At 73.7% G+C, this 56,075-nt stretch carries 50 protein-coding genes (1 of these 50 cut by a window edge); 21 read left to right on the forward strand and 29 right to left on the reverse strand.

Annotated features, from left to right (window positions below; genetic code table 11):
* Positions 1–132: 132 nt before the first annotated feature.
* From ACFVU9_RS07395 to ACFVU9_RS07435, 9 genes are all read right to left on the reverse strand, one after another.
* Positions 133–795, reverse strand: a complete 663-nt coding sequence (locus ACFVU9_RS07395; protein ID WP_387591096.1) for a class F sortase — start codon at positions 793–795, stop codon at positions 133–135.
* A 154-nt stretch (positions 796–949) separates the two neighbouring features.
* Positions 950–1,360 carry a hypothetical protein gene (locus ACFVU9_RS07400; protein ID WP_387590908.1) on the reverse strand — a complete coding sequence of 137 codons (411 nt, stop codon included), beginning with the start codon at positions 1,358–1,360 and terminating at the stop codon, positions 950–952.
* Positions 1,361–1,680: 320 nt separating this feature from the next.
* The gene (locus ACFVU9_RS07405; protein WP_380447702.1) at positions 1,681–2,001 is read right to left on the reverse strand and encodes a TcmI family type II polyketide cyclase; all 321 of its coding nucleotides are present in this window, start codon (positions 1,999–2,001) and stop codon (positions 1,681–1,683) included.
* Between the two features lie 5 nt (positions 2,002–2,006).
* On the reverse strand, positions 2,007–2,462 hold the full coding sequence (locus ACFVU9_RS07410; protein ID WP_380447704.1) for an SRPBCC family protein: 456 nt from the start codon (positions 2,460–2,462) through the stop codon (positions 2,007–2,009).
* A 1-nt stretch (position 2,463) separates the two neighbouring features.
* Positions 2,464–2,724 carry an acyl carrier protein gene (locus ACFVU9_RS07415; RefSeq protein ID WP_387590913.1) on the reverse strand — a complete coding sequence of 87 codons (261 nt, stop codon included), beginning with the start codon at positions 2,722–2,724 and terminating at the stop codon, positions 2,464–2,466.
* 28 nt (positions 2,725–2,752) lie between these two features.
* The gene (locus tag ACFVU9_RS07420; RefSeq protein ID WP_380447709.1) at positions 2,753–3,994 is read right to left on the reverse strand and encodes a beta-ketoacyl synthase N-terminal-like domain-containing protein; all 1,242 of its coding nucleotides are present in this window, start codon (positions 3,992–3,994) and stop codon (positions 2,753–2,755) included.
* Between the two features lie 5 nt (positions 3,995–3,999).
* Positions 4,000–5,256 (reverse strand): beta-ketoacyl-[acyl-carrier-protein] synthase family protein, encoded by a 1,257-nt coding sequence (locus ACFVU9_RS07425; protein ID WP_387590916.1) that lies wholly within the window; start codon positions 5,254–5,256, stop codon positions 4,000–4,002.
* On the reverse strand, positions 5,253–5,696 hold the full coding sequence (locus ACFVU9_RS07430; RefSeq protein WP_380447713.1) for a cupin domain-containing protein: 444 nt from the start codon (positions 5,694–5,696) through the stop codon (positions 5,253–5,255). The genes ACFVU9_RS07425 and ACFVU9_RS07430 overlap by 4 nt, the downstream gene beginning before the upstream one ends.
* Positions 5,697–5,725: 29 nt before the next feature.
* On the reverse strand, positions 5,726–6,895 hold the full coding sequence (locus ACFVU9_RS07435; protein ID WP_380447715.1) for a SchA/CurD-like domain-containing protein: 1,170 nt from the start codon (positions 6,893–6,895) through the stop codon (positions 5,726–5,728).
* Between the two features lie 308 nt (positions 6,896–7,203).
* Here ACFVU9_RS07435 and ACFVU9_RS07440 point away from each other — a divergent pair, with 308 nt between their 5' ends.
* Positions 7,204–8,829 carry an FAD-dependent oxidoreductase gene (locus ACFVU9_RS07440; RefSeq protein ID WP_387590920.1) on the forward strand — a complete coding sequence of 542 codons (1,626 nt, stop codon included), beginning with the start codon at positions 7,204–7,206 and terminating at the stop codon, positions 8,827–8,829.
* Positions 8,830–9,099: 270 nt separating this feature from the next.
* Here the strand turns inward: ACFVU9_RS07440 and ACFVU9_RS07445 are convergent, their stop codons facing one another.
* Entirely contained in the window at positions 9,100–10,761 is a 1,662-nt protein-coding gene (locus tag ACFVU9_RS07445; RefSeq protein ID WP_380447719.1) for an APC family permease, read from the reverse strand.
* Between the two features lie 378 nt (positions 10,762–11,139).
* Between ACFVU9_RS07445 and ACFVU9_RS07450 the strand changes: the two genes are divergently transcribed.
* Entirely contained in the window at positions 11,140–11,745 is a 606-nt protein-coding gene (locus ACFVU9_RS07450) for an SGNH/GDSL hydrolase family protein (protein WP_380491677.1), read from the forward strand.
* Positions 11,746–11,772: 27 nt separating this feature from the next.
* Here ACFVU9_RS07450 and ACFVU9_RS07455 read toward each other — a convergent pair whose 3' ends face one another.
* Positions 11,773–12,531, reverse strand: coding sequence for an AraC family transcriptional regulator (locus ACFVU9_RS07455; RefSeq protein ID WP_387590925.1), 759 nt, complete (start codon positions 12,529–12,531; stop codon positions 11,773–11,775).
* A 54-nt stretch (positions 12,532–12,585) separates the two neighbouring features.
* On the opposite strand from ACFVU9_RS07455, the gene ACFVU9_RS07460 reads away from it, so the two are divergent.
* Entirely contained in the window at positions 12,586–13,788 is a 1,203-nt protein-coding gene (locus ACFVU9_RS07460) for an MFS transporter (protein WP_387590928.1), read from the forward strand.
* Here ACFVU9_RS07460 and ACFVU9_RS07465 read toward each other — a convergent pair.
* Positions 13,778–14,635, reverse strand: coding sequence for a helix-turn-helix transcriptional regulator (locus tag ACFVU9_RS07465; RefSeq protein WP_380447727.1), 858 nt, complete (start codon positions 14,633–14,635; stop codon positions 13,778–13,780). The genes ACFVU9_RS07460 and ACFVU9_RS07465 overlap by 11 nt on opposite strands.
* 118 nt (positions 14,636–14,753) lie before the next feature.
* Here ACFVU9_RS07465 and ACFVU9_RS07470 point away from each other — a divergent pair, with 118 nt between their 5' ends.
* Positions 14,754–16,295, forward strand: coding sequence for an MFS transporter (locus ACFVU9_RS07470; RefSeq protein ID WP_387590932.1), 1,542 nt, complete (start codon positions 14,754–14,756; stop codon positions 16,293–16,295).
* A 67-nt stretch (positions 16,296–16,362) separates the two neighbouring features.
* On the opposite strand, the gene ACFVU9_RS07475 is transcribed toward ACFVU9_RS07470, so the two are convergent.
* On the reverse strand, positions 16,363–17,289 hold the full coding sequence (locus ACFVU9_RS07475) for a serine/threonine dehydratase (protein ID WP_387590935.1): 927 nt from the start codon (positions 17,287–17,289) through the stop codon (positions 16,363–16,365).
* A 264-nt stretch (positions 17,290–17,553) separates the two neighbouring features.
* Here ACFVU9_RS07475 and ACFVU9_RS07480 point away from each other — a divergent pair, with 264 nt between their 5' ends.
* Complete coding sequence (locus ACFVU9_RS07480) at positions 17,554–18,411, forward strand: DMT family transporter (protein ID WP_387590938.1); 858 nt, start codon at positions 17,554–17,556, stop codon at positions 18,409–18,411.
* 6 nt (positions 18,412–18,417) lie between these two features.
* Here ACFVU9_RS07480 and ACFVU9_RS07485 read toward each other — a convergent pair whose 3' ends face one another.
* The 4 genes from ACFVU9_RS07485 to ACFVU9_RS07500 form a co-directional block, all read right to left on the reverse strand.
* Positions 18,418–18,987: a hypothetical protein gene (locus ACFVU9_RS07485; RefSeq protein WP_387590941.1), complete on the reverse strand. Its 570-nt coding sequence runs from the start codon at positions 18,985–18,987 to the stop codon at positions 18,418–18,420.
* Positions 18,988–19,004: 17 nt separating this feature from the next.
* Complete coding sequence (locus ACFVU9_RS07490) at positions 19,005–19,724, reverse strand: hypothetical protein (RefSeq protein WP_387590944.1); 720 nt, start codon at positions 19,722–19,724, stop codon at positions 19,005–19,007.
* Positions 19,725–19,880: 156 nt separating this feature from the next.
* Positions 19,881–20,207: a hypothetical protein gene (locus tag ACFVU9_RS07495; RefSeq protein WP_380443738.1), complete on the reverse strand. Its 327-nt coding sequence runs from the start codon at positions 20,205–20,207 to the stop codon at positions 19,881–19,883.
* The gene (locus ACFVU9_RS07500) at positions 20,204–20,521 is read right to left on the reverse strand and encodes an SAV_915 family protein (RefSeq protein WP_387590948.1); all 318 of its coding nucleotides are present in this window, start codon (positions 20,519–20,521) and stop codon (positions 20,204–20,206) included. Before ACFVU9_RS07500 ends, ACFVU9_RS07495 begins: the two co-directional genes overlap by 4 nt.
* 237 nt (positions 20,522–20,758) lie before the next feature.
* Between ACFVU9_RS07500 and ACFVU9_RS07505 the strand changes: the two genes are divergently transcribed.
* The 3 genes from ACFVU9_RS07505 (at position 20,759) to ACFVU9_RS07515 (ending at position 23,911) form a co-directional block, all read left to right on the forward strand.
* Positions 20,759–21,178: a helix-turn-helix domain-containing protein gene (locus ACFVU9_RS07505; RefSeq protein WP_387590951.1), complete on the forward strand. Its 420-nt coding sequence runs from the start codon at positions 20,759–20,761 to the stop codon at positions 21,176–21,178.
* Position 21,179: 1 nt separating this feature from the next.
* On the forward strand, positions 21,180–21,527 hold the full coding sequence (locus ACFVU9_RS07510; RefSeq protein ID WP_380443732.1) for a DUF4180 domain-containing protein: 348 nt from the start codon (positions 21,180–21,182) through the stop codon (positions 21,525–21,527).
* A 164-nt stretch (positions 21,528–21,691) separates the two neighbouring features.
* The gene (locus ACFVU9_RS07515; protein ID WP_387590954.1) at positions 21,692–23,911 is read left to right on the forward strand and encodes an NADP-dependent isocitrate dehydrogenase; all 2,220 of its coding nucleotides are present in this window, start codon (positions 21,692–21,694) and stop codon (positions 23,909–23,911) included.
* A gap of 68 nt (positions 23,912–23,979) precedes the next feature.
* On the opposite strand, the gene ACFVU9_RS07520 is transcribed toward ACFVU9_RS07515, so the two are convergent.
* Both ACFVU9_RS07520 and ACFVU9_RS07525 read right to left on the reverse strand, forming a co-directional pair.
* Entirely contained in the window at positions 23,980–24,612 is a 633-nt protein-coding gene (locus tag ACFVU9_RS07520) for a YdcF family protein (protein ID WP_380503181.1), read from the reverse strand.
* 95 nt (positions 24,613–24,707) lie between these two features.
* Positions 24,708–25,676: a cytochrome c oxidase assembly protein gene (locus tag ACFVU9_RS07525; protein ID WP_387590957.1), complete on the reverse strand. Its 969-nt coding sequence runs from the start codon at positions 25,674–25,676 to the stop codon at positions 24,708–24,710.
* A 184-nt stretch (positions 25,677–25,860) separates the two neighbouring features.
* On the opposite strand from ACFVU9_RS07525, the gene ACFVU9_RS07530 reads away from it, so the two are divergent.
* Complete coding sequence (locus tag ACFVU9_RS07530; protein ID WP_387590960.1) at positions 25,861–26,799, forward strand: NAD-dependent epimerase/dehydratase family protein; 939 nt, start codon at positions 25,861–25,863, stop codon at positions 26,797–26,799.
* A gap of 110 nt (positions 26,800–26,909) precedes the next feature.
* On the opposite strand, the gene ACFVU9_RS07535 is transcribed toward ACFVU9_RS07530, so the two are convergent.
* Complete coding sequence (locus ACFVU9_RS07535) at positions 26,910–28,535, reverse strand: protein kinase (protein WP_387590963.1); 1,626 nt, start codon at positions 28,533–28,535, stop codon at positions 26,910–26,912.
* A gap of 304 nt (positions 28,536–28,839) precedes the next feature.
* On the opposite strand from ACFVU9_RS07535, the gene ACFVU9_RS07540 reads away from it, so the two are divergent.
* Positions 28,840–31,251, forward strand: a complete 2,412-nt coding sequence (locus ACFVU9_RS07540; RefSeq protein ID WP_387590966.1) for a ricin-type beta-trefoil lectin domain protein — start codon at positions 28,840–28,842, stop codon at positions 31,249–31,251.
* A 192-nt stretch (positions 31,252–31,443) separates the two neighbouring features.
* Here the strand turns inward: ACFVU9_RS07540 and ACFVU9_RS07545 are convergent, their stop codons facing one another.
* The 4 genes from ACFVU9_RS07545 to ACFVU9_RS07560 form a co-directional block, all read right to left on the reverse strand.
* Complete coding sequence (locus ACFVU9_RS07545; RefSeq protein ID WP_329931993.1) at positions 31,444–32,469, reverse strand: 6-phosphofructokinase; 1,026 nt, start codon at positions 32,467–32,469, stop codon at positions 31,444–31,446.
* A 527-nt stretch (positions 32,470–32,996) separates the two neighbouring features.
* Positions 32,997–33,725 (reverse strand): glutamine amidotransferase, encoded by a 729-nt coding sequence (locus tag ACFVU9_RS07550; protein WP_329931992.1) that lies wholly within the window; start codon positions 33,723–33,725, stop codon positions 32,997–32,999.
* Between the two features lie 46 nt (positions 33,726–33,771).
* Positions 33,772–35,034 carry a MurT ligase domain-containing protein gene (locus ACFVU9_RS07555; protein ID WP_359959229.1) on the reverse strand — a complete coding sequence of 421 codons (1,263 nt, stop codon included), beginning with the start codon at positions 35,032–35,034 and terminating at the stop codon, positions 33,772–33,774.
* 265 nt (positions 35,035–35,299) lie between these two features.
* Positions 35,300–35,995 carry a GNAT family N-acetyltransferase gene (locus tag ACFVU9_RS07560; RefSeq protein ID WP_380443715.1) on the reverse strand — a complete coding sequence of 232 codons (696 nt, stop codon included), beginning with the start codon at positions 35,993–35,995 and terminating at the stop codon, positions 35,300–35,302.
* Positions 35,996–36,358: 363 nt separating this feature from the next.
* On the opposite strand from ACFVU9_RS07560, the gene ACFVU9_RS07565 reads away from it, so the two are divergent.
* Together ACFVU9_RS07565 and ACFVU9_RS07570 are read left to right on the forward strand one after the other, a co-directional pair.
* Positions 36,359–40,240 (forward strand): amino acid adenylation domain-containing protein, encoded by a 3,882-nt coding sequence (locus tag ACFVU9_RS07565; protein WP_387590970.1) that lies wholly within the window; start codon positions 36,359–36,361, stop codon positions 40,238–40,240.
* A 108-nt stretch (positions 40,241–40,348) separates the two neighbouring features.
* On the forward strand, positions 40,349–40,555 hold the full coding sequence (locus ACFVU9_RS07570) for a hypothetical protein (protein ID WP_380443711.1): 207 nt from the start codon (positions 40,349–40,351) through the stop codon (positions 40,553–40,555).
* A 34-nt stretch (positions 40,556–40,589) separates the two neighbouring features.
* On the opposite strand, the gene ACFVU9_RS07575 is transcribed toward ACFVU9_RS07570, so the two are convergent.
* From ACFVU9_RS07575 to asnB, 4 genes are all read right to left on the reverse strand, one after another.
* Entirely contained in the window at positions 40,590–41,126 is a 537-nt protein-coding gene (locus tag ACFVU9_RS07575) for a hypothetical protein (RefSeq protein WP_387590973.1), read from the reverse strand.
* 76 nt (positions 41,127–41,202) lie between these two features.
* Positions 41,203–42,627, reverse strand: a complete 1,425-nt coding sequence (locus ACFVU9_RS07580) for a pyridoxal phosphate-dependent decarboxylase family protein (RefSeq protein WP_387590975.1) — start codon at positions 42,625–42,627, stop codon at positions 41,203–41,205.
* Positions 42,628–42,745: 118 nt separating this feature from the next.
* Entirely contained in the window at positions 42,746–43,852 is a 1,107-nt protein-coding gene (locus ACFVU9_RS07585) for a hypothetical protein (RefSeq protein WP_387590977.1), read from the reverse strand.
* A 221-nt stretch (positions 43,853–44,073) separates the two neighbouring features.
* Positions 44,074–45,951, reverse strand: coding sequence for an asparagine synthase (glutamine-hydrolyzing) (asnB, locus tag ACFVU9_RS07590; RefSeq protein ID WP_380443703.1), 1,878 nt, complete (start codon positions 45,949–45,951; stop codon positions 44,074–44,076).
* Positions 45,952–46,131: 180 nt separating this feature from the next.
* Between asnB and ACFVU9_RS07595 the strand changes: the two genes are divergently transcribed.
* Together ACFVU9_RS07595 and glmS are read left to right on the forward strand one after the other, a co-directional pair.
* Positions 46,132–46,419, forward strand: a complete 288-nt coding sequence (locus tag ACFVU9_RS07595; protein WP_380443701.1) for a hypothetical protein — start codon at positions 46,132–46,134, stop codon at positions 46,417–46,419.
* Positions 46,420–46,449: 30 nt separating this feature from the next.
* The gene (glmS, locus tag ACFVU9_RS07600; protein WP_380443699.1) at positions 46,450–48,276 is read left to right on the forward strand and encodes a glutamine--fructose-6-phosphate transaminase (isomerizing); all 1,827 of its coding nucleotides are present in this window, start codon (positions 46,450–46,452) and stop codon (positions 48,274–48,276) included.
* 85 nt (positions 48,277–48,361) lie between these two features.
* Here glmS and ACFVU9_RS07605 read toward each other — a convergent pair whose 3' ends face one another.
* Positions 48,362–49,738, reverse strand: coding sequence for an amino acid permease (locus tag ACFVU9_RS07605; protein WP_387591099.1), 1,377 nt, complete (start codon positions 49,736–49,738; stop codon positions 48,362–48,364).
* A gap of 213 nt (positions 49,739–49,951) precedes the next feature.
* Here ACFVU9_RS07605 and ACFVU9_RS07610 point away from each other — a divergent pair, with 213 nt between their 5' ends.
* From ACFVU9_RS07610 to ACFVU9_RS07640, 7 genes are all read left to right on the forward strand, one after another.
* Positions 49,952–50,470, forward strand: a complete 519-nt coding sequence (locus ACFVU9_RS07610) for a flavin reductase family protein (protein ID WP_380503212.1) — start codon at positions 49,952–49,954, stop codon at positions 50,468–50,470.
* A gap of 47 nt (positions 50,471–50,517) precedes the next feature.
* Complete coding sequence (locus ACFVU9_RS07615; RefSeq protein WP_387590980.1) at positions 50,518–50,943, forward strand: chorismate mutase; 426 nt, start codon at positions 50,518–50,520, stop codon at positions 50,941–50,943.
* Positions 50,944–51,005: 62 nt separating this feature from the next.
* The gene (locus ACFVU9_RS07620; RefSeq protein WP_387590982.1) at positions 51,006–52,487 is read left to right on the forward strand and encodes an FAD-binding oxidoreductase; all 1,482 of its coding nucleotides are present in this window, start codon (positions 51,006–51,008) and stop codon (positions 52,485–52,487) included.
* 29 nt (positions 52,488–52,516) lie between these two features.
* The gene (locus ACFVU9_RS07625) at positions 52,517–53,704 is read left to right on the forward strand and encodes an acyl-CoA dehydrogenase family protein (protein WP_380443691.1); all 1,188 of its coding nucleotides are present in this window, start codon (positions 52,517–52,519) and stop codon (positions 53,702–53,704) included.
* Positions 53,705–53,796: 92 nt separating this feature from the next.
* Positions 53,797–54,828 carry a methionyl-tRNA formyltransferase gene (locus ACFVU9_RS07630; RefSeq protein WP_387590984.1) on the forward strand — a complete coding sequence of 344 codons (1,032 nt, stop codon included), beginning with the start codon at positions 53,797–53,799 and terminating at the stop codon, positions 54,826–54,828.
* Positions 54,829–54,842: 14 nt separating this feature from the next.
* On the forward strand, positions 54,843–55,400 hold the full coding sequence (locus ACFVU9_RS07635) for a quercetin 2,3-dioxygenase (protein WP_380443687.1): 558 nt from the start codon (positions 54,843–54,845) through the stop codon (positions 55,398–55,400).
* Between the two features lie 3 nt (positions 55,401–55,403).
* Positions 55,404–56,075: the 5' portion of an MFS transporter gene (locus ACFVU9_RS07640; protein WP_387590987.1), read on the forward strand. 561 nt of this gene lie beyond the right edge of the window; the window shows 672 of its 1,233 coding nt (coding positions 1–672); the start codon lies at positions 55,404–55,406; the stop codon falls past the right edge of the window.

Raw genomic sequence — 56,075 nt, forward strand, 5'->3', positions numbered from 1 at the left:
AATAACAAATATTTGATCGTGGGCTGGTTATTTTGTTTATACGACCCGGCGGCTGCGCCCCCCCCCGCGCCCCCCCCCGCGCCAACCGGCCGCGGCCCCCCGACGCGCGGGGGAGCCGCGGCCGTTCGGCGTTCAGGCCCGGTGCGACGACTCCAGGTGCGCGAACACGACCACGTTGTCGAGGTAGTCCCGCCGCTTCTTGTCGTACACGCCGCCGCACGTGATCAGCCGCAGCTGCGCGTCCGGCGTCTTCCCGTACACCTTCTGGTCGGGGAAGGCGTTCTTGGCGAAGGTCTCGACGGAGTCCACCGAGAACACCGCGACGGTGCCGTCCGCGCGCGCCACCTCGACCTTGTTGCCCGGCAGGAGCAGGCTCAGCAGCAGGAACACCGCCGGGCCCTTGGTGGTGTCGACGTGGCCGGCGACGACGGCGCTGCCGCGCTCGCCCGGGGTCACGCCGCCGTTGTACCAGCCGACCAGGTTCTTGTCGTCCGGCGGCGGGGCGTTGAGCTGGCCCGCCGGACCGAGCGTCAGCTCGGTGAAGGGGGCGTCCACGGCGATCTGCGGGATCCGCAGCCGGGCCGGCTTGGACCGCTTCAGCGCCGGTGCGCCCGCGGCGGCTGGGGCGGCCGTGGGGCCCGGCTTGGCGGCCGCGGCCGCGGCCGGTGCCGACGGGCCGGGGGCGGCCGGCGCGGTCGCGGTCGGGGGAGCGGCCTCGGCGGACGAGGACTCGTCGGCAGTCCGGGAGTCCACCGAGTTGTACATCAGCAGCACGCCGACCGCCGCCGCGCTCATGCCGACGCGCAGCAGCCGGGACGTACCTGGGACGGGAAGCACCGAGGCCCACCTTTCCGGAAACGGCGTCCGCGGGACGGCGCCCGCGGGACGGCCCGCCGCCCCCGTGCGCCCCCCGCGGTGGCGGGGCGGCGCCCAGGGGCGGCGGCGGGGGTCAGGCGACGGCGCCGGCCGTGCGGCGGCCGCGGCGCAGCGCGAGGGCGCCCGCGCCGATCCCGCCGAGCAGCAGGACCGCGCCCGAGGCCAGACCGCCGCCGGACAGGGACAGCCCGCCGCCGCCGGTGTGCACGCCGCCGTGCGGGGCCTTGTGCTCCTCGCCCTTGTCGCCGTAGGCGTCGTTGCCCTTGTGCTCTTCAGAGCCCTTGTGCTCCTCGGTGGAGGAGGAGCCCTTGTGGTCGCTCGTGCCCTTGTGCTCGTCGGAGCCGGTGCCCTTGTCGGGCTGCTTCTCCTGCCAGGTGAGGTTCTTGCCCTGGTCGGCGGATCCGTCCGCGAAGGCCATGGGGGTGCCGACGGTCAGGACGGCGGCGACGGCCGCCCCGGCGAGCAGCGTGCGTGCAGAACGCATGAGGATGATCCTTCCGGCGCGCCGGCCCGCGACGCCCGGCGGGGTTGCCGGGCAAGGGGACTCGCGGGGAATGCGCGCCTGATCCACCGTCAACCACCGTGCCGACGCCTGCCACCGGAGGCGTGCGGGGCCCGCGCGCCCGGTGCGCCTTTCGGATGGACTCCCGGGCGTGTTCACCCGGGTGCGCGGGCGATCCGGGTGAACGGGGGTTACGGCGGCCACGAGCCGTCGGTGCGCGCGGGCGGCTCCGGGCACGCGTGGGCCCGCCCCCGGCAGGTGGCCGGGGGCGGGCCCAAAGGGTCGCGGGGGCGCTGCGGAGCTCAGCGGTCCCAGCGGTAGAACTCGCGCGCCATCGCGTCCTTGGGCTCGCGCCAGGTGGCGGGGTCGTACGCCTGGACGTAGGCGGTGAGGCGGTCGCTGACGGTCCGGAACTCCGGGTGCCCGACGACCTTGGCGACGGCCGGGCCCGGCGGGCGGTCGGCCTCGATGAGGTGCAGGTAGACGTCGCCGAACTGGAAGAGGCTGCGGCCGGTGACGCCGATCAGGTGCGGCAGGTCGCCGCGGTCGGACTCGGCGAACACCTCGGCGATGTCGGGGGCCGCCTCCGGCTTCATCCGGGCGACGATCAGAGCGCGGTGCACGCCGCTCACCTCTCCCCGGCCCGCAGCTCGACCTTCTCGCGGATCAGCTGCATCTGGATCCGGGAGTTCTTGTTGATGTGGTTGACCATGCCGTCGTCGTCCACCGGGGCGGTGGGCTTCATCGCGAAGTCCTGGATCCAGCGCATCCTCGTCCCGGCCGGGACCTCGGCGTACTCCCAGCGGATCTCCATGAACTCGAACGGGCCGGGCTCGACCCGGCGGGCGCGCACCGCGAGCGAGGACTTGTCGGTGGTGCGCTCGGAGACCCAGCTCCACACCTGGCCGTTCTCGTCCGGGTGCATGGTGAGCCGGAAGCGGACGCTGTCGCCGTCGCGCTCCAGGACGTCGACGGAGGCGTACTCGCTGAACAGCTCCGGCCAGTTCTCCAGGTCGTTGGTCATCTCCCAGACCAGGTCGAGCGGAGCGGCGATGACGATCTCGTTGTCGGTGTGTCCGGGCATGTCAGGCACCGGCCTTCGTCGCGAGGGAGGCGTTGACGAGCTGCACGAACTCGGCCGGGGTCTTGGCGGACTCGGCGCCCGAGGTGACCTTGAGGCCGTGCCGGTTCTCCAGCTCGCCGACGACGCCGAGCAGGCCGAGCGAGTCGACGCCGAAGTCGTCGAAGTAGGAGCCGGGGCGCTCCAGTTCGCCGGGTTCGACGGTGACGCCGGCCCGCGCCTGGAGCAGGGCGGCCAGTTCGGGGTAACTGAGGGTGTTGCTCACGGGGTGTCCCTTCTCAGAACGGGGTGGTTCAGGGCCGCTCACCGCGCCGGAGCACCAGCGCGGAGTTGGAGCCCATCAGCCCGCGGCTGAGCACCAGTGCGGTGCGCAGCTCGGCCGGCCGGGCGCGGCCGGTCACCAGGGCGAGGTCGTGGCAGACCTCGGTGACGTTGGGGGTGGGCGGGAGCACGCCGTCCTCCATGGCGAGGACGGCGGCGGCGACGTCCAGCAGCGGGGCGCCGCAGTAGGCGCGGCCGGTGCCGGTCTTGGGCGCGGTGACCGGGACGCGTTCGGCGGCCGGGCCCAGGGCGTCGGCGAGGGCGAGGGCCTCGGCCCGGTCGGCGGCCGGGACGCCGAGCGCGTCCGCGAAGACCACGTCGACCTCCTCGGGTGCGATCCGGGCCTCGTCCAGGGCTATCCGGATCGCGGCGGCCAGGCCCTCGCGGGACTCCTCCCACCGGGAGGCGCCGGTGAAGGTGGCGCCGTGCCCGGCCAGGTGGGCGCGGACGGCGGCCCCGCGGCGACGCGCGGTCCGCTCGTCCTCCAGCAGCAGCATCGCGCCGCCCTCGGCGGGGGAGAAGCCGCAGGCCTGCGCGGTGAACGGCAGGTAGGCCCGGTCGGGCTGCTCGGCGAGGCTGAGCTCGGGGTAGCCGAGCTGGCAGACCATCGAGTACGGCGCGAGCGGGGCCTCGGCCGCGCCGGCCACCACCGCGTCGGCGCCGTGCTCGATCGAGCGGGCGGCGTGGGCGAGCGCGTCCAGGCCGCCGGCCTCGTCGCTGGCGACGACACCGCAGGGGCCCTTGTAGCCGCCGCGGATGGAGATCTGTCCGGTGCTGGCCGCGTAGAACCAGGCGATGGACTGGTAGGGGCCGACGAACCGGGGCCCCTGGCCCCAGAGCTGCTGGAGCTCGCGCTGGCCGAACTCGCCGCCGCCGGAGCCGGCCGCGGTCACCACGCCGACGGCGTAGGGCTGTTCCGGGTCCGGTGTGAAGCGGGCGTCGGCCACGGCCAGGTCCGCGGCGGCCATCGCGTAGTGCGTGAAGCGGTCGGTCTGCACCAGGTAGCGGCTGTCGATCACGGCCTGCGGGTCGAAGTCCCGCACCTGTCCGGCGACGCGCAGCGGCAGCGCGGTGCAGCCCTCGCGGGATATCCGGTCGAGGACGCTCACGCCCTGCCTGGTGGCCTTCCAGAAGGCGTCGGCCCCGACACCGTTCGGTGCCACCACGCCGATGCCGGTGACCACCGCCCGGCGGCCCTGCTGACGTGACGTCATGGATCTCACCCCGTTCTTTTGAGCACGACGGCGGACTGGAATCCGCCGAATCCGCTGCCGACCGAGAGGATGTGGCTCAGCGGCAGCTCGCGCGCGGTGCGCGGCACGTAGTCGAGGTCGCACTCCGGGTCGGGAGTCTCGTAGTTGGCGGTCGGCGGCACGACGCCGTGGGCGAGCGCCAGCGTGCAGGCGACGACCTCGATGGCGCCGATCGCGCCGAGCGAGTGCCCGACCATCGACTTGATCGAGCTCATCGGCGTTCCGTAGGCGTGCCGGCCGAGCGAGCGCTTGACGGCGGCGGTCTCGTGCCGGTCGTTCTGCTTGGTGCCCGAGCCGTGCGCGTTGACGTAGTCGACGTCGGTGGTGTTCACCCGGGCGTGGGCGAGCGCGTCGTCGATCGCCCGGGACATCTCCAGCCCCTCCTGGGTGAGGCCGGTCATGTGGTAGGCGTTGCCGTAGGTGGCGAAGCCGCCGACCTCGCCGTAGACGCGGGCGCCGCGGCGGCGGGCGTGCTCCAGCTCCTCCAGCACCAGGACGGCGCCGCCCTCGCCGAGGACGAAGCCGTCCCGGTGGGCGTCGAAGGGGCGGGAGGCGTGCGCCGGGTCGTCGTTGCGCTCGCTGGTGGCCTTGATGGCGTCGAAGCACGCGACGGTGATCGGCGAGATCGGGGAGTCGGAGGCGCCGGCGATGCAGATGTCGGCGCGTCCCTCCTCGACGGCCCGGAAGCCGTAGCCGATCGCGTCCAGGCCGGAGGTGCAGCCGGTGGAGACGGTCTGCACCGGGCCGTGCGCGCCGATCCGTTCGGCCACCGCGGAGGCCAGCGTGCTGGGCGCGAACGCCCGGTGCAGCTGGGGCTCGGCCTGCCGGTGGTCGACGTCCCAGCGGGCGCCGGCCGAGCTGACCAGGGCGTAGTCGTGCTCCAGCCGGGTGGTGCCGCCGACGGCGGTGCCGAGCGAGACGGCGATCCGCCACGGGTCCTCGGCGGCGAGGTCCAGGCCCGCGTCGGCGACCGCCTCGCCGGCCGCCACCATCGCGAACTGCACGTAGCGGTCGGCCCGTTGGACGTCCTCGGGGCCGAGCCCGTGCGCCGCCGGGTCGAAGTCGCACTCGGCGGCGATCCGGGAGCGGAACCCGGTGGGGTCGAAGAGCGTGATGCCCCGGGTGGCGGTGCGGCCGGAGGTGAGGAGGTCCCAGAAGGCCGGGACCCCGACCCCGCCGGGCGCCACCACGCCGATCCCGGTGACGGCGACCCGCCGGGTCACGAGGCCACCTTGGCGTGTTCCGGCGGGCCGGACGCGGCGGACCCGTCGGTGCCCGCGTGCTCCTCGGTGCTCACGTGGCCGAGGTCGGGGCGCGGGGCGAGCGGCCCGAGGTGGAAGACCATCCGGGCCTCGGTGGTGCCGACGTTGCGGAAGCGGTGGCGCATGTTGATCGGGATCATCAGGCCGTGGTCGGGCTTGAGGGCGCGGGTCTCGCCGTCCAGGTCCACCTCCAGGTCGCCGGAGACGACGAACACGAACTCCTCGGAGTACGGGTGGTAGTGCTCGGCGATCCGCTCCCCGGGCTTGACGATGGCCAGGCCCATGAAGCCGCTGGTCGCCCCGCAGGTGGTCGGGGTGAGCATGGTGCGCAGCTCGGCGCCGTGGCGGCGGTTCTCCGGAGCCTCGTCGACGTGGACGATCCGTGGGTACTGCGTGGACATGGTGTTTCCTCCGGGAATGTGACGGATCGTCAGTTCGACTGTGAGCTGCGGTCGGTGATCGGGGTCATGCCGCGGGCGGCGAGGAACGCGCGCAGGCCGGCGACGGTGCGCAGGTCGCACTCCGCGCCGAGGTCGAGCAGCCGGGCGAGCGCCGCGGCCTCCGCGTCGCCGGCCACGCCGAGCGCGGCGCCCGGGTCGGCCTCGGCGGGCACCCGCAGGTCCACCAGGCGCACGACGACGTCGTCGCGCTGGAACACGGTGCTCGCCGCGACCGGGCCGGTCGGGTCGGCGGTGGCGAGGTCGTCGTGGCCGGCCAGCAGCTCGGTGACGGCCGTGCCGGAGCCCGGGCGGACCGGGTAGAGCACGGCGTGCCGGTGCAGCCGCCCCGACGACGGCGCGGTGGCGATCGCCTGCTCCTTGGCCGGCAGCGCGGCGCGGGCGAAGAAGGCGCGCGCGGACTGCGGGTCGCCGAGCTGCCGGGCCTCCTCCAGGTACGGGTTGATGGCCTCCTCGACGGCCCGCACCTCGGGCTGCATCGCGACGTGGCGCAGCGCGTCGCCGAGGCTGCCGGTCACCTCGACGGCCCGCACGACCCGGTTGCCGTGCATGAACAGCGAGGTGCGGCGCAGCCGGGTGTGCTCGTCCACGTCGGCCTTGGGGGAGGTGTAGCCGGCCAGGATCCGGGCCACCTCGGGCTCGCTGCCGGGCTTGACCGTGAAGGTCAGCGCGTGGCGGACGACCCCGTCGGGGCCGGGCTCGGCCTTGGGCGGGCCGACGTGGCCGACGGGCTCGCTGCGCGGCAGGCCCGGCGGCACCTCCACCGGGGCCCGGGTGCCGGTGGCGCCGCCGGCGGCGGAGGTCTCGCGCAGGACGACGTAGCGCATCGAGCGGAAGTTGTCGCTGACGCAGCCGTGCATGGGCTTGACCATCTCCCGGTGGGCGTCGCTGTCGACCCACTGCAGGAACGTGTCCTGGTCCTCCCACTCGCTGGTGATCAGCCACTGCCGGGGGTCGTTGATCGACTGGCACAGCTGGTCGCTGACGTGGCCGGGCACCGCGGCCACCTGGTGGCGCAGCTGCTCGTAGACGTCCAGGAAGCGCTGCTGCGCGCCGTCCTGGATCTCCAGCATCAGGACGACCCGCAGCCGGGTCTCGGACTCGGCGTGCTGCGGCGCCTGCGGTTCGGACAGAGTTGTCATGATCCACTTTCTGCTCTGGGCCGCACGCTGCGGGCCGTACTCCGGCCGCGTCCGGCAGGGCGCTCCCGGCCCGGGGGAGGGCGGTGCGATGGCGGTCGGCCCGGGCCGTCGGCGCCAGGCCTGAGGTCGATCGTGCGCGGCGCGTCCGGGGGCGCGCGAGATTTGCGGGCCATCCGGGCGAAGGGGCGGCACAAGCCGGCTCCGGCGGGGGATGGAAGATCGGGGCGGCCGCCGCTGCGGGCCCCTTCGAGGGCGGCGCCGGGCCCACGTGCCGGGCCGCGGAATCCCCGTACAGGGTGGAGCAATTGATGAATCCGAAGGTAGACGACCGGGTGCCGGTCCTGATCGTGGGCGGCTCGCTGGTCGGGCTGTCGGCCTCGCTCTTCCTCGGCCGACTGGGGGTCAGACACCTCGTGGTCGAGAAGCACACCGACACCTCGCGTCACCCGCGTGGCCGAGGCAACAACGTCCGCACCATGGAGCTGTACCGGGTGGCCGGGATCGAGCCGGCGATCCGCGAGGCGGCCTCGGTGCTGGCCCCGAACCACGGCATCCTCCAGGCGCCCTCGCTGACCGGCGAGGAGCAGGAGTGGCTGTTCCGGGAGATCGACCCGGGCGGGCGGCTGGCCGCCTTCAGCCCCAGCTCGTGGTGCCTGTGCAGCCAGAACGACCTGGAGCCGGTGCTGCTGCGCGCGGCCCGCGACCTCGGCGGCGACATCCGCTTCGGCACCGAGCTGGTCTCCTTCGAGCAGGACGCCGACGGCGTCACCTCGGTGCTGCGCAGCCGGGAGACCGGCGAGGAGCGGGTGGTGCGCTCGGAGTACCTGGTGGCGGCGGACGGCCCGCGCAGCCCGGTGCGCGAGCGGCTGGGCATCGGGCAGACCGGCAAGGGCGAGCTGTTCCACAACGTCAGCATCACCTTCCGGGCCAAGCGGCTGGCCGAGGCCGTCGGCGACCGGCACTTCATCGCCTGCTACCTCACCAACCCGGAGGCGGACGGCGCGCTGCTGCCGGTGGACAACCGGGAGGAGTGGGTCTTCCACGCGCCGTGGCACCCCGAGCACGGCGAGCCGCTGGAGGCGTTCACCGACGAGCGGTGCGAGCGGCACATCCGCACCGCCGTCGGCATGCCGGAGCTGGACGTCGAGGTGACCGGCAGGGCGCCGTGGCACGCGGCCGAGCGGGTCGCCGAGAGCTACGGCACCGGGCGGGTCTTCCTCGCCGGGGACTCGGCGCACGAGATGTCGCCGACCGGCGCGTTCGGCTCCAACACCGGCATCCAGGACGCGCACAACCTGGCCTGGAAGCTGGCCGCCGTGCTGTGCGGCTGGGCCGGGCCCGGCCTGCTGGAGACGTACGGGCGGGAGCGGCGGCCGGTGGCGCGGGTGACCGGCGAGCGCGCCTCGGCCCGCTCGGCCGAGCACAGCCACCCCGGGTACGCGGTCGTGCCGGGCGTCGGGCGGCAGGCCGGGGTGCTGGCGGTGGCGCTGGGCTACCGCTACCCGCGGGGCGCGGTGGCCGGGGCGGACCCGGCGGGCGAGGTCGTCCCGGAGAAGTTCGAGTCGGCCGGCGAGCCCGGCAGCCGGGCGCCGCACCAGTGGCTGGTGTGCGCGGGCGTCCGGCTGTCCACGCTGGACCTGTACGAGCAGGCGATGGTGCTGCTCACCGGGCCGGACGGCGAGGCCTGGCGCGCGGGCGCCCGGCGGGCGGCGGACGCGCTGGCCGTCCCGATGGACGCGTACCGGATCGGCGAGGACGCGGAGGACGACCTGGCGCCGGAGCCGGGTACGGACTTCGCCGAGCTGCACGGCATCGGCCCGGACGGCGCGGTGCTGGTGCGCCCGGACGGCTTCGTCGCGTGGCGCTCGCCGGGCGCGGTCGACGATCCGCAGGCGGCGGTGGCGGCGGCGCTGAAGGCCGTGCTCGACCTCTGACGGGCGAAGGTGACGCGCACGGATGACGTGCACGCCTGATGCGCACGGCCTGATGCGCACGGCCTCCGGCGGGCACGGATGCCGCACACGGACGGGCCCGTCGGTCGCTGCTCGACCGGCGGGCCCGCCGTTGGGGTGCGTAAGGCTCGGGTTGTTCAGGGGCGTTCGGTCAGGATCTCGTGGCCGGGTTCCGGCGGCCGGGGCCGTGTGGTGGGGCCCCGGGGCCGGGAGCGGCCGATCGGGAGCGGGGAGTCAGCCCCGCCCCGCGGATCAGTGACCGCCCGCGTCGACCACCTCCACGTCGGCGACCTCGCGCTCGATCTCCTCGGCCGGCAGGGCGACGCGGATCGCCCAGTAGTAGATGCCGAGCGCGAAGACCGCGACGATGCCCATGTCGTACCACATCGGGATCCGGCCGGTGCCGTCCCCGAAACCGCCCTGCCAGGAGACCAGGCCCAGGCCGATCAGGTAGACCGGCAGCCACTGCGCGGCCTTCCAGTTCAGGCGCGGGGCGTTCGGCAGGCCCTTCTTGATCGCGTAGGCCGCGTAGCTGCCGAGCAGGACGTAGCCGAGCACGATGGCGATGCCCAGGCGGGACAGGGTCTGCCAGCCGGACCAGTAGATGATGAGGCTGGCGACCACGAACGCGGCCGGCGAGACGACCCCGCCCGCCGGGAGGCGGTAGGAGCGCTCACGGTCGGGCAGCCGGCGGCGCAGGGCACCGAAGGCCAGCGGGGCGCCGGCGTACATCAGCACGCTGGCGGAGGTGATGAAGCCGACCAGCTCCTGCCAGCTGGGGAAGGGCAGGAAGCAGACGACGCCGGTGACGAAGGAGATGATCAGGCCGAACCACGGCACGCCGTTCTTGTCCAGGCGCTCGAACTTCTGCGGGGCGTAGCCGTTGCGGCTCAGGCCGTAGGAGATGCGCGAGGTGGCGGTGGTGTAGATCAGGCCGGTGCCACCGGGGGAGATGATGGCGTCCATGTACAGCACCCAGGACAGCCAGCCGAGGCCGACCAGGGTGGCCAGGCCCGCGAAGGGGCCGTCGATGCCGGGGAAGTCGAGCTTGGCCCAGCCGTTGGCGAAGGCGCTGACCGGCAGGGCGCCGATGAAGACGACCTGGAGCAGGGTGTAGATCAGGGTGCCGATGGCGACCGACCCGAGCACGGCGCGGGGGATGTCGCGGCGGGGGTTGCGGCTCTCACCGGCGATCTGGATGGCCTGCTCGAAGCCGAGCAGCGCGAAGATGATGCCGCTGGTGCTGATCGCGGCGAGCACGCCCTTGGCGCCGAACGGCGCGAAGCCGTGCGAGGTGAAGTTCGAGCTGTGGAAGCTGGTGATCGCGAGGACGAAGATCGTGAAAAGCGGGACGAAGATCTTCAGCCAGGTCGCCACGCTGTTCGTACGCGCAAGGACCCGTACGCCGAGGAAGTTGACCGCGACGAACACCGCCATCAGGGCGGTCGCGACGACGAAGCCGCTGGTGGTGAGGGTGCCGTTGGCGTTTTGGAGGCCGTCGGCGAAGGACCAGTGCTTGGCGTAGCCGATCATCGCCTCGACCTCGATCGGGGCGACGGTGGCGGCCTGGAGCCAGGAGAACCAGCCGAAGGACATGCCGGCGAGGCCGCCGAAGGCGTAGTGCGGGTAGCGCGCGGTGCCGCCCGAGACCGGGAAGAGCCCGCCGAGTTCGGCGTGCACGAACGCCAGCAGGACGATCGCGACGGCGCCGATGCCCCAGGAGATGATCGCGGCCGGGCCTGCGGCGGTGACGGCGTTCTTGGCGCCGAACAGCCAGCCCGAGCCGATGATCGAGCCGACCGAGGCCCACATGAGGCCGATGAGACCGACGTTCCGGCGGAGCGTCCGGTGGGTGGTACCGGACCCGGAGCCGGTGCTCTGTCCCGGCGGGGATACCTGGTTGGTGGAGACCATGGGAATTCTCTCTGTGTGTGGGGGCCCCGGCAGGCGGAGCAGCTCTGGAGAGTTGCCACACAGTAGGGCTATTCATAGGCCTATGCACAGATTTCATTACTGAATGTTTACTTACTTTTCCGGACATTCTCGCTGGTAGGGGGTGTGAGGGTTTCGGGCGCATTACGTGACTCGTCAGTAGGTTCACTATTTGAGCCGGAATTGAGCTTCGGGTGGTCGATCATGCATCATGGTCGACACGCCGTTTTATAGAAATGGTGATCCCTGCATAGTGATGCAGCCAGCCCGGGTGGATGGCCGGCCAGGACACCGTTGAGTCGCCCGCGGGCGTGTGATCAACTTCCTCCGGTCCATACGAACGCAAGGGGGAAGCACCACATGATCGAACTCGCCGACAGGCCGATGACCTGGGTCATGGCCGGGGACAGCATCACGCAGGCCGTCCTGCACACGCACGGGGCCCGGGGGTGGGTGGAGCACGTGCAGGAGCGCGTGTGCTGGCAGCTCGACCGGCTGACGGACATCGTCGTGAACTCCGGCGTCTCGGCCTGGCGGGCCACCGACGTGCTCGGGGCGTACGACTTCGTCATCGGCCGGTTCCGGCCGGACGTGCTGTCGCTGTCGCTCGGCACCAACGACGTGCGGGCCGGGCTCGCCGGGCTCGGGGAGTTCCGCGACGCCATGGGGGAGATCATCGAGCGGTCCGCCGGGGCGCAGATCGTGCTGCACACGCCGCTGCTCGTCAGTCAGGACGCGCTGCCGGCGCGGGCCGAGCTGCCCGCCTACTGCCAGGCCGTCCGCGAGCTCGCCGCCGGGACCGGGGCGCTGCTCGTCGACCACGAGGCCCACTGGCGCGCCGAGTTCGGCGACGTCGCCCCGATCGCGTGGCTGGACGACCCGGCCCACCCGAACGCGGTCGGGCACCTGCAGATGGCCAACCACACGCTGCGCACCCTCGGACTGGGGGAGCTCACCGACCTGTGAGGTACGGGTTTCGGCCGCCGGCTCGGGTCAGAGCCGGCGGTGGGTGCCCGGGGTGTGGCCGAAGGTGTGGCGGAAGGCGTCGATGAAGGCGCTGGCGGAGGACCAGCCGCACAGGTGGGCCACGGTGGTCACGGGGGTGTCCTCGGCGAGGAGGGTGAGGGCGTGGTAGAGCCGTAGGTGGGTGCGCCAGCGGGGGAACGTCATGCCCAGGTCGGTGCGGAAGAGCCGGGACAGGGTGCGTTCGCTCGCGCCGACCTCGCGGCCGAGGGCGGCGAGGGTGCGGTCGTCGGCCGGGTCGGCGTGCAGGAGGTCGCACACGGCGGTCAGCGTCGGGTCGGTGGGGGCCGGCAGGTGGAGGGGCTCCTGGGCCGAGACGCTCAGCTGGTCGAGCAGGACGGCCCGCAGGCGGGCGCGCGGCGGGGTGTCGGGGGTGTCGCCGGTCTCGTCGGGGTACCGCGTGTATTCCAGGATCAGCTCGCGGAGCAGGGGGCTGACGGTGAGCACCGTGGGCCTGTCCAGGGCCAGCGGGTTGCTGTCGGCGGGCAGGCCGACCAGGTGCAACTCCAGCTCGCCGTGGGCCTGGTGGGAGTGGACCGTGCCCGTGGGGACCCAGATCGCGCGGTCGGCCGGTGCCACCCAGGTGCCCGCGTGGGTGGTGATGGCCAGGGCGCCGCGGCCGGCGTAGGCGATCTGGTGGTCGTCGTGGCGGTGGGCGTCGATGGCCGCCCCGCGGGTGAGCCGGCGGGTGCTCGTGGGGGCCACGGGCGTGTGGCGGATTTCCGTCATTGGTTGGCAGATTATCGGAAGCCCGACAGCGGGGCGCGGCGTGAGCATGAGGGCGTGCCCACCAACGACAAGGCGCCCGAGCGCGCCATCCCCCTCCTCGCCGTCGGCCACGCCTGCGTCGACGTCTACCAGGGCGCCGTGACCGCGCTGGTCCCGTTCTTCGTCGCCGAGCGCGCCTACACGTACGCCGCCGCCTCCGGCATCGTGCTCGCGGCCTCTCTGCTCTCCTCCGTGGCGCAGCCCCTGTTCGGCGCGCTCACCGACCGCCGCCCGTTGCCCTGGCTGCTGCCCGTGGCCACCCTCCTCGGCGGGCTCGGGATCGCGCTGAGCGGCCTGGGTGACAGTTACGCGCTGACGCTCGCGTTCGTCGCGGTGTCCGGCCTGGGCGTCGCCGCCTACCACCCGGAGTCGGCGCGGGTCGCGCGCAAGGCCGGGCGGGGCAGCCACACGGCGATGAGCTGGTTCTCCGTCGGCGGGAACGTCGGGTTCGCGCTGGCGCCCCTGCTGGTGTCCGCGGTGGTCGCCACCGGCGGCCTGCGGTGGACGCCGCTGCTCGTCGTGCCGGCCGTCGTGGGCGGTGCGCTGTGCCTGCCCGCGCTGCGTGCGGTGGGCGTGGCACGGCCGACGGCGGGTGCGGGTGCGGTTGCCGGGCCGGCGGGGGCCGACGACGTGCGCTCGTTCCTGCGGCTGTCGGTGGCGGTGGTCTGCCGGTCCGTGGTGTTCATCGGGCTGAGCACGTTCATCACGTTCTACGCCCGCGAGCGGACCGGCGGCGGCACGACGGCGGGCACCGCGGCGCTGTTCGTGCTGTACGCCGGCGGCGCGGTCGGCACGGTGCTGGGTGGCCGGCTGGCGGAGCGCCGGGACCGCGTCACCGTGGTGCGGCGCTCGTACCTGCTGAGCGCCCTCGCCGTCGCGGGGATCGTGTACGTGCCGGGGCCGGCGTTCTTCCTGTTCGTGGCGCTGGCCTCGGCCGGGCTCTACGTGCCCTTCTCGCTCCACGTGACGCTCGGGCAGGACTACCTGCCGAGCCGCGTCGGCACGGCGAGCGGCGTGACGCTCGGCCTGGCGGTGAGCGTCGGCGGTGTCGTGAGCCCGGTCCTCGGCGCGGCTGCCGACGCGACCTCGCTCCGGACGGCGCTCGTACCGCTGATCGTGCTGCCCGTCGTCTCCTGGCTGGCGATCCGCACCCTGCCTGAACCGGCCGTGCCGCGGGCGGTCGCGGCGGAGCCGGAGGCGGTGCCGGTCAGGCCGTGAAGCTGTCGGCCGTGAAGCTGCCGAGGAAGCGCAGCGCCTCCTCGGCCGGGCTCCCGGGCGGCGCGGTGTAGACGACGAGCATGTGGTGCGCGGCGCCCGGGGCCTGGAAGGTCTCGTAGTCGAGCGTCACGTCGCCGACCAGGGGGTGCCGGAAGCGCTTGGGCCCGTGGCTCTTCTCGTGCACGTGGTGCCCGGCCCACAGGGTGCGGAACTCGGCACTGCCCAGCGAGAGTTGGCCGACCAGCCGGACGAGCCCGGGATCGTGCGGGCGGCGCCCCGCGGCCATGCGGAGGATGCCGACGGTCGTGCGCGCGGCCTCCTCCCAGTCGAGGTGGACCTCGCGGGCGTGCGGGTCGAGGAAGATCCGGCGGGCCATGTTCCGCTCGCCCGGCGGGAGTCGGGGGAAGTCGGCGATCAGGGCGGCGGCCGGCCGGTTCCAGGCGAGGACGTCGCTGCGGTCGTTCATGATGACGGCGGGCGTGGTCGGCATGGCCTCCACGACGCTCCGAAGTGCCGGGCGCAGCACGTCGGTCCGCTGGGATCCGGCGGCCGTCCGGCGGGGCGGTCGGGCCAGGTCGTACAGGTGGGCGCGCTCGGCGGGGCCGAGCCGGAGGGCGCGGCTCAGCGCGTCGAGCACCTCGTCGGACGGGCGGTCGGCGCGGCCCTGCTCCAGGCGCACGTAGTAGTCGGTGCTGAGGCCCACGAGTTCGGCGACCTCCTCGCGGCGCAGCCCCGGTACGCGGCGGCGGCCGGTGGGCGGCAGGCCCGCGTCGGCGGGGGACACCAGGGCGCGGCGGGCGCGGAGGTAGTCGCCGAGGCTGCCGGCGAGGGTGGTCGGGTCGGGCATGCGGTCCAGTATGGGCGTGGAGCGGCGGGCGTGCCTGGACCTGTCAGTCCCAGGGAACGCCGGCCCGGGGGTGTGGCAGTCCCTTCATCCACGGCCCGGCCTGGCGAACGATCGACGCATGACTACCCCCAACTCCCGGAGCCGGGACGGCTACTGGGCGACGGTCGGCGCGGTCGGCGGCGCGAGCGCGATGCTGCCGTTCTCGGTGACCGGCGCCGCCGTCGCGCTTCCGACCATGGCCGCGCACCTGGACGCCTCCGTCGGTGCCGCCCAGTGGATGCTCAACGCCTTCAACATCACCTTCGCCGCCCTGCCGCTCGCCGCGGGCGCCCTCGCCGACCGGCTCGGCCGGCGCCGCGTGCTGCTCACCGGCATCGCACTGGTCGGCGCGCTGTCGCTGCTGATCGCGCTCGCGCCGTCGATGGCGGTCGTCGACGCCGCGCGGGCGGTGCAGGGGTGCGGGGCCGCGGCCGTCCTGGCGTCGGGCGCGGCGGTGCTGGCCCACTCCACGGCCGGGCGGCGCCGGCAACTGGCGTTCGGGATCCTGGGCACGTCCTTCGGGACGGGCCTGGCCGTCGGGCCACTGGCGGCGGGCGCGCTGGTGGAGGCGGCCGGCTGGCGGGCGGTCTTCCTGCTCGTCGCGGCCGGGTCGGTGCCGGCCTGGCTGCTGGCGACCCGGGCGCCGGAGTCGCGCAACCCCGAGCGCCCGCGCTTCGACCTCGCCGGGCTGCTCTGCTTCACCGCCGGGCTCGCCGCCCTGTCCTACGCGCTCGTCCGGGCGGGGGCGGCCGGCTGGACGGCGCCGGGCACGCTGCTGCCGCTCGGCGGCGCCGTCCTGCTGGTGGTGCTGTTCGGGGCGGTGGAACTCCGCCGGGCCGGGCGGGCGATGTTCGACGTCCGGCTGTTCCGGCGGCCCGAGTTCCTCGCCGTCGTGTGCCAGCCCTTCACCGTGACCCTCGGCTTCGTGGTGCTGCTGGTCCACCTCCCCGCCTACCTCCAGGGCGTGGGCGGCCGGAGCGTCCTGGCCAGCGGGCTCCTCCTGCTGCCGATGACGGCGCCCGTCCTGCTGCTGCCCCTCGTAGCGGGCCGGCTCGCGGCGGCGACCTCGGTACGGGCGGTGCTGACCGCCGCCTCCGTGCTGATCGCGGCGGGTGCGCTGCTGCTCGCCGTCGTGCCGTTCGAGGCGCTGTGGTCGTCGTTGTTGCCGTTCGGGGCCGGCGTCGGGCTGGCGTTCGGGGTGATGGACAACGCGGCCGTCGGCACCGTCCCGGTCGAGCACGCGGGCGCCGCCGCCGGGATCTTCAACACCATGCGGATCGCCGGCGAGTCCGTCGCCGTCTCCGGGGCGGCGGCGCTCCTGACCACGCTGACCGCCGCCCGCCTGCCGGGCCTCCCGCCCGGCGAGGCGGCGCACCTCGCGGGCCGGGCCGTCCAGGGACAGGTGGACGCGGCCCGGCGCGCCGCCCTGGCCGACGGGTTCACCGGCGCGCTGCACACCCTCGGCCTGCTGCTCGCCGTCCTGTCCGCGCTGGGCGCGGTGCTCACGTACGTCGCGCTGGACCCTCGGCGCAGGCCGCGGGCCGGGGGTTCGGAGGCGGCGCCGTCCTCGGCGAGGCCGGTGGAGGGGCTCGGGCCGGCGAGGGAGAGGTTTGTCGGGTAGGCCGACTCCGTGTCGTGGACGGGCGGTCGCATGGCCGGTGAGGGTCCCGCTACGCCCGCTACGTTCGCTACCCCCGCTCGACCAGGTCGGACGGGTCGGTGTTCGCCCCGCACAGCAGGACGGCGACGCGCTCGCCCGCCACCCCGTCGAGCGCCGCCAAGGCCGTGGAGGCCGCGAACTCGACGGCGATCCGGCGCTCGTCCCACAGCCGCCGCCGGGCCCGGACGATCGCCTCGTCGGGCACCAGCACCGACCGCACGCCCTCGTGCGCGGCCGCCGCGACGGCGAGGGCGGTCGCCCGGCGGGCGCCCAGCGCGTCCTGGGCCACCGACGCCACCGGGACGTCCACCGGGCGCCCCGCCTCCAGCGCCGCGTTGAGCGCCCGGCTGCCCTCCGGCTCCACCGCCACCACGCGGATCCCGTGCTCGCGCGCCGCCACGGCGACCCCGGCGAACAGCCCGCCGCCGCCCACCGACACCACCACCGTGTCCAGGCCCGGCACCTGGGCGCGGATCTCCTCCAGCACGGTCCCGGCGCCGGCGGCGATCAGGGGGTGGTCGTAGGCGTGCGAGGCCAGGGCCCCGCCGGTCGCCGCGAACTCCTCGCACGCGGCGAGCGCCTCCGCGTACTCCCGCCCGACCAGCCGCACCTCGGCGCCGTACGAGCGGAGCCGGCCCAGCTTCACCGGCGAGGCCGTCTCGGGCAGGAACACCGTGGCCCGGACGCCGAGTTCACAGGCCGCCCAGGCGCAGGCGAGGCCGGCGTTGCCGCCCGACGCGATGGTCACGCCGGCGTCGGGGAGGGTGCCGGCCTCGGCGTGGGCGAGGAGGAAGTTCTGCGCGCCGCGCGCCTTGAAGCTCCCGGTGTGCTGCAGGAACTCCAGCGCCAGCCACGTCCGTTCGCCCTCGTCCCCGCGCGCCACGACCACCGGCCGCACCCGCCCGGCGATCCGCTGCCCGGCCGCCTTCACCGCGTCGTACGTCAACTGCTCCATCGCGCCCGCTCCTTCGCTCCAGCCGCCACGGTGACGACCGTACGTCGGAGCGGCGGCCGGAGGAAAGATCACGATCATCCGGACGCGGGGTGAGGCGTAGGCTTGGCTCCATGCGTCTCGTGATCCTCCCGCCGCCCGTCCGCTAGCGGGCGGCCCTCTCCACTGAATCACCGCCCGGCGGCCTTCTGCTCGCCGTCGGGGCGGTCGGTGCCGCCCGCGTCATCCGCGGAATCCGACCGGCACCTCATCGTGGAGAAACGACGCATGACCTCGCATGCCGCCGTGCCGTTCCGGCACGGACTGCTGTCCATCTCGGCCGCCGCCGTCGCCTGGGGCGTGGGCGGGGCCGTTGCAGCCCTGCTGCTGCGCACCAGCGGGCTGGGCCCGGTGGCCGTCTCGTTCTGGCGCTTCGCCGTCGCGGCGCTCTGCCTGGCGGTACTGCCACGCCGTGAACGCCGGAGGACACCCCGCCGGGCCGCCGTGCTGACCGGGATCGGGCTGGCGGTCAGCCAGTGCGCCTACTTCGGCTCGGTCCGCTTCGCGGGGCTCGGTCTCGCCACCCTGATCACCATCGGCGCCGGCCCGGTGCTGACGAGCCTCGGCGCGCACGTCCTGCTGGGCGAGCGCCTGACCCGGCGGGCCGCCGTCGCCGTCGTGTCGGCGCTCGGCGGGCTGGCCCTGCTGGTGGCCGCGCCGGCGGCGGGGCCGCGTCCGGCGCTGGGCGTCGGCCTGGCGCTGCTGGCGGGCGCCGGGCAGAGCGGGCTCACGCTGTGGGCGCGCGGCGGCGGCTCGGCGCGGGCTGGCACCGGTGCGTTCACGACCGGGCTGCTCTGCCTGCTGCCGCTCGCCGCGGTCGAGGGCGTCCTGCCGACGGCGGGGGACCCGGCGCTGACCGGGGGAGCGCTGCTGTTCCTCGGGACGGTGCCCACGCTGTTCGCCTACCGCTGGTACTTCACCGGCCTGGCCGTCGTCCCGGGCACCACGGCCGCCGTGCTGGTGCTGCTCGAACCGGCGACGGCGGCGGTGATCGGCGTGGCCTTCCTCGGCGAGCCGCTCACCGCGGGCCTGCTGGCTGGCTCGGCCCTGCTCCTCGTCGCGATCGCGGCCCTCGCCCGGGAGTGACGTGGTCTACGAGGCCGCGACGGGGTACTCCCACTCCGTCGCGGCCGTTCCGTCGACGGTCAGCAGGTGTTCGGCGATCTCCAGGGGGACGGCCACCAGGGGGACGCCGGAGTCGAGGGGGATGCGGACCCGGTGGGCGGCGCCGAGGGCGGTCACCTCGACCACGGCGGTCGTCGCGCCGGTGAGGCACACGGCGTCCAGGCGGGGCACGAGGTCGGGGCGGCCGACGTCGGCGGGATAGCCGGTGAGGGTGAAGAGGAGGTCGCCGAGGTCGTCCAGGAGGTCGGCCCAGACCAGGAGCGGCGGCGCCGGGGCGGTGGCCGGGAGCCGGGTGAGCGGGCCCGGGTCCGGCGCGGCCCAGCCGCCCTCGGGCGCGAGGGCGGCGTGGAGGTCGTCGCGCGTGGCGGTCACCGGCAGGTGGGCGGCCGGGTCCGGGCCCGTCGTCGTGATCGCGACGTCACCGCCGGCGGGGAAGGCGATCCGGGTCAGGCGGCGGGTGCCGTCGGTGTTGGTGCGCTGGAGCGCGGCGGCCTCGCGCAGGAAGCCGCCGCGTCGCAGTCGGGGTTGTCGCTCCATACCGGTGGGAACGATCGTCAGGCGCCGTTGACGGCGTTCTTCACCCAGTCCGGGCAGCGGTCGGCGTAGCCGATGCAGTAGGCGGTGATGACGCCCTTGACGTTGCCGTAGTTCACCGTCACCTGCACGTGGGTGAAGTCGACGACCTTGCAGGTGCGCCACCAGGCCCAGCCGGAGCAGCGGACGTGGTTGACCAGGGTGAGGTAGTTCCACGTGGTCGCCGACTGTTGCTTCGGCCAGCCGGGCTCGGGGTAGCGGGTGGTCGCGCGGACCGCGCTGACGGTGAGGTTGTGCTTCTGCTGGATCTTGGTGTAGCCCCAGGTGGCGGTGCCCCGGCGGAGGTTGACCGTGCGGTGGTCCTTGGAGGTCCAGCTGGCCACCAGGTCGTAGGCCGGGTCGCCGGCGAGCCGCGGGGTGAGGGCGGCGGCGCCCGGGGCATCGTCCGAGGCCGAGTCGTCGGAGGCGGAGTCGTCGGAGTCGTCCGGCGCGGTGCCCCGGGCGTACGCCTGGAGGAGGCCGGGGGCGACGCCGTGGTCGCGGGTCAGCTCGTCGACGGTCAGCTGCCGGCCCTCGGTCAGGGTGTCGTCGCCGAAGACCGCGACGGACACGCCGGCGTCGTCGGTCCGGTCCGGCGCCGGTGCGGACGGGGAAGCGGCGAGAGCGGAGGGAGCGGCCAGGATCAGGGCGGCCAGGACGGCTGCCGTACCGAGGGCGGGGCGGAGCGCGGAGCGGGACAAGTCCTCACCAGCTTCCTAGGAAGAGGGGCCTTGGGAGACGGTCCTTGGCTGTGTCCATGGCGGACGGACGCACACTATGCGCGGTGGACGGCCGCCCGCTACTGGAATATCTCCCAACTTCCCTTCGGCCGAGTGGGATTGACGCCTCCAATGATCTCAGGTCACCGACCGCAGGGTCGGCGGCCCCGGCGTGAGGGCGCGCAGGACCAGGTCGATGCGGACGCGCGCCGCGCCGGCCCGCTGGAGGGCGGCGGCGACGGCCCGCAGCTCCTCCGGTCCGGTGCAGGAGAGGCGGAGTTCGAGGTCGGCGTCGCCGGCCAGGGCGAGGCCGCTCTGGACGGCCGGGTGCTCGGCCGCGAGGCGGTCGAAGTCGAGGGGGACGGGCCCGAAGCTGACCCGGGCGATCGCGTGCAGGGCCCGGGCCGGTTCGGGCCGTCCTGCGGCGGGCTCCTCGTCGCCCGGGACCAGTTGGAGGGCGGTCACCGGTGCTGGAGCTGTGCGGTCGGGGCCGGGGCGGGCTGTGCGGCGGGGACGGCGACGGGCGGGGCCACCAGCCGCGGGTCGAGGACGAGGGCGTCGACGCCGAGCGGGGCGGTGAGCTCGCGCAGGGCGGCCTCGCCGAGCTCGGTGTGGGCCTGGTCCGGTCCGAGGAGGGCGGTGAGCGCCTCGGGGGTGGAGAAACCGACGGCGCAGCGGCGGCCGTCGCGCAGGCGGAAGAGGCGGAGGGCGTTCGTGCTTCCGGTGCCGTGACCGAGGTGGTTGACGGTGACCGGAACGTGCCAGACGACGCGGGCCATGCGGGTGCTCCCCAATGGAGTGGTGGTGCCTGCCGGAACTGCTCCCTTCGAAGCTAGGCCGGGATCGGCCGCGCGTCGCCGGTCCTGACGCAGCGTTGACCGAATGAGGTGGCGTGTTGACGCACTCCTGACGGCCGACTCACCCAACTGGACTACACCACTCCGTATCCTTCCCCAAACATCCGCATCGAATGATAGTTTGCGCGATGATAGGGAAGTCGGGAAGGATGGTTGCAGGTGGCGCAGTACTACTCGGTGGAACAGGTGGCCGAACTGCTGGGCCTCCATGTGCGCACGGTCCGCGGCTACATCCGTGACGGCCGCCTCGCGGCGACCAGGATCGGCAAGCAGTACCGGATCGCCCGCGCCGACCTGGAAGCCCTCACCGGCGCCCCGGTCGTCGCGGAGAGCACCAGGGGGCGCGGCGCCGAGGTCTCGTCCGTCGTGCGGATCGAGGAGATCGACCGCGCGCGGGCGGACCGGCTGACCACCACCGTGCTCGCGGCCATCGCCGGCCCGCGCGAGGGCGGCCGGCCGCTGCACGTGGAGACCGTCCTCGACGAGGAGGCGCAGACCCTGCGGCTCGTCATCCTCGGCGATCCGGCCGACACCGCGGCGCTGCTCACCATCGTCCACACGCTGACCAGGGAGTTGTGACATGTCCGACCCGACGTTCCTCCGGCTGGCCGCCGACGGCGCCCCGCTCCGCAGCGAGCAGGACGCGATGGACGCGATCGCCGACGCCTGGGGCCGGGAGGCGACCTGGGTGATCGTGCCCGCGGCCCGGCTGCACCCGGACTTCTTCGCGCTGAGCACCCGCGTCGCCGGCGGCATCGTCCAGAAGTTCGTCAACTACCGGATGGGTCTCGTCGTCCTCGGCGACATCGCCCACCACGTGGCCGGGAGCAACGCCCTGCGCGACTTCGTCCGGGAGAGCAACCGCGGCACCCAGCTCTGGTTCCTGGCCGACGAGACCGAGCTGGCGGCCAGGTTCGCCGCGGGCTAGCCCCCTCCGGTTGCCGTGCGGGCGCCCCGGGACGACGGTGGAACCGACCGCCGGCGCGCCCCCGGGGCACCCGGCGCGCGCTCCGGGGCGGGGGGAGGTGGAGCGAGGGGGCCGGGACGAGATATCTTGACGTCAAGACGTTGGAGACGTGAAGCGGAGTTTCGATGACTGACTCGACCATCATCTATACGCACACCGACGAGGCTCCGGCCCTGGCGACCTACTCGTTCCTGCCGGTCGTCCAGGCCTACGCCTCGACGGCGGGCGTGCGCGTGGAGACCCGCGACATCTCCCTGGCCGGGCGGATCATCGCGAGCTTCCCGGAGCGTCTGGCCGAGGGCCAGCGGATCGGTGACGCCCTCGCCGAGCTGGGCGAGCTGGCCAAGACCCCGGACGCCAACATCATCAAGCTGCCGAACATCTCGGCCTCCGTGCCGCAGCTGAAGGCCGCCATCGCCGAGCTGCAGGCCCAGGGCTACGCCCTGCCGGACTACCCGGACGACCCGCGGACCGACGAGGACAAGGACGTCCGCGCCCGCTACGACAAGGTCAAGGGCAGCGCCGTCAACCCGGTCCTGCGCGAGGGCAACTCCGACCGCCGCGCCCCGCTGTCGGTCAAGAACTACGCCAAGACCCACCCGCACCGCATGGGCGCCTGGTCGGCCGACTCCAAGACCAACGTCGCCACCATGGGCGAGAACGACTTCCGTTCCACCGAGAAGTCGGCCGTGATCACCGCCGACGGCGCCCTGCGCATCGAGCTGGTCGGCCAGGACGGCACCACCACCGTCCTGCGCGAGAAGGTCCCGGTGCTGGCCGGCGAGGTCGTCGACGCCTCGGTCCTGCGCGCCGCCGCCCTGAACGAGTTCCTGGCCGCCCAGGTGGCCCGCGCCAAGGCCGAGGGCGTCCTGTTCTCGGTGCACCTCAAGGCCACCATGATGAAGGTCTCCGACCCGATCGTGTTCGGCCACGTCGTGCGCGCCTTCTTCCCGAAGACGTTCGCCTGCTACGGCGAGGCGCTGACCGCCGCCGGCCTGAACCCGAACAACGGCCTCGGCGGCATCCTGGCCGGCCTCGACGCGCTGGCGAACGGCGCCGAGATCAAGGCCTCGTTCGACGCCGAGCTGGCCGAGGGCCCGGCCCTGGCCATGGTCGACTCGGACAAGGGCATCACCAACCTGCACGTCCCGAGCGACGTCATCGTCGACGCCTCGATGCCGGCCATGATCCGCACCTCCGGCCACATGTGGGGCCCGGACGGCCAGGAGGCCGACACCCTGGCCGTGCTGCCGGACAGCAGCTACGCCGGCGTGTACCAGGCCGTCATCGACGACTGCCGCGCCCACGGCGCCCTGGACCCGGCCACCATCGGCTCGGTCCCGAACGTCGGCCTGATGGCCCAGAAGGCCGAGGAGTACGGCAGCCACGACAAGACCTTCGAGATCGCCGAGGCCGGCACCGTCCGCCTGGTCGACGCCGAGGGCGAGGTCGTGCTGGAGCAGGCCGTGCAGCCGGGCGACATCTTCCGCGCCTGCCAGACCAAGGACCTGCCGATCCAGGACTGGGTCAAGCTGGCCGTCACCCGCGCCCGCGCCACCGGCGACCCGGCCGTGTTCTGGCTGGACGCCGAGCGCGCCCACGACGCCGTGCTGATCGAGAAGGTCAACACGTACCTGCCGGAGCACGACACCACCGGCCTGCAGATCGAGATCATGTCCCCGGTCGAGGCCACCACGTTCTCGCTGGAGCGCATCCGCCGCGGCGAGAACACCATCTCGGTCACCGGCAACGTGCTGCGCGACTACCTGACCGACCTGTTCCCGATCCTGGAGCTGGGCACCAGCGCCAAGATGCTGTCGGTCGTCCCGCTGATGGCGGGCGGCGGCCTGTTCGAGACCGGCGCCGGCGGCTCCGCCCCGAAGCACGTCCAGCAGCTGGTCAAGGAGAACTACCTGCGCTGGGACAGCCTGGGCGAGTTCTTCGCGCTGGCCGCGAGCTTCGAGCACCTGGCCGCCAGCACCGGCAACGCCCGCGCCAAGGTCCTGGCCGACACCCTGGACCGCGCCACCGGCACCTTCCTCAACGAGGACAAGTCGCCGAGCCGCCGCCTCGGTGGCATCGACAACCGCGGCAGCCACTTCTACCTGGCCACGTACTGGGCCCAGGAGCTGGCCGGGCAGACCGAGGACGCCGAGCTGGCCCAGGCGTTCGAGGGCCTCGCCAAGGCGCTCACCGAGCAGGAGCAGACCATCGTCGAGGAGCTCGTCGCCGTGCAGGGCTCGGCCGTCGACCTCGGTGGCTACTACCAGCCCGACCCGGCCAAGGCCGCGGCCGTGATGCGCCCGTCGAAGACCTTCAACGACGCGCTGGCCAACCTCGGCTGACCGAGGCCGAGTTGAACCACCGGGCGGCCCCCCGGGGCCCCCGGGGACCCGGGGGCCCGCCCGTCGTCTCACCACCAGCAGAGGGCGATCAGGACCAGGAGTGCGACGGCGGCGGTGTTGAGCCGCCGGTACGCCAGGGCCGTCGCGACGGCCTCCCGCAGCAGCAGGTACGGCCCGTGGGCGAGCAGCCCGTCCGCCGCCGCGACCCGGCCGGGCGCACCGGCCCGGCGGGCGGCGGTGGCCGAGCGCAGGACGTGGAAACCGCTGGTGACGACGGTGCACCGGTACCCGGGCCGCTCGGCGGCCATCAGGGCCGCGCTGAAACGCAGGTTCTCGACGGTGTCGGTGGCCCGCTCCTCGCGGCGGATCCGCCCGGCCGGGACGCCCCGGGCGAGCAGGTAGCGGGCCATCGCGGCGGCCTCGGTGCACTCCTCGTGCGGCCCCTTGCCCCCGGTCACCAGCAGCAGCGGCGCGTGCCCGGCGGCCTCCTCGGCGGCGAACCGTTCCAGCGCGGCGTCCAGCCGGGCCGCGAGCAGCGGCGTGACGTCGCAGCCGTGCAGTCCGGCGCCGAGGACGACGACGTAGTCGGCGCCGACCGGCACGGGCTGCCGGCGGTAGTGCAGCGCCCGGCCGAGGAAGCCGAGCAGCCACAGCAGGGCGTACCCGCCGAGCAGGACGGCGACGATCAGGAGGACGTGCATACCTCCTCGAACGCCTACGACGGAACCCCCGTTCCGGACGGTGGTCCGGGACGGGGGTTCCGTGACGTACGCGACGCGGCGGGCCGCGGCCGGCCTCAGCCCGCGTCGGCCGCCGGGCGCTTCCCGCGCTGATCGAGCGAGGCCAGGTACGCGTTGTACGCCTCCAGCTCGGCGTCGCCGCTGCGCTCCTCGGCGCGGTCGGCGCGGCGGGCCTTGCGCTGCTCGGAGCCCATCCACTGGTAGACCAGCGCGATCAGCACGATCGCCGTCGGGATCTCGCCGAACGCCCAGGTGATGCCGCCGGCGAGCTTCTGGTCCGCCAGCAGGTCGGTGCCGGGCGGGGCGCCCGCGGTGGTGAAGGTGCTGACCAGCTGGTGGTTGGCCATCATCACCGCGACGCCGAAGAAGGCGTGGAACGGCATGCCCATGAACAGCTCGATGATCCGCATCACGTGGCCGGGGCGGTTCGGGCCCGGGTCCACGCCCATGATCGGCCAGAAGAACACCAGCCCGGTGGCCAGGAAGTGCACCATCATGAAGATGTGCCCGGCGCGGTACTGCATCAGGAAGTCGAACAGCGGGGTGAAGTAGACCCCGTACAGGCTCGCGATGAACAGCGGGATGGTGAACGCCGGGTGCGAGATCACCTTGACGTAGCGGCTGTGTAGGAGCGCCACCAGCAGCTCGCGCGGCCCGCGCGGGCGCCCCTTGCCGGCCGGGCGCAGCGCGCGCAGCGCGAGCGTGATCGGGGCGCCGAGGAGCAGCAGGATGGGCGACAGCATGGACAGCACCATGTGCTGGATCATGTGCGCGCTGAACAGCGCCATCCCGTAGTCGTTGAGTCCGCTGCAGGTGACGAGGATCACCGAGCCGACGCCCAGGGCCCAGCCGACGGTGCGCCCGACCGGCCACTTGTCGCCGCGGCGGTACAGCCGGACGACGCCGAGCGCGTACAGGCCGAGGGCGACCAGGCAGCCGGCCAGGAAGACCCAGTCGGGGGACCAGGTCCACACGTTGGAGAGGGTGAACGGTCCTAGCTGGGTCATCCCGCCGTAGTGGTGCATGCCTGACATTCCGTCGCCCATCGGCGGGTCCCGCTTTCCGTCCTGGTGGCCCCCGGTGGGGTCCGGTTCGCCCGTTTTGCTTGGCATACAGCCTAGGCGGGCCTTACCCCCGGCCGTGCCCCGCCCCCTCCGTGCGGGTGGGCGCGTCTCACTACAATGAGCGGCCTGACGGAGGGGGTGGGCGGTGACCTCGACCACGGGGCCCCGGATCGCGATGACGGGGGCGACGGGCTTCATCGGCTCGGCGGTGCTCCGGGCGTCGGACGGTTTCGAGGTCCGCGCGCTGGCCCGGAAGGTCCCCGCCGTGAGTGGCCCGTCCTGGGTGGAGGGCGACCTGGCCGACGAGGACGCCCTCGCCGAGCTGTGCGACGGCGCCGACGTCCTGCTCCACCTCGCGTCCCGGATCTCCGGCACCGCCGAGGAGTGCGAGGAGGTCAACGTCCGCGGCACGGGGGCCGTCATGGCCGCCGCCCGCCGGGCCGGGGTCTCCCGGGTCGTCCACCTGTCCACCGCGGCCGTGTACGGGCCGGGCCCGCACGCGGGTGTCGGCGTGGACGAGGTGCCCGCCGTGCCCGCCTCGGAGGCCAGCCGCACCCGGCTGCTCGGGGAGCGGGCCGCGCTGGCCGCCGGGGCCGTCGTGCTGCGGCCCGGCGTGGTGACCGGCCCGGGGGACCGCTGGGTGGTGCCCGCCGTGGCCGAGCTGGTCCGCCGGGTGCCGGTGCGCTGGGCGGGCGGCGGGGCCCGGCTCTCGCTCGTCGACCGCGCCGACCTGGCCCGCCTGGTCGTCGCCGTCGCGACCGCCGAGCCCGCCGTGCCGTCGGGCGTCCACCACGCGAGCCACCCGGAGCCCGTCCGCGCCGGGGAGCTCCTCGACGCGCTGGACGCCCTCGGGCTGGTCCCCGCGCCGGCCGGCCCGGCCGTCCCGTGGGAGGAGTGCCGCCGCCTGCTGGCCGCCGCGCCGGGCCGCGTCTCGGAGCGGCAGTTCGCGATGATCGCCCTCGACCACTGGTACCGCAGCGACGACATCTGGTCCCTGGCCGCCTGCCCGCCCGGCCCGGGGCCGCTCTCCCGGCTCGGCGCCGCCGCGGACTGGTACCGCGCGGTGCTCGCGGCGATGGGCTGAACCGCTCTGGCGGGAAGGTCAGTCGGCCCGGCGGTAGTGGTCGACCGACACCTTGACCGGCCCGCCGCCCGGGGCTCGCGGCGATGGGCTGAACCGCTCTGGCGGGAAGGTCAGTCGGCCCGGCGGTAGTGGTCGACCGACACCTTGACCGGCCCGCCGCCCGGGGCGGCCGACAGCAGCCGGACGACGGCCAGGTCGCGGCCGTCGTCCTCGCGGACGCAGAAGGCCCGGCCGGTGAGGGTGGCGAAGTCGAGCCGGGAGGCGGGTTGGGAGCCGAGCCCCTTGAGGCAGTCGGCGGTGCCGAGACTGCTGTCCGTGCCGACGTAGGCGTCGCTGCCGTCGGCGAGGAGGAACTCGCTCGACGTCCGGGCGAGGTACCAGGACGCCGTTCCCTCCGGTGCGACCGTGCCCTTCCGGAGGTCGAACTCGTCGTTGCGGTCGGACGAGGTGAGCGCGGTGCCGGTGTACACGGCCGTGTAGACGGGGGCGGCGGCCGGCGGGGCCTCCGGGTCGGTCGCGCTCTCGACCGTGCGGTTGTCGGCGGCCGGGCGCCCGTCGTCCGTGCGGTGGACGAGGAGGAACGTGCCGGCCGACCCGAGGGCGAGGGCGGCCGCGGCGATCAGGGCCGTCCGGCGGTGGGAACGTCTGCGGATCGGCGCGGCCACGGAAGCGGCCACGGGGGCGGCCACGGAAGCGGCCTCGGGGGCGGCCACGCCGTGGTCCACTTCGGGTGCGACCGGTGCCAGCGCCGTCGCCCCGTCGTGCAGCGGTGGCGCGGGGACGAGGACGGTCTGCGCTTCGGAGGGGGCCCGGGGCAGGTCGCTGCGCCGGGCGATCTCGGCGTGCACCTGCGGGGGCAGCCAGCCGTCGGCGAAGCGCGGGTCCCCGACGACGGCGGGGTGGCCGTGGACGGCTTCGATCACCTGGGCCGTGGTCGGACGGTCCTCGGGCCGCTTCGCCAGGCACCAGCCGATGAGGCCGCGCAGGGAGGAGGGCACGAGGGCGAGGTCCGGCTCCTCGTGGATCACCCGGTAGAGGGCGCCGGCATCCGTACCGCCGCCGAAGGGGGGTGCGCCGCCGGCGATGTAGGCGGCCAGGGCGCCGAGGGCGAAGACGTCGGTGGCGGACGTGGCGCGCAGGCCCCGGGCCTGTTCCGGCGCCATGAAGCCGGCGGAGCCGATGCGCAGTCCGGTGCTGGTGAGGGCGGCGGCGTCGACGGCGCGGGCGATGCCGAAGTCGATCACGCGCGGGCCGTCGGCGGCGAGGAGGACGTTGCCCGGCTTGAGGTCGCGGTGGACGACGCCGGCCGCGTGGATCGCCTGGAGGGCTTCGGCGATGCCGGCGACGAGGAGCAGGACGGTCTGCTCGGCGAGCGGCCCTGCGCGCCGGACCACCTGGTGGAGCGAGGGGCCGGGGACGTAGGTGGTGGCGAGCCAGGGCACGGCGGCGTCCACCCCGGCGTCGACGACCTGGGCGGTGTAGAAGCCGTGGATCAGGCGCGCGCTGGCGACCTCCTGGGCGAAGCGCTCCCGGAACTCGGGGTCCTCCGCGAGCTCGGGCCGGACCACCTTGAGGGCCACCGGCCGGCCGCCGCGCGTGTACGAGAGGTACACCCGGCCCATCCCGCCGGACCCCAGCCGTGCGAACAGCCGGTAGCCGCCGACCGTGGCGGGGTCGTCGGCGGTCAGGGGCTGGAAGGCGGCGGTCGGGAGGGTGTCGGCCTGGTGCTCGGGCATCTGGGGCTCTCTCGGCGGGGCGCGGAGGACACGCGGGGTCGTAGGAATGGCGCGCGACCACCGGGGGAAGGGTCGCGCGCCACGCCCGGACAGTCTCCCGCCACGATGCTGAGGTTTTGATGAGGGCCGTGACGTCGGGGAGTGGCAACACAATCGCTCAGAAATCACCGCGATCGGACGTGGCGGACGAGGGTTCGGCAGGAATCCGACGTTTGATGTGGTGTCAGATTGTTGATTGGTGTTGGAAGTTGGGTCTACGCTCCTGCCCGGTCATCCCCTCGCCAATCCGTCCCGGGAGACGCCCATGGGTCGCAGCTACCAACCCTCGAAACTCCGCACCGCCCTCGGCGCCCTGGCGCTGTTGCTGGGCGCGCTCGGCAGCCTGGCCACACCCTCCGCCGTCCACGCCGCCACGCCGGTCCAGACCGCCGTCACCGTCGACGGCACCCGGCCCGGCCTCACCTTCGACGGGATCGGGGCCATCTCCGGCGGCGGCGGCAACTCGCGCCTGCTGGCCGACTATCCGGAGCCGCAGCGCAGCCAGGTGCTCGACTACCTGTTCAAGCCCGGCTACGGCGCCTCGCTCCAGGTGCTGAAGCTGGAGATCGGCGGCGACACCAACTCCACCGACGGCGCCGAGCCCAGCATCGAGCACACCAGGGGCACCGTCGACTGCGACCAGGGCTACGAGTGGTGGCTCGCCGAGCAGGCCCTCGCCCGCAACCCCGGCATCACGTTCTACGGCCTGTCCTGGGGCGCCCCCGGCTGGATCGGCGACACCGGCAGCGGGGGCAACTTCTGGTCCCGGGACACCATCGACTACCTGATGTCCTGGATGGGCTGCGCGGACCGGCACCACCTGGCCGTCTCCTACCTCGGCGGCTGGAACGAGCGCGGCTTCAACGCGGCCTGGTACGAGAACCTCAAGAGCGCGCTGGTCTCCCACGGTTACGGCGCCACCAAGGTCGTCGCCGCCGACGACTCCTGGGCCGTGGCCGACGCCATGGCCACCGACCAGGCCTTCAGGAACGCCGTCGACGTCGTCGGCGTGCACTACCCCTGCGGCTACCTCGGCTCCTTCACCAACTGCCCCAGCACCGCGAACGCCCGGGCGCTCGGCAAGCCGCTGTGGGCGAGCGAGAACGGCTCCGAGGACGCCAACGACGGTGCCCCCGCGGTCGCGCGCGCGATCAACCGCGGCTACCTCGACGGCCGGATGACCTCGTTCATCAACTGGCCGGTCATCGCCGCGCTCTACCCGAACCTGTTCTTCTCCACCGCCGGCATGTCGATCGCCGACCAGCCCTGGTCCGGCAGCTACACGATCGGCAGGACCACGTGGGTCACCGCGCACACCGCCCAGTTCGTCCAGCCCGGCTGGCGCTACATCGACTCGGCGGGCGGGTACCTCGGCGGCGCGCGCGCCAACGGCAGCTACGTGACGCTGAAGTCACCGAACACCACCGACTACAGCACCGTCATCGAGACCGCCGACGCCACCGCCGCCCAGACCGCGAACTTCACCGTCACCGGCGGCCTGTCCACCGGCACCGTGCACGTGTGGTCCACCGACCTCGGCTCGGCCGACCCGGCGGACTGGTTCGTCCACACCCAGGACGTCACGCCGCAGGGCGGCTCGTTCGCGCTGACCCTGCGGCCCGGCCACGTCTACACCGTCACCACCACGACCGGCCAGGGCAAGGGCGCCGCCACCCCGCCGGCCCCCGCCGCGCTCGGACTGCCGTACGCGGACGACTTCGAGACGCCCGCCACGACCACCTCGCCCAGGTACTTCACGGACATGAACGGCGCCTTCCGGACCGTCCCGTGCGGCGGCGGCCGCACCGGCACCTGCCTGCGCCAGATGGCCCCGGCGACGCCGATCCGCTGGACCGACGAGCCGTACGACGCCCCGTACACGATGATGGGCGACGGCAGCTGGGCCAACTACACGGTCACCGCCGACACCCTCTTCGAGCAGTCGAGCACCGTCGAACTCCTGGGCCGGGTCAACCAGCAGGGCCGCAACAACAACGGCCTGAACGCCTACCACCTGCGCGTGAGCGACACCGGCGCCTGGTCCATCGACAAGAGCGACACCAGCTGGAACTTCACCACCCTCGCGAGCGGCACCACCACCGCCCCCGGCACCGGCAGCTGGCACACCGTCGCGCTCTCGATGCAGGACACCACCCTCACCGCCGCCGTCGACGGCGTCACGGTGGGCAGCGCGACCGACGGCAGCTTCACCAACGGCCAGGCGGGCCTCGGCGTGACCGGCTACCGGACCGACCAGTTCGACAACTTCGCCCTCACCCCGGGCACCCCGACCACCCACACCGGCCCGATCACCTCCGCGCTGCCCGGCAAGTGCGTCGACGACAACGGCGATTCCAGCGCCAACGGCACCGCCGTCCAGCTCTGGGACTGCAACGGCGGCGGCTCCCAGGTGTGGACCTGGTCCAACGGCACCCTCACCCACGGCGGCAAGTGCCTCGACGTGACCGGCGCCGCCACCGTCAACGGAACCCCGGTCGAGCTCTGGGACTGCAACGCGGGCGCCAACCAGCAGTGGACGCCCCAGCCGGACGGCACTCTCAAGAGCACCCAGTCCGGCCGCTGCCTCGACGACCCGGCCCTCGCCACCGCCAACGGCACCCGGCTGGCGATCTGGGACTGCAACGGGGGCACCAACCAGCAGTGGAAACTCCCGTAACCCGCCACATCGTCCGGGCCCTCGCCCCCGCCACCGGCAACGGCAGCCGGGGCGGGGCCCGGCTACCTCCGGGGTCACGGGCGGGGGACGCCAACCCGGGCCACCGCCGGAGCGCCCTCCGGAGCGTCCTCCGGACGCGCGGGAGCCCCCGGGTCGCGAGCGACCCGGGGGCTCCGCAGCGGGAGGACGAGGTCAGAGGACCGTCTCGGCCTCCAGGTAGCGCTCCTGCGGGACGGTCTTCAGCTCGGCGACCGCCTCGGCGAGCGGCACCAGGTTGATGTTGGTGCCCTGCAGCGCCGTGATGTGCCCGAACGCGCCCTTGTGGACGGCTTCGACGGCGTGCCAGCCGAAGCGGGTGGCGAGCACCCGGTCGTAGGCGGTCGGGGTGCCGCCGCGCTGGGTGTGGCCGAGGATCACCGGACGGGCCTCCTTGCCGAGCCGGTGCTCCAGCTCGCGGGAGAGCTGGGTCGCGATGCCGGTGAACCGCTCGTGGCCGTAGATGTCCTTGACGCCCTCCTCCCAGTGCATGGTGCCGGGCTCGGGCTTGGCGCCCTCGGCGCAGACCACGATGGCGAACTTCTTCTGCCGGTCGAAGCGTTCGCGGACGACGGCGGTCAGCTGCTCGATGTGGAACGGCCGCTCGGGGACGACGATCGCGTGCGCGCCCGCCGCCATGCCCGCGTTGAGGGCGATCCAGCCGGTGTGCCGGCCCATGACCTCGACGACCATGACCCGCTGGTGCGACTCGGCGGTGGTCTTCAGCCGGTCCAGCGCCTCGGTGGCGACCGAGACGGCGGTGTCGAAGCCGAAGGTCACGTCGGTGGCGGCGATGTCGTTGTCGATGGTCTTCGGCACGCCGACGATCGGCAGGCCCGCGTCGCTCATCAGCTTGGCGGCCTTGAGGGTGCCCTCGCCGCCGATCGGGATGACGGCGTCCAGGCCGAGGTCCGAGCAGTACTTCTTGGCGCGCTCGACGCCGTCGCGCAGGTGGCTGGGCTGCACCCGCGACGAACCGAGGATCGTGCCGCCCTGGGCGAGGATGCCGCTCACCGAGTCCAGGGTGAGGGGGCGGTGGTGGCCCTCCAGGAAGCCGCGCCACCCGTCCTCGAACCCGATGATCTCGTCGCCGTGGTCGACCACCCCCCGGTGGACCACGGAGCGGATCACCGCGTTCAGGCCGGGGCAGTCACCGCCGCTGGTCAGCACTCCGATACGCATTAGCTTTGCAACTCCCGAGCAGAACCGAGGAACGGCCGGACTACAGGCTGGGACGACGAGCCGTCACCGTAGCGGTGCGTTCCCACGCCGGGGTGGCGGGGAGCTGACCGTGGGGTGAAGGATCGGCCGAATCGGGCAGAACGCCCGAAAAAGGCCGTGGTGTCGAGCATACGACCCCTGGTCCGGCCGGGCAGGAGCCGACGCGGGAGCGGCGCCGTCGGCGCCCCCGCGTGGAAGTGCAGCCTGCTGCCGAGGAGGGTGTGCAGCCGGCAGCCCCCATTGTCGTACGTTCCGGGCCGCCCGTGGACCGGGTGACCGCATGGCGGGCACCCGGCTGGGGCGTACGGGTGTACTGGGCTTGTCTTCGGACTCCCGTCGTCCGCCCGTAAGGGCGGGCCTGGCGGCGTCTGGGTGCGCGCATCGCAAGGCGGAGGAGGAAGTCCATGCGGAGCATAGGCGACCGACGACAACGCCGCGAGGCGCGTGCCCAGGCGTCGCCAGGCAGACGGGAGTCCGAAGACAAGCCCTTACTGGGGGCGCGTCGTGGCGGCGATGCGTTCGGCGCGCAGCGCGTCGTACCAGGTGGTGTCGGCCGGCGGCAGGGCGTTGACGTCCAGCGCCAGCTTGATCAGCATGTCCGCGACCGCGGGGTTGCGGGCCAGCACCGGGCCGTGCAGGTAGGTGCCGAAGACGGTGTCGCGCCAGGCGCCCTCGGTGCCGTCGCCGGTGCCGTTGCCCCGGCCGACGGCGACGTTGGCGAAGGGCTGGACGCCCTGGCCGAGGTGGGTGACGCCCTGGTGGTTCTCGAAGCCGGTCAGCTGCGGCAGGCCGAGCCGCGGGTCGACGTCGGCGAGCACGTCGCCGACGCACCGGGCGCCCTCGCCGCGGGTGGTCCAGACGTCGAGCAGGCCGAGGCCCGGCTCGCGCTCGCCGAGGTCGTTGACGAACTCGTGGCCCATGATCTGGAAGCCGGCGCAGACGCCGAAGATGATCGCGCCGTTCTCGGCGGCCCGCACCAGGCCGCTGTCGGCCCGCAGCCGCTCGGCGGCCAGGCGCTGCGGCCGGTCCTCGCCGCCGCCGATCAGGTAGATGTCCCCGCTGGTGGGGACCGCCTGGTCGGAGCGGACGTCGATCCGGGTCACGTTGAGATGGCGCTGGCGGGCCCGGCGCTCCACGACCAGGGCGTTGCCGCGGTCGCCGTAGGTGCTGAGCAGGTCCGGGTAGACCCAGACCACGCGCAGGCTGCTCTCACTCATCCTCGAAGGCCTTCCGTCACGAAAAGAGGGGCGTGGGGGCGCGGCATCAGCCGGCCACGACCTTCCGCAGCTGCTGGAAGGCGGTGTAGTTGGCGATGGCCTCGATCCGGCCGGGCGGGGCCATCCGGACGGCCTGCTCCAGCGTGTCCACCACGTGGAACTGCAGTCCGGCGACCTCCAGGCGGACGGCCAGGTCCAGCTTGCGCTGGCCCATCACGAAGACCGGGTGCCCGGCGAGGCGCTCGTAGTCGACGTCCCACAGCCAGGAAGTGTCGGTGCCGTCGGCGTCGAGGGCGTTGACGGAGAGGATGACCGGGGCGGGCGGGCCGTCGATCAGCGAGAAGGTCTCCAGCCAGCCGGCCGGGTTCTTCGCGAGCAGCAGCCGGATGTCGCGGCCCTGGTACTGGACGACGTCGTAGCGGCCGGCGACGGCCGTCACCGAGCGCATCCGCTCCAGCGCGACCTGCGGGGAGACGCCGAACACGGCGGCGACGGCGGCCGAGCTGGTGGCGTTGGCCAGGTTGGCCCGGCCGGGCAGCTGGAGCTGGATCGGCCAGGCGCCGCGCTGCGGGTCGATGACGTGGGTGCCCTGGAGCGCCCAGTGCGGGTTGGGGCGCCGGAAGCCGCACTCCTGGCAGAACCAGTCGTCGCCGGGGCGCTGCATGACGCCGCCGCACGCGGGGCAGGACCAGGCGTCCTCCTTCCAGGCCTGTCCGGCGGCCACCCAGACCACCTTCTTGCAGGAGGAGGCGGCCCAGGTCACCAGCGGGTCGTCGGCGTTGGCGATGACCACGGCCTCGGTGTCCTGGAGGCCCTCGCGCCACTTCTCGGCCATCATCCGGGTCTCGGCGGCCCGGTCGAGCTGGTCGCGGGAGAGGTTGAGCAGGGCGATCGCCTTGGGGCGGGTGTCGCGGGCGACCCCGGCCAGGTACTTCTCGTCGACCTCGATCACGCCGAAGCGGGCGTCCGAGCCGCCGGCCAGGGCGGAGGTGATGCCGGCCGGCATGTTGGCGCCGAGGGCGTTGGAGACCACCGGGCCGGCGGCGCGCAGCGCCTCGGCGATCAGGCGGGTGGTCGTGGTCTTGCCGTTGGTGGCGCTGACCAGCACGACGTCGAGGTGGTCGGCGAGGGTGGCGAGGAGGTCGGGGTCGAGCCTGAGGGCGACCTTGCCGCCGATCACCGAGCCGCTGCCGCGACCGGCCTTGCGCGACACGGCGGCCGCGACCTTGCCGGCGGTGACCGCGATCTTGGCGCGGGCCGGCAGGGAGGCGTCGCGCGCGCCTGTGGGCTCCGATTCGGTGCCTGCCATGCTCAGTGGTTCCTCCTTGCTGCGGCACCGCCCGGGGGCCGGTTAACGGGCCGTCGGGCGGCGGGGACGGGGCCAGCCTACCGACTCCGTCACCCGGCCCCACGATCCGGACCCCGCGCCGCCTGCTGCGACGCGCCCCCCGGGGCCCGCCCCGGGCGGCCTGACGTGCCGTCAGGAAGGGCGGTGTACGGACGGAGCTCCCGCGGGAAGGAGGACGCCGCCGGAGGGCCGGACGGTTCCCGGTGAGAATGTGGTGAAGAAATGATCAGCAGGCCGGACGGTGCGGCGCCGGCTCCGCGCCCGCCAGGGCGGCGGTGATCACGAGGGTGCCGTCCTCGGCGCGGAAGTCCAGCGGCACGGCCAGCCGGCGCATCGCCGTGATCAGGCCCGCGTTCGAGGCGTGGGTCACCGCGTACACGGTGCCGATCCCGGCGGCCCGGGCCATCGCGGCCAGGCGGCGCAGCAGGGCCAGTCCGAGCCCGCGCCGCTGCCAGCCGTCCTCCACCAGGACGGCCAGCTCGGCCTCCCCGTCGTCCCACATCAGGTGCCCGAGGGCGACGATCCGCCCGTCCCCGGCCGTCACGGCGAGGCTGCGCCCGTGCCGCCCGTCCAGCAGGTGGTCCAGGTGGCGGTCGGAGTCGCGGACCGGCCCGTGGTAACGCAGTCGCAGCGAGGCGGGGGAGCAGCGCTGGTGCATCGCCCGGGCCCCGGCCTTGTCGGCCGGACCGGCCGCGCGGACGATCAGCGCGGTCCCGTCCGCCAGGGACAGCCGGGCGGGGAGCGGCTCCTCCGCGACGAGGGCGTGCAGCCGGCCCTTCGCCGGGTGCGTCCGGGCGGCCCGGAGCGGGGCGTCGAGGAGCGCCACCCGGCCACCGGGCCCCTCGGGCACCGCGCACCTCCGGTCGGACCTGCCGAAAGACCGGGTCCAGAGCCGTTCGAAGCGCGTGTGCGATGCCGTCATGGAGGCGACGCTACCGACACCGCGCTTCGGCGCGGTTACGCGATCGTGAACGCACGAGTGTCCGGGACGGACCCGGGACGTGCCCGTGACCGGGCCGGGACGGATCCGGCGGAAGGCGCTGTCGGGCCGGGACGGATCCGGGTGGAAGGCGCTGTCGGGCCGGGACGGATCCGGTGGAAGGCGCTGTCGGGCCGGGACGGATCCGGCAGAAGGTCCCTGTCGGGCCGGGACGGAGCCGGCAGAGGTCCAGACCGGTGCCTCATGTGGCCGGGACAACGGGCGGCCGACGGTGGTGGACATGTCCGGCGCTCCTGACGAACACAGGGCGCCGGGGCGTGTCAGTCCACGAACGAAGGCTCTCTCATGCGTACCACCCCGTCCGTCCCCGCCACCGCGACCACCGCCGTGCCGCACGCCCGGCGCGCCCCCGCCGCCACCGCGCTCACCGGCCTGCTCGACCACCAGGCGCGCACCCGGCCCGCCTCGGTGGCCGTCGTCGGCGAGGGCCGCGACCTCACCTTCCCGGAGCTGCGCGAGGACGCCCGCCGCCTGGCCGGCCTCCTGCGCCGGCTGGGCGCCGGGGCCGACACCCCCGTCGGCCTGTTCACCGAGCCGTCGGCCGAGCTGGTCACCGGGGCCTGGGGCGTCCTGTACGCCGGGGCCGGCTACCTGCCGCTGTCGCCCGAGTACCCCGAGGACCGGCTGCGCTACATGATCGAGGACAGCCGCACCCGGATCGTCGTCACCCAGGAGCACCTGCGTGAGCGGCTGGCCGCGCTGGCCCCGGCCGGCACCGAGGTCGTCACGCTCGCGGACGCCCCGGCCGTCCGTCCCGACGACGGCGCCCACCCGGCGCCGGAGTCCCTGGCCTACGTCATCTACACCTCCGGCAGCACCGGCCGCCCCAAGGGCGTCGTGATCGAGCACGGCTCCGTCGTCTCCCAGCTGCGCTGGATGCACGGCGCCGGCCACCTCGGCCAGGACGTCACCGTGCTGCAGAAGACGCCGATGAGCTTCGACGCCGCCCAGTGGGAGATCCTCGCCCCGGCCGTCGGCGCCCGCGTGGTCGCCGGCGCGCCCGGCCTCTACCGCGACCCGGAGGCGCTCGTCGCCGCCGTCCGCCGCCACGGGGTGACCGCGCTGCAGTGCGTGCCGACCCTGCTCCAGGCGCTGCTCGACACCGACGGCTTCGCCGACAGCCGCAGCCTGACCGGGATCTTCTCCGGCGGCGAGGCGCTCTCGCTGCGCCTCGCCCGCGACCTCACGACCGCCCTGCCGTGGGCGACCCTGGTCAACCTGTACGGGCCGACCGAGTGCACGATCAACGCGACCGCGCACGTCGTCGACCCGGCCGCGCTCGGCGAAGGCGCCGGGGCGGTGCCGATCGGCCGGCCGGTCGACGGCACCCGGTGCCACGTCCTCGACGCCGACCTGGTCCCGGTCGGCGAGGGGGAGACCGGCGAGCTGTACATCGGCGGCGTCCAGCTGGCCCGCGGCTACCTGCACCGCCCCGAGCTGACCGCCGAGCGCTTCGTCGCCTGCCCGTTCACCCCGCACGAGCGGCTCTACCGCACCGGCGACCTCGCGCACTGGAACCCGGACGGCACCCTCCAGTTCGCCGGCCGCGTCGACAACCAGGTCAAGCTGCGCGGCTACCGGGTCGAGCTGGACGAGATCGCCCGCGCGATCGAGGAGCACACCTGGGTCCGCCGCTCGGCCGCGATCGTCACCGCCGACGAGCGCACCGGCCATCAGAACCTGATCGCCTGCGTCGAGCTGAATCCGCGTGAGGCGGCCCTGATGGACCAGGGCAACCACGGCCGCCACCACCAGTCCAAGGCCGGGCGCCTCCAGGTCAAGGCCCAGCTCTCCGACCCCGGCCTGCGCGACCTCGGGCAGCTCGCCGGCCGCCCGCACGTCGACCTGCCCGGCCGCCGTGGGACCGCGGCGCAGCGCCGGGAGGTCTTCGCCCGCAAGACCTACCGCTTCTACGAGGGCGGCCGGGTGACCCGCGACGACCTCGCCGCGCTGCTCGCCCCGCGCCCCGCGGGTGCCTTCGGGCGCGGCCTGGAGCTGCTGAGCCTGCCCGAACTCGGCCGCGTCCTGCGCTGGTTCGGCCAGTTCCACAGCGAGGAGCGGCTGCTGCCCAAGTACGCCTACGCCTCGCCCGGCGCGCTGTACGCGACCCAGCTCTACCTGGAGACCGGCGGCCTCGACGGGCTCGGGGCCGGCCTGTACTACTACCACCCCGTCGAGCACAGCCTCATACGCGTCGGCGACGCCGAGGAGCGCCAGGACCCCTACCTGACGCTGCACTTCTCCGGCAAGACCGGCGCCATCGCCCCCGTCTACACCAACAACATCCGCGAGGTGCTGGAGTTCGAGACCGGCCACATGCTGGGCGTCTTCGAGGAGGTGCTGCCCGAGTACGGTCTGGACGTCCGCCCGCTCGGCTTCCACCCGGCGGTCAAGGACCGGCTGGACGTCGCCGACGAGGACCACTACCTGGGCAGCTTCGCCGTCGTCCGCGGCGACGGCACGCCGCAGGCCGACCCGACCGAGGTGTACGTCCAGGCCCACGAGGACCGCGTCGAGGGCCTGCCGGCCGGCCTGTACCGCCACGCCGGCGGCGAGCTGACCCGCGTCTCGGACGACGTCGTGCAGTCCCGCCACGTCATCGCGATCAACCAGGCCGTCTACGCCCGCTCGGCCTTCGGCATCACCGCCGTCAGCCGGGCCGGCGAGGAGTGGCTGCAGTACGTCGCCCTGGGCACCAAGCTGCACCACCTCCAGCGCAACGGCCTGTCCTTCGGCTTCATGTCCTCCGGCTACAGCTCCAAGTCCGGCCACCCGCTGCCCGCTTCGCGCCGCTTCGACGAGATCCTCGGCGCCGCGGGGATCCCCACCGGCCCGTCGTACTTCTTCCTCGGCGGCAAGGTGAGCGAGGAGCAGGTCCGCAGCGAGGGCATGCACGAGGACACCGTCCACATGAAGGGACCGGCCGAGATCATCAAGGACGAACTCGCCAACCTGCTGCCCGACTACATGCTCCCCAACCGCGTCCTCGTGCTGGACGCCCTGCCGCTGACCGCCAACGGCAAGGTCGACCTCAAGGCGCTCGCCGCCTCGGACACCGTCCGCGACGCCGACGTCCGCGGCGAGTACGTCGCCCCCGCCACCCCGCAGGAGCGGTGGCTCGCCGAGGCCTGGGGAGAGGCACTCAGGTACGAGGACCCGGCCACGGTCTCGACGGCCGACGAGTTCTTCGCCGCCGGCGGCAACTCGCTGATCGCCGTCGCCCTGGTCAACCGCATCAACCGCGCGTTCGGCACCGCCCTGCCGCTCCAGGTCGTCTTCGAGTGCCCGAAGCTCGCCGACCTCGCCGCCCGCATCGCGGACGCGTCGGCCGGCGCCGGCTCCGCGGCCTCCTCACGGCTCGTCCCGCTGCACCCCGGCACCCCCGAGCGACCGGTGTTCTGCTGGCCCGGCCTCGGCGGCTACCCGATGAACCTGCGCCTGCTCGGCCGCGAGGCGAGTGACGGACGCGCCTTCTACGGCATCCAGGCGCACGGCATCAACGCGGGCGAGACGCCGTACCCGACCATCCGCGAGATGGCCGCCGCCGACGTCGCCGAACTGCGCCGCGTGCAGCCCGAGGGCCCGTACACGCTGTGGGGCTTCTCCTTCGGCGCCCGGGTCGCCTTCGAGGCCGCCTGGCAGCTGGAACAGGCCGGCCGGCGGGTCGAGAACCTGCTGCTGATCTGCCCCGGCAACCCGGAGGTGCGCCGGGCCGACGGCCGCACGTGGGGCCGCGAGGCCTCGTACGCCAACCCGGCCTACGTGACCATCCTGTTCGGGGTGTTCACCGGCCGGATCAGCGGTCCGGAGCTGGAGCGCTGCCTGACCGAGACCGCCGACGAGGACACCTTCGTCACCTCGATCCGCCGGCTGCTCCCCACCCTGGAGGAGGAGGTGGTCCGCCGGATCGTCCGGATCGTCGGCGAGACCTACGAGTTCGAGTACAGCTTCCGCGAGCTCGCCGAGCGCCGGCTGGACGTCCCGGTGACGATTTTCAAGGCCACCGGCGACGACTACTCCTTCATCGAGGGCAGCTCCGGCTACTGCGCCGCCCCGCCCACCGTGGTCGACCTGACCGCCGACCACTACGGCGTCCTCAAGGAGCACGGCGTGGTCGAACTGGCCGCCGCGATCCGGGCGCTGGAGCGGATGGCGCGTGGGCACTGACGCGGACACGCTCACGGATGGCCCAGGATCCGTGAGCGAGGAAGCCCCTTCGGATAGGGATGGCTCGGCTCCCCGCCGAACCCACCTCGACCCCGAAGGGGCTTCTCCATGTCGTTGAAGAAGACCGTGTTCGCCATGGCCGGCTGCGCCCTGCTGCTCGCCCTCGCCCAGCCCGCCGCCGCCGACAGCAGCAACCACGGCCCCAAGACCCCGCAGGAGGCTGCTGCCTGCAAGTCCGTGACCGGCTCCCTCCTCGGCGGCTTCGGCTCGATGCTCGGCAACGCCGTCTGCGTGGTCCAGCCCGACAACGGCTGAGCCCGGGGCCCCGCGGGCCCTCTCCGGCTTCCGCTCACACGATGCGGGTCGGTGCGTCCAGGAGGTCGTGGCCGCCGGTGGTCACGAGGGCGGCCAGGTCGGTGCCGGAGAGGGCGTGCGGGGCGCGGAGGAAGAACTCGTCGACGGCGCCGCGGGGGAGCGGGTGCGACTGCATCGAGACGATCATGACCTGCTGTTCGGCGAACGCGGTGCACACGCGGGCCAGGCCGGCGGGGGAGTCCTCGACGGTGGCGCGGACCCGCCAGAGGGCGGTCGGGGCGATCTCGGTGGCGGGGGGCGGCGGCGGGCCGTGCAGGTGCTGCCGGTGGGACCACCACGTGTGGAACAGCGTCGTGGCCAGCAGGGCCACCGCCGAGGCGGCGAGCAGCACCGGACCGTCGTGGCCCTTCACGACGACCTTGGCGACGAGGTCGGCCGCCGTGACGGAGACGAAGACGGCGGCGAGCTCGACGGTGTCGCGGCGCCAGCGGTGGGTGCGGGTCCGGGTGCGGGAGGGGGTGGGCGTTGCGGAGGTGTGGACGGCTGTCGTGGTGTGCTCCGTGTGCTCCATGGCACCACTGTCCCCGTGTGGTGTTTCCCGTCCACGAACCTCCCGTGACCTGCGGGTTAAGGTATCGGCCCGGGCGTTACTTCCGGAGGTCCGCCGCGGCCGTCGCCACCTCGGCGAGGAGGAGTTCCAGGTCCGCCTCCGTCGTGTCGGCGTTCAGGAGGCAGGCGCGCAGCATCTCCGTCCCGTCCAGGCGGGCGCCGGTGACGAAGACCTTGCCACGGCGCTGCACGGCGACGGGCAGCTCGCGGTTGAGCGCGTCGAGGTCGGCGCCGGCCAGCCCGGCGGGGCGGTGGCGGAAGGCGACGATCGAGGTCTGCACCTCGGCCAGCAGCTCGAACTCGTCGTGGGCCTCGACCAGTTCGCCGAGCCGGCGGGCGAGCGCGGTGCACCGCGCGATGTCGCGGGAGAGGCCCGCGCGGCCCTTGTGGGCGATGGTCGCCCACACCTTGAGCGCGCGGAACGGGCGGGTCTGCTCGGTGCCGTACTCGGAGAACCAGCCGAGCTCGCCCGCGGCCTCGTCGCGCAGGTAGGACGGGACGAGGCTGAAGGTGCCGCGCAGCTCGTCGGTGTCGCGGACCAGCGCGCAGCCGCAGTCGACCGGCACGCCGAGCCACTTGTGCGGGTCGAGGGCGAGCGAGTCGGCGCGCTCCAGTCCGGCGTAGCGGTGGGCGATGGCGGGGTCGAGGACGCCGAAGGCGCCGTACGCGCCGTCGACGTGCAGCCACAGCTCCTGCTCGGCGCACAGGTCGGCGATCGGGCCGAAGGCGTCGACGGCGCCGGTGCCGACGGTGCCGGCCGAGGCGACGACGAGGAAGGGCAGCAGCCCGGCGGCGCGGTCGCGCTCGATCGCGGCGCGCAGGTCGGCGGTGTCGAGGCGGCCGTCCGGGCCGGTGGCGACGGTGCGCAGGTGCCTGCTGCCGAGGCCGAGGAGCTCGGCGGCCTTGCGGACGCAGGAGTGCGTCTCGCCGGTGACGTAGCCGACCAGCGGGGGCATTCCGGCGAGGCCGTCCTCGCGGACGTCCCATCCGGCCCGCCGGGCGGCGCGGTTCCGGGCGGCGGCGAGGCAGACGATCGTGGCCATCGAGGTGCCGGAGGTGAGCAGGCCGCCGCCGGCCGGGTGCGGGAAGCCGACGAGTTCGGCGATCCAGCGGACGACGGCGCGCTCCAGGTGGACGTCGGCGTGGTCGCCCCCGGCGGAGCTGGGGTTCATGGCGGAGGCGGCGAGGGTGGCGAGGACGCCGGCGGCGGCGGGGGCGGAGTTGACCCAGCCGAAGAAGCGCGGGCTGCCGTTGCCCATGGGGTGGGGTAGGACGTCCCGGCCGATGGCCTCGACGAGCTCGGCGAGCGGGCGGCCGTCGGCGGGCAGCGGGGCGTCGAGGAGGGCGCTGCGGGCCGCGTCGTCCATGGGCTGCCAGACGGGGCGGCCGGGCAGCTCGGCGAGGTGGTCGGAGACGAGGTCGGCGGTGGCGTGGGCGGCGGTGCGGAAGTCGTCGGTTGCCATGCGGCGTGCTCCAGCGGTGCGGAGGGGGCGCGGCGTCCTCGGCGCACCGGGTGATCAGCCGATGGTACGGAAAGGGCCCGCGCCGTGCGGCGCGGGCCCGTCGACCGGGACGGCGGGCTCAGTCCAGCGAGGCGGAGAGCCCGCTCGCGGAGCGGCAGTAGCCCTGCATCTCCTTGTTGGTGATCTTGGCGCAGAGCCGTCCGGCCGCGCCGCCGTCGGTGTAGTTCACCGTGTAGTAGCTGACCAGGCCCTCCGCGCAGGCCTTGCGCTGCCAGCCGTCGGCGGCCGTCGCGCACTGCTGGGCGGCCCAGTCCTCGCGGTCGAGGTTGTACTTCATCGTCCGCGAGCCGACGCCCCGGCTGCAGTCGACGGCCCCGCCGCTCGCCTTGCCGTTGAGGCACCACTTGAGGGCGTCGGCGTACACCTCGGGGTGGTTCGGGTAGTCGTGCGAGGAGAGGTAGAAGGTCGGCGCGTAGAAGTAGCACGCGGACTGGAACAGCGACGGCTGGTCCTTGCACGGGTAGAGCGGGTCCTGGGCGAGCTTGTCGGTGGGCAGGTTGGCCTTGGCCTGCTCGTCCTCCTCGTCCGGGCCGAAGAGCTGCATGAACAGGCCCTCGGAGCAGCGGATCCGGTTCTGGTCGGTGGTGAACTTGTTGCACAGGTCGCGGGCCTTGGCCACGTCCTGCTTGGCGACGAACATCGTGCCGTGGCCGACGCCGTGGATGCACGGGCCGCTGTTCTTGGGAGCGCACAGCTTGAGCAGGTCCACCTCGGGCTGGGTGGAGGCGTTCAGCATCTCCTCGACGGCGCCGTGCAGGTAGCCGGCCGCGCAGGTCTCGTGCGGGAAGGAGATGACCTTCTGGAAGTCGGCGTTGAACCGCTTGACGGCCGCGTGCCCGAGCTCGTGCGCGATCGGGTGGCAGAAGCGCACGGTGTACGGCTTCTCCTTGGTGATCTTGTCGAGGTCGGCGAGGGCGACGCCGGGGTCGGTGGCGTCCATCTCGGCCATCATCTTGTTGCGCAGCGTCGAGCGGGTCCAGACCGCCGGGTCGCCGGTCGGGGTGGCGCTCGCGGCGGGGGTGCCGTCGGGCGAGGCGGCGGTGGCGGCGACCTGGGCGGTCGCCGCGTTCGCCCTCGCCGGCGACCAGTCGGTGACGGCCACCGAGCCCAGGCCGAGGACGCCGAGCAGCAGGGCGGTGAGAATCGCGAACGCTCGCGGTTGCATGACGGGATCCCCCGGCGGATCGAGTGCGGACGGTTCGCTCCCATCCTGACGCGCGAAGCGGCCGCAGTCCGCGTTTTCGCCCGCCATCCGGGAGTGTCGGCGACGCTACCGCACCGTCCGGTCCCCGCCCCGCGCGGGACGGTCCCGTGGGGCCGCCGGGGCCCGCCCCGACGGCGCAGCCGGCCCGGGGGCTCCGCTGCGCCGCGCGGGGGAGGGAACGCTCAGATCTCCAGCGACACCTGGTACTCCGTCAGCCAGGTGGCGAGGTCCAGCGCGAGGTCGACGCCGAGCCGCACCGACTGCGGGTCGGTCCCGGGGGCGAGCGCGTCGTTCAGCCGCCGCCGGTCGAGCAGGCCGAGCACCGGGGACTTGCCCTCGGCGGCGAGTTCGGCGAGTTCGGCGAGCAGCAGCGCCGGGTAGTGCGGGTCGGCGGTGACGGGGTACGGGCTCTTCACCCGGTCGGCGATCTCGTCCGGCAGCACGTCCCGGACGGCGGCGCGCAGGAGGCTCTTCTCCCGGCCGTCGAAGCTCTTCATCGCCCACGGCGTGTTGAAGACGTACTGGACGAGCCGGTGGTCGCAGAACGGCACCCGCACCTCCAGCCCGTTGGCCATGCTCATCCGGTCCTTGCGGTCGAGGAGCAGGCACACGAAGCGGGTCAGGTTGAGGTAGGAGACCTCGCGCATCCGGCGTTCCAGCGGGCTCGCGCCGGGCAGGTGCGGCACCTCGGCGAGCGCCTCGCGGTAGCGGGCGCGGCGGTAGCCGGCCAGGTCGAGCTTGCGCAGGAGGTCGGCGTCGAGCAGCTGCTCGCGCATGCCGGCGCCCGGGCCGGCGAGGCCGCGCTCGATGTAGGGCGCCCACGGGAAGTCGTCGGCGGCTATCGCGTCGGGGTCGTGGAACCAGGGGTAGCCGCCGAAGAGCTCGTCGGCGGACTCGCCGGACAGGGCGACGGTGGACTGCCGGCGCACGCCGCGGAAGAGCAGCAGGAGCGAGACGTCCATGTCGGCGAAGCCGCCGGGCAGGTCCCGGGCGCGCAGGACGGTGGCGCGCTGGGCGGGGTCGGTGAGGTCGGCGGCGTCCAGTTCTATGACGTTGTGGTCGGCGCCGACGTGCTCGGCCAGCATGCGGGCGTACGGGCCGTCCGGCGTGGACCGGATCGCGTCGGCGTGGAAGTTCTCGCTCTGGCCGGCGAAGTCGACGGAGAAGGAGCGGATCGGGCCGGCGCCGGCCCGGCTCAGCACGCCCGCCGCCAGGGCGGTGACGGCGCTGGAGTCCAGGCCGCCGGACAGCAGGGAGCACAGCGGTACGTCGGAGTCGAGCTGGCGGTGCACGATGTCGTCGAGCAGGGCGCGGACGGTCGCGACGGTGGTGTCCAGGTTGTGGGTGTGCTCGCGCGCCTCCAGCGCCCAGTAGCGGCGCACGGTGATCCCCTCGCGGCGCACGCGGACGACGTGGCCGGGGCGGACCTCGGCGATGCCGCGGTAGGGGGTGATGCCCGGGGTGCGGCAGAAGGCGAGGATCTCGCGCAGCCCGTCGAGGTCCACGACCGGCCGGACGGACGGGTGGGCGAGCAGGGACTTCACCTCGGAGCCGAACACCACGCCGTCCGCCGTGGCGTGGTAGTGCAGCGGCTTGACGCCCATGCGGTCGCGCACCAGCAGCAGCTCCTCGTGCCGGGCGTCCCAGATCGCGAAGGCGAACATGCCGTTCAGGCGCTCGGCCAGGTGCTCGCCCCACTCCAGGTAGGCGCGCAGCACGACCTCGGTGTCGCTGCGGGTGCGGAAGCGGTGGCCGGCCGCCCGCAGCTCCGCGCGGAGCTCGTCGTGGTTGTAGACCTCGCCGCTGTAGGTGAGGGCGGCCAGCAGCCGGCCGTCGTGCTCGACGGTCATCGGCTGGACGCCGCCCTCGACGTCGATCACCGCGAGGCGGCGGTGCCCGATCGCGGCGTGGCGCTCCAGGTGCACCCCGCCCGCGTCCGGACCGCGGCAGATCTGGGTGGCCGTCATGGCGTCGAGGACGCTGCGGGCGGTTTCGCGCTGGTCGTTCCGGTCGGCGGTGAGGTCGCGGTCGAAGGCGACCCATCCGGTGATGCCGCACATCAGCAAGCCTCCGGTCTTCCGCTACGTGTGGAGAGGGTCACGCTACGTGGCGTCCGGGTGAGCGACAAGGGTGTGTCGAAAAGGTGAAGGGAAGGGTTCCGCATGGTTGCCTGGGCCGAAAGTCGGAATGTCTGCCCGATTCCGGGCAGAAACTTTGGCTTCCGGGTCGTCGTCCGCCTAATGTCTTCCTCCGTGCCGAGCTCACCCCACCCTCATGACGACCTCGTCGCCCACCTCACCCGGACCAGCCCCCTCGGGCCCCGGGAGGCGGCGCGGGTCGTGGCGGAGGTCCTGGCGTACTTCTCCGAGACCACCGAGGAGTACGTCCGCCGCCGCCACGGTGAGCTCCAGGCGCGGGGACTGACCAACGAACGGATCTTCGCCCGGCTCGCCGAGGAGCTCCCGGCCCGCCGCGTCGCGGCACCGGAGCTCTCGGCGCGCCAGCTGCGCCGCATCGTCTACGGCTGAGCCGACACCAACTCCATGGAGGAGCCCGTCATGTGCGGAATCGTGGCCTACATCGGCCCCAAGGACGCGACCCCCTTCCTGCTCGAAGGCCTCGCCCGGCTGGAGTACCGCGGCTACGACTCGGCCGGTGTCGCCGTCGCCGGCCGCACCGGCGGCATCAAGCTCCGCAAGGTCAAGGGCCGGGTCGCCGACCTCGCCGCCGCCGTCCCCGCCCGCTTCAAGGGCACCACCGGCATCGGCCACACCCGCTGGGCCACCCACGGCGTCCCCAGCGACGAGAACGCCCACCCGCACTTCGACAACGCCGAGCGCATCGCCGTCGTCCACAACGGCATCATCGAGAACGCCGACGAGCTGCGCGCCCGGCTCACCGCCGACGGCGCCGTCTTCCGCTCCGAGACCGACACCGAGGTGCTCTCCCACCTCATCGCCGCGCACGCCGCCGAGGGCGTCGAGCTGGAGGAGGCCGTCCGCGCCGCCCTCGGCAAGGTCGTCGGCACCTACGGCATCGCCGTCCTGGACGCCGAGCAGCCCGACCGCATCGTCGTCGCCCGCAACGGCAGCCCGATCGTCCTCGGCATCGGCGAGAAGGAGATGTTCGCCGCCTCCGACGTCTCCGCCCTCGTCCGCTACACCCGCCAGGTCGTGCACCTGGAGGACGGCGAGCTCGCCGTCGTCCGAGCGGACGGCTTCCGCACCTTCACCGAGGACGCCCGCACCACCCACCGCCAGCCGTCCACCGTCGACTGGGAGATCGACTCCTACGACACCGGCGGCTTCGAGCACTTCCTGCTCAAGGAGATCCACGAGCAGCCCGGCTCCGTCGAGCGCACCCTCGGCGGCCGCCTCGACGAGCGCTTCGCCACCGCCCACCTCGGCGGCCTCAACCTCGACGCCCGCGAACTGCGCGAGATCCGCCGGGTCAAGATCCTCGGCTGCGGCTCCGCCTACTACGCCGGCGAGATGGGCGCCCAGCTGATCGAGGAGCTCTCCCGCGTCCCCGCGCACAGCGAGCCCGCCTCCGAGTTCCGCTACCGCAACCCGGTGATCGAGGCCGACACCCTGTACGTGGCCGTCAGCCAGTCCGGCGAGACCTACGACACGCTGGCCGCCGTCCAGGAGATCAAGCGCAAGGGCGGCCGCGTCCTCGGCGTCGTCAACACCGTCGGCAGCGCGATCGCCCGCGAGTGCGACGGCGGCATCTACCTGCACGCGGGGCCGGAGATCTCGGTCGCCTCGACCAAGGCCTTCACCTCGACGGTCGTCGCCTTCGCGCTGCTGGCCCTGCACTTCGGTCGCATCCACGACCTCTCGCCCGCCGACGGCCGGCGCATCGTCTCCGCGCTCAAGGCGCTGCCGGACCAGATCCGCGAGGTGCTCGACCAGAGCGACGCGATCGCCGAACTCGCCGCCGAGTACGCCAAGTCGGCCGGGATGATGTTCATCGGCCGGGTCCGCGGCTACCCGGTGGCGCGCGAGGGCGCGCAGAAGCTCAAGGAGATCTCGTACGTCCACGCCGAGGCCTATCCGGCGAGCGAGCTGAAGCACGGCCCGCTGGCGCTGATCAGCCCCGAGCTGCCGACCGTCGCCCTCGTCCCGGACGACGAGCTCCTCGACAAGAACCTCACCACCCTCGGCGAGATCAAGGCCCGCTCCGGCCGCGTCATCGCGGTCGCCCACCGGCGCCCCGAGGACAAGCTCGCCGACCACTGCATCCTCGTCCCCAAGAGCGAGCCCGAGCTCGACCCGCTGCTCCTCAACATCCCGCTCCAGCTCCTCGCCTACCACGCGGCGGTGGCCCTCGGCCGCGACGTCGACAAGCCGCGCAACCTGGCGAAGAGCGTGACGGTGGAGTAGTCGTCCGGCAGCTCGCGGGCGGGCGGACCCCTGGTCGGGGGTCCGCCCGCCTTTGCTCGTGGGCGACTTGTCACTGGGCGACGCGTTACGGAGTGGCGCGGGTCTCCGCTGTTGCTGTTGCTGTTGCTGTTGCTGTTGCTGTTGCTGTTGCTGCCGGGGCCTGGGACTGGGCGCGGCGGCGGGAGAGGGCCGCGCCGGTGAGGGCCAGGGCGGCTGTGAGGGCTGCGGAGGTCAGGAGTTGGGGGCGGGTCCCGGCCGAGGCCGTCATCAGCAGCATCAGGGCCGCGATCGCGGCGATGACCGCGCGGGTCGTGGCGGGGAAGCCCCGGGTGCGGAGCGGGAGCCGGCCGGCGGCTTCGAGGGAGCGGCGCAGGACCAGGTGCGAGCAGGCGACCGCCAGCCACATGAAGAGCATCGCCGCGCCCATCGCCTTCGCGAGCAGCGGCAGGGCCGTGCCGGGGGAGAGCGCCTCGGGGACGACGGCGGCGAAGCCGACGGCGGAGGCGGCGGCCACCGCGCGGGCCGGTACGCCCCGCCGGGTGCGGCGGGCCAACGCGCCCGGGGCGTCGCCGCGTTCGGCGAGGGAGTGCAGCATGCGCGAGGTGCCGTACAGGTTCGCGTTGAGGGCCGAGAGCAGGGCCACGACGATCACGGCCTGGGTGACGACGCCGGCGTGCGGGATGCCGAGCCGGCCGAGCGCGGCGACGTACGGGCTCTCGTCGGGGCGGGCGTCGCGCCACGGCAGCAGCAGGACCAGGACGGCCACCGAGCCCAGGTAGAACAGGGCGATCCGCCAGATCGCGGAGCGCACCGCGGTGCGGATGCTGCGGCCCGGGTCCCGGGACTCGGCGGCGGCCATGCCGATGACCTCCATGCCGCCGAACGCGAAGACGACGCCGAGCAGCGCCGTGACGATCCCGGACAGGCCGTTGGGGGCGAACCCGCCGTCACCGGTGAGGTGGGAGAGGCCCGGTGAGCCGGCGCCGGGCAGCACGCCGAGGAGGGCGGCGGCGCCGAGGGCGATGAACGCGACGATCGCGAGGACCTTGAGCGAGGCGAACCAGAACTCGGCCTCGCCGAAGGTCCGGACGTCGGTGGTGTTGACGGTGGTGAAGAGCGTCATCGCGGCGAGGGCGAACGCCCAGGAGGGGACGGCCGGCCACCACGCGTGCAGGATCGCCGCAGCCGCCAGGGCCTCGACGGCGATGGCCACGGCGGTCACCCAGGTGTACAGCCAGCCGGTGGTGAAGCCGGCCCACGGTCCCAGCGCGCGACGCGCGTAGACCGAGAAGGAGCCCGACTCCGGTAGTGCGGCGGCGAGTTCGCCGAGCATGCGCATGACCGCGAGCGCTAGCACGGCGGCCAGCAGGTAGGAGACCAGCACGGCCGGACCGGCTGCCGCGAGCCCGGCGCCGGAGCCGACGAACAGCCCGGCGCCGATCACCCCGCCGAGTGCCAGCATCGCCAAGTGGCGTGAACGGAGTGCGGCTTGGGCGTTTCGGGCAGGTGAAGAGGTCACGGTTCTCCCTCGTCGAAGCGGTTCTTCGGGGTGGTCGCGCTTGACCGGCGCTTGACCAACGTGGCGAGATCTATGTTAGAAAAGCTATCAGCGTTCACAAGTCGCGCTAGCGTTTAGGCAGCAACAAGATTCGCACTACCGTGCGAAGGGGGAGTCATGCCTTCACCGTCCATCACCCGTGCCCGCGGACAGTCCGCGGACCTGCGGGACGTCATGCGCCGCTATCCCACTGGGGTCACCGTCCTCAGCAGCGGCCGCGAGGACACCGCCGTCGCCATGACGGTCAATTCCTTCACCTCGATCTCGCTCGACCCGCCGCGCGTCCTGGTCTCGGTCATGCGGACCGCCCGCGCGCACCCCGTGATCACCGCCAGCCGCCGGCTCGGCATCCACCTGCTCGCCGCCCACCAGGGCGACGTGGCCAAGCTGTTCGCCTCCCGGGAGAAGCCCGCCGGGCCCGGTCTGGGCGCCTACCTCGACCGCACTGCCGAGGGGCACGACGTGCTCCCAGGCGCCCTGGCCTCGCTGGCCTGCGAGGTCGAGGACACCTTCCCCGGCGGCGACCACGACCTGTTCCTCGCCCGGGTGCTGCACGCCACCTGTACCGAGGAGCCGCAGGACGCCCTGGTCTTCCACCAGGGGCGCTTCACCTCCGCTTCCGCGGACGGGAGTTGAGCCCGGCCGAGGGCGAGGGCATTCCCGGCACGATCCGTACGATTCGCATGATCCGTACGACCGGCGCGACCCGTACGACCGGCGCGACCCGTAGGACCGGCGCGACCCGTACGACCCGCACGATCCGTACGCTCGCCGTCCGCGGCGGCATCGCCGTGCCCGCCGACACCGTGCCCGCCCTCACCCGCGCCACCGAGGACCTGCTCGCCGGCCTGCTGGCCGCCAACCACCTCGACCGGGCGGACCTGGTGAGCCTCGTGTTCACCATGACCCCGGACCTCACCGCCACCAATCCCGCGCTCGTCCTGCACGAGGCCGGCTGGGACCTGCCCGCCCTCTGCGCGCAGGACGCCGCCTTCGCCGGAGCCCCGCCCCGCACCCTGCGGGTGCTGGCGCACCTGTCCTGGGACCGCCCCGGCCGGCCCGTCGCCGTCTACCTGGGCGGCGCCGCCCCGACCAAGCCCGCGGCCTGAGCCCTTCCCCCTCCTCTCCGTCACCCCTCCGTGCCCGCGCACGCACCTTCCGAGGACCAGCCATGCCCGAAACCGCCTCCCGCACCGCGCTCGAAGCGGTCCTGGACACCGTCGCCGCCGCCATCGGACCCGACCACGTCGTCCGCTCCGCGGACCCGGCCGCGCTCCTGCCGGCCGAGGCCAACGTCTCCGCCTTCGCCGCCCGCGCCCTGAACGCCGTCCTGCGCCCGGGCAGCGCCGAGGAGGTGCGGTCCGTCGTCCGCGCCTTCGACGAGCACGGCGGCGCCCGGGCCGGCCTGCCCGGCCTGCACGCCGTCTCCACCGGCCGCAACTGGGGCCTGGGCTCCAAGGAACCGGCCGTCGGCCCGGTGGTCCGCCTCGAACTCGACCGCCTCGACGCCGTCCGCGACCTCGACGTCGAGGCCGGCTACGCGGTCGTCGAGCCGGGCGTCACCCAGGCCGTCCTCGCCGCCCGGCTCGCCGGCACCGCCCGGATGCTCAACGTCACCGCCTCCTCCGGCCACACCTCGCTGCTCGGCAACCTCGTCGACCGGGGCGTGGGCCTGCGCCGCCAGCGCACCGAGGACCTCCTCGGCCTCGAAGCGGTGCTCCCCGACGGCCGCCTGGTGCGCACCGGCTGGTGGCCCGGCACCTCCGCCGGACGAGCCGTCAACCCGTACGGCCTGGGGCCGAGCACGCTGCACCTGTTCACCCAGTCGCCGCTCGCCGTGATCACCGCCGCTGTCGTCCGGCTGCTGCCGCGCCCCGAGGCGCAGCGCGTGGTCCGGCTCTCCTTCGGCCGGGAGGAGCTGCCCGCGGCCGTGGACCTCATCCGCCGCTGGCGGGCCGGGAACGTGGTGTCGGGCGTCGTGAAGATCTACGACACCGCTTCCACCGCCACCTACGGCGGCGAGGGCGGCCACGGCTACCTCGCCCACGTGTGCGTGGACGCCACCGCCGGCACGCTCGACGCGCTCGCCGGGGCGCTGGTCGAAGAGGCCCGTGCCGCGGGCCTGTTCGGCCGGATCGCGGCGGGGGAGGAGCCGGCCGCGGACGACACCGTGTCCAAGGTCGTCCAGGCCGCGTACTCCGGCTCGGTGGAGTTCAACGAGGACATGCTCGCCTCCGCCACCGGCACCCGCGCCGACCTCGTCGACGCCGAGGGCAAGGGCTGGATCTTCTTCCTGCCGCTGATCCCCTTCACCGGCGCCGACACCGCCCGCGCCCTGGCCCTCCTCGACACCGTGCACGAGGAGACCGGGATCCGCCCCGGCGCCACCGTCAACGCCCTCGACGCCGACGTCATCGACCTCGTCGTCTCCTTCCCGTTCGACCGGGCCACCCAGGCCGAGGCCGCGCACCGCGCGCTCGACCGGGCCTACGCGCTCTTCGCCGCGGCCGGCTGGGCGCCGTACCGGCTGGACTCCGCGCACGGCGGCTGGGGCCGCGAGCACGCCCCGGACGCCGAGAACGCCGCGCTGGTCCTGGACGTCGCGCGCCTCGTCGACCCCAACGGCACGTTCGCGCCCGGCCGTTACCTCTGATCACCGTCAACTCCCGAAGGACCTCCACGATGAGCACCACCGTGACCACCACCGTCGTCCCCGACACCGCCGAGGCGATCCTCGCGCACGCCCGCACCCTCGTCCCGCAGCTGCGCGAGGCCGGCGCCCGCATCGAGCAGAACCGCACCCTGCCCGCCGACATCGTCGACCTGCTGCGCGACGGCGGCGTCTTCCGCGCCGCCATGCCCAAGACCTGGGGCGGCCCCGAGCTCACCTCGATGCAGCAGTGCGAACTGATCGAGATCCTCGCCACCGGCGACGCCTCCACCGCGTGGTGCGCCATGATCGGCATGGACTCCGGCATCTACTCCGGCTACCTCGACGACGACGTGGCCCGCGAGATGTACCCGACCCTCGACCTCGCCAACTCCGGCTGGATCTACCCGCAGGGCCGCGCCGTGCGCGTCGAGGGCGGCTACCGCCTCACCGGCCGCTGGAAGTTCGGCTCCGGCTCGGCCCACTGCGACTGGCTCGGCGCCGGCTGCCTGATCGTCGACGAGGACGGCACCCCCGAGCCCGACCCGGTCAGCGGCGAGCCCACCCACTGGCGGGTGCTGGTCTCCAAGCCGGCGGCCTACACCTTCCACGACACCTGGCACACCACCGGCCTGGCCGGCTCCGGCAGCCAGGACTACTCCTGCGAGGACCTGTTCGTCCCCGAGGAGCGCTCCTTCAGCTTCTCCGACCCGCGCCGCACCGGCCCGCTGCACGCCAGCCCCGACACCATCCTGCGCAAGATGTCCGGCATCCCGCTCGGCATGGCCCGCGCCGCGCTGGACCACGTGCGGGAGCTGGCCGCCCACCGCACCGACCGGGAGACCGGCACCCCGTGGGCGCAGGACCACCGCGTCCAGAGCACCATCGCCCGCCTGGAGGGCGAGCTGCTGGCCGCCCGCTCCGGCGTGTACGCGAGCCTGGAGCGCCAGTGGGACGCGCTGACCGGCGGCGCCGAGCTGACCGACGACGCCAGGGTGGCCACCGCCATCGCCCGCCGGCACGCCTTCCGCACCGCCCGCGACATCGTGCAGACCCTGTTCGACCTGGTCGGCGGCTCCTCCGTCTACAAGCCCTCGCCGCTGGACCGCTGGCTGCGCGACGCCTGGACGATGAACCAGCACGCCGTCGCCCAGGACTCGATCCTCCAGCTCACCGGCAACGTGCTGCTGGGCGGGAAGTCGACGAGCCCGTTCTTCTAGGCCGGCCCGCGCCACCGACCCTTCCAGGCCGGCCCGCGCCACCCCGAACGTCCCTGCCCCGCACAGCCAGACACAGAGAGGTTTCCCGACCCATGGACCGCATCCGCGTCGTCCTGTTCTCGGAAGTCAACTCCAAGCTCGGCTCGCCGTTCCTGAGCATGCTGCACGGCCACCCCCAGGTCGACCTCGTCGCCGTGGTCACCTCCCCGCACGGCAAGCGCTGCTCGTACTTCACCGACGACCCCGAGCAGGTGGACCTGGTCACCCAGGGCGCGGCGCTCGGGGTGCCGGTCCTGCGGCCGCTGTCGGTCAACCGGCCGGAGTTCGTCGAGGAGCTGGAGGGCTACGAGGCCGACTACTTCGTCGTCGCCAACTTCCAGCAGATCCTGCGCGAGCGGCTGCTGTCGGTGCCCCGGGTCACCGCCGTCAACTTCCACCCCTCGCCGCTGCCCGCCTTCGCCGGCCTCGCGCCCTTCTACTGGATGATCCGCGAGGGCGCCACCGAGTCGGCCGTCTCCGCCATCGAGATGGCGCCCGTCCTCGACAGCGGCGACCTGATCATGCAGCACCAGGTGCCGCTGACCGGCCGGGAGACCGCGCTGGACCTGCGCACCGCCCAGGAGCGGGCCAACGTGCTGATGCTGCTGGAGCTCATCCCGCAGCTGGCCGAGCGCGGCTACCGCCCGATCGCCCAGGACCCGGCGCTGCGCTCGTACTTCGGCCGGCCCTCGGACGACGACCTGCGCCTGGACCTGCGCGCCCCGCTCGCCGTCGTCGACCGGCACGTCCGGGCCGGCTACCGCTCGCCGGGCGCCTGGACCGCCGACGAGGCCGGCAGACGGGTGCGCGTCCTGTCCGCCGACCCGGCGCCGGCCGGCGCGCCCGACCGGGCGCCCGTGCCCGGGCTCGTCGTGCACGGCGAGCGGGGGCGGGTGTTCGTCGGCTGCGCCGACGGCTGGCTGGAGGTGCTGACCACCGAGTGCGACGGGCAGGAGGTCGCGCCCGCCCGCACCGGGCAGCTGCCGGACGGCGCCCGACTGGCGCACCCGCTCACCCCCGCGCCCGTCCCTCCCGTCCAGCCCTCCGTACCCGTACAGGCTTCCGTCCCCGTCCCCGCGTCCTGAGGTTCCCGTACGCCATGTCACTCAACGAACAGCTCCGCAGCGACCACCCGCCGGCCCTCGGCAAGGTCCTGCACATCCCCGCCGGCCAGGGCCCCTCGGTCTGGCTCAACGGCGACGTCTACACCGTCAAGGTCGACACCGCGCAGTCCGGCGGGACGATCACGCTGCTGGAGGCCTCCGTGCCGCCCGGCGGCGGGCCGCCGGCCCATGACCACCGCAACGAGGACGAGGCCTTCTACCTCCTCGAAGGCGAGCTGGAGTTCTTCGCGGACGGGCAGACCTACGACGTCCGCGCGGGCGACTTCGTCTTCGTCCCCAAGGGGACCGTCCACCGCTTCCGCAACAAGGGCCTGCACGCCGCCAAGCAGCTGCTGATCTTCACGCCCAGCGGCTTCGAGGAGTTCTTCCTCCAGGCCGGCGTCGACGCCCGGCCGGGCGAGCCGATCCCGGTCTTCGATCCGGCCGACAACCCGCGGGCCAAGGCGATCGCCGAGTCCCTGGGGTCGTTCCAGGCCGCGGGGGCCGTCGTGGTCGGCGGCCCGTCCCACACCGTCGAGACTGTCGAGGTCTGAGCCGTGCCCTTCGCGATCTACGTCCTGGGCCTGGGCATCTTCACCATGGTGACCAGCGAGTTCCTGGTGGCCGGCCTGATGCCGCAGCTGTCCGAGGACCTCGGTGCCGGCATCCCCCAGATCGGCTACCTGGTCTCGGTCTACGCCGCGGCCATGGCCATCGGCGGCCCGCTGCTGACCGCCGGTCTCCTGCGACTGCGCCAGAAGACCGCCCTGATCTGCCTGTACGCCGTCTTCCTCGCCGGGCAGGCGCTCGGCGCCCTCGCCGACGGCTACGCCCTGATGGTCGTCGCCCGCCTCGTCACCGGGGCCGCCTCCGGCGCCTTCTTCGGCGTCGCGCTCGCCATCTGCGTGCGCGTCACCGGTCCCGAGGTGCGCGGCCGGGCCACCTCGATCGTGCTCGGCGGCCTGATGGTCGGCACCGTGCTGGGCCTGCCGCTGTCCCAGCTGGCCGGCGAGCACTACGGCTGGCGGTTCGCCTTCTGGGCGGTCGCCGCCCTGGCCGCGCTGGCCCTCGCCGTCACCCTCGGCGCGGTCCCGGCACTGGCCAAGGAGGAGTCCGACGGGGCCGGCGGCTCCGGCGGTTCCGTCCGCGCCGAGCTGGGGGCCTTCCGCAACGCGCGGCTGTGGGCGGCCTTCGCGACCAGCATGCTGATCATCGGCGCGACCTTCGCC

Source organism: Kitasatospora sp. NPDC057936 (genome assembly GCF_042887525.1).
Lineage (GTDB): Bacteria > Actinomycetota > Actinomycetes > Streptomycetales > Streptomycetaceae > Kitasatospora.

Coding starts and splice junctions, on each gene's coding strand:
- ACFVU9_RS07395 (WP_387591096.1), bottom strand. CDS start 795: ATGAGCGCGGCGGCGGTCGGCGTGCTGCTGATGTACAACTCGGTGGAC.
- ACFVU9_RS07400 (WP_387590908.1), bottom strand. CDS start 1,360: ATGCGTTCTGCACGCACGCTGCTCGCCGGGGCGGCCGTCGCCGCCGTC.
- ACFVU9_RS07410 (WP_380447704.1), bottom strand. CDS start 2,462: ATGCCCGGACACACCGACAACGAGATCGTCATCGCCGCTCCGCTCGAC.
- ACFVU9_RS07420 (WP_380447709.1), bottom strand. CDS start 3,994: ATGACGTCACGTCAGCAGGGCCGCCGGGCGGTGGTCACCGGCATCGGC.
- ACFVU9_RS07430 (WP_380447713.1), bottom strand. CDS start 5,696: ATGTCCACGCAGTACCCACGGATCGTCCACGTCGACGAGGCTCCGGAG.
- ACFVU9_RS07435 (WP_380447715.1), bottom strand. CDS start 6,895: ATGACAACTCTGTCCGAACCGCAGGCGCCGCAGCACGCCGAGTCCGAG.
- ACFVU9_RS07440 (WP_387590920.1), top strand. CDS start 7,204: ATGAATCCGAAGGTAGACGACCGGGTGCCGGTCCTGATCGTGGGCGGC.
- ACFVU9_RS07445 (WP_380447719.1), bottom strand. CDS start 10,761: ATGGTCTCCACCAACCAGGTATCCCCGCCGGGACAGAGCACCGGCTCC.
- ACFVU9_RS07450 (WP_380491677.1), top strand. CDS start 11,140: ATGATCGAACTCGCCGACAGGCCGATGACCTGGGTCATGGCCGGGGAC.
- ACFVU9_RS07455 (WP_387590925.1), bottom strand. CDS start 12,531: ATGACGGAAATCCGCCACACGCCCGTGGCCCCCACGAGCACCCGCCGG.
- ACFVU9_RS07465 (WP_380447727.1), bottom strand. CDS start 14,635: ATGCCCGACCCGACCACCCTCGCCGGCAGCCTCGGCGACTACCTCCGC.
- ACFVU9_RS07470 (WP_387590932.1), top strand. CDS start 14,754: ATGACTACCCCCAACTCCCGGAGCCGGGACGGCTACTGGGCGACGGTC.
- ACFVU9_RS07475 (WP_387590935.1), bottom strand. CDS start 17,289: ATGGAGCAGTTGACGTACGACGCGGTGAAGGCGGCCGGGCAGCGGATC.
- ACFVU9_RS07480 (WP_387590938.1), top strand. CDS start 17,554: ATGACCTCGCATGCCGCCGTGCCGTTCCGGCACGGACTGCTGTCCATC.
- ACFVU9_RS07485 (WP_387590941.1), bottom strand. CDS start 18,987: ATGGAGCGACAACCCCGACTGCGACGCGGCGGCTTCCTGCGCGAGGCC.
- ACFVU9_RS07500 (WP_387590948.1), bottom strand. CDS start 20,521: ATGGCCCGCGTCGTCTGGCACGTTCCGGTCACCGTCAACCACCTCGGT.
- ACFVU9_RS07510 (WP_380443732.1), top strand. CDS start 21,180: ATGTCCGACCCGACGTTCCTCCGGCTGGCCGCCGACGGCGCCCCGCTC.
- ACFVU9_RS07515 (WP_387590954.1), top strand. CDS start 21,692: ATGACTGACTCGACCATCATCTATACGCACACCGACGAGGCTCCGGCC.
- ACFVU9_RS07520 (WP_380503181.1), bottom strand. CDS start 24,612: ATGCACGTCCTCCTGATCGTCGCCGTCCTGCTCGGCGGGTACGCCCTG.
- ACFVU9_RS07525 (WP_387590957.1), bottom strand. CDS start 25,676: ATGCACCACTACGGCGGGATGACCCAGCTAGGACCGTTCACCCTCTCC.
- ACFVU9_RS07535 (WP_387590963.1), bottom strand. CDS start 28,535: ATGCCCGAGCACCAGGCCGACACCCTCCCGACCGCCGCCTTCCAGCCC.
- ACFVU9_RS07540 (WP_387590966.1), top strand. CDS start 28,840: ATGGGTCGCAGCTACCAACCCTCGAAACTCCGCACCGCCCTCGGCGCC.
- ACFVU9_RS07545 (WP_329931993.1), bottom strand. CDS start 32,469: ATGCGTATCGGAGTGCTGACCAGCGGCGGTGACTGCCCCGGCCTGAAC.
- ACFVU9_RS07550 (WP_329931992.1), bottom strand. CDS start 33,725: ATGAGTGAGAGCAGCCTGCGCGTGGTCTGGGTCTACCCGGACCTGCTC.
- ACFVU9_RS07555 (WP_359959229.1), bottom strand. CDS start 35,034: ATGGCAGGCACCGAATCGGAGCCCACAGGCGCGCGCGACGCCTCCCTG.
- ACFVU9_RS07560 (WP_380443715.1), bottom strand. CDS start 35,995: ATGACGGCATCGCACACGCGCTTCGAACGGCTCTGGACCCGGTCTTTC.
- ACFVU9_RS07565 (WP_387590970.1), top strand. CDS start 36,359: ATGCGTACCACCCCGTCCGTCCCCGCCACCGCGACCACCGCCGTGCCG.
- ACFVU9_RS07570 (WP_380443711.1), top strand. CDS start 40,349: ATGTCGTTGAAGAAGACCGTGTTCGCCATGGCCGGCTGCGCCCTGCTG.
- ACFVU9_RS07575 (WP_387590973.1), bottom strand. CDS start 41,126: ATGGAGCACACGGAGCACACCACGACAGCCGTCCACACCTCCGCAACG.
- ACFVU9_RS07580 (WP_387590975.1), bottom strand. CDS start 42,627: ATGGCAACCGACGACTTCCGCACCGCCGCCCACGCCACCGCCGACCTC.
- ACFVU9_RS07585 (WP_387590977.1), bottom strand. CDS start 43,852: ATGCAACCGCGAGCGTTCGCGATTCTCACCGCCCTGCTGCTCGGCGTC.
- asnB (WP_380443703.1), bottom strand. CDS start 45,951: ATGTGCGGCATCACCGGATGGGTCGCCTTCGACCGCGACCTCACCGCC.
- ACFVU9_RS07595 (WP_380443701.1), top strand. CDS start 46,132: ATGTCTTCCTCCGTGCCGAGCTCACCCCACCCTCATGACGACCTCGTC.
- glmS (WP_380443699.1), top strand. CDS start 46,450: ATGTGCGGAATCGTGGCCTACATCGGCCCCAAGGACGCGACCCCCTTC.
- ACFVU9_RS07605 (WP_387591099.1), bottom strand. CDS start 49,738: ATGCTGGCACTCGGCGGGGTGATCGGCGCCGGGCTGTTCGTCGGCTCC.
- ACFVU9_RS07610 (WP_380503212.1), top strand. CDS start 49,952: ATGCCTTCACCGTCCATCACCCGTGCCCGCGGACAGTCCGCGGACCTG.
- ACFVU9_RS07615 (WP_387590980.1), top strand. CDS start 50,518: ATGATCCGTACGACCGGCGCGACCCGTACGACCGGCGCGACCCGTAGG.
- ACFVU9_RS07620 (WP_387590982.1), top strand. CDS start 51,006: ATGCCCGAAACCGCCTCCCGCACCGCGCTCGAAGCGGTCCTGGACACC.
- ACFVU9_RS07625 (WP_380443691.1), top strand. CDS start 52,517: ATGAGCACCACCGTGACCACCACCGTCGTCCCCGACACCGCCGAGGCG.
- ACFVU9_RS07630 (WP_387590984.1), top strand. CDS start 53,797: ATGGACCGCATCCGCGTCGTCCTGTTCTCGGAAGTCAACTCCAAGCTC.
- ACFVU9_RS07635 (WP_380443687.1), top strand. CDS start 54,843: ATGTCACTCAACGAACAGCTCCGCAGCGACCACCCGCCGGCCCTCGGC.